The sequence below is a fragment of the Streptomyces sp. NPDC043854 genome, from assembly GCF_056436005.1.
In genome coordinates, this window is the sequence record NZ_JBWKDK010000012.1 from 114,170 (window position 1) to 170,012 (window position 55,843).

General features: G+C 73.8%; 48 protein-coding genes, 1 tRNA gene and 2 pseudogenes (2 of these 51 cut by a window edge). 16 read left to right on the plus strand and 35 right to left on the minus strand.

Annotated features, from left to right (window positions below; translation table 11 throughout):
• The 6 genes from thrB to AC068A_RS14110 all read right to left on the minus strand — a co-directional run.
• Positions 1 to 756 carry the 5' portion of a homoserine kinase gene (gene thrB, locus AC068A_RS14085; protein WP_478584643.1) on the minus strand. Its footprint begins 171 nt before the window's first position, so the window shows 756 of its 927 coding nt (coding positions 1-756); it begins with the start codon at positions 754 to 756; its stop codon lies beyond the left edge, outside the window.
• A 430-nt stretch (positions 757 to 1,186) separates the two neighbouring features.
• On the minus strand, positions 1,187 to 2,257 hold the full coding sequence (gene thrC, locus AC068A_RS14090) for a threonine synthase (protein ID WP_478584645.1): 1,071 nt from the start codon (positions 2,255 to 2,257) through the stop codon (positions 1,187 to 1,189).
• Positions 2,258 to 2,263: 6 nt separating this feature from the next.
• Complete coding sequence (locus AC068A_RS14095; RefSeq protein WP_478584646.1) at positions 2,264 to 3,556, minus strand: homoserine dehydrogenase; 1,293 nt, start codon at positions 3,554 to 3,556, stop codon at positions 2,264 to 2,266.
• A gap of 124 nt (positions 3,557 to 3,680) precedes the next feature.
• Positions 3,681 to 5,072: a diaminopimelate decarboxylase gene (lysA, locus tag AC068A_RS14100; protein ID WP_478584648.1), complete on the minus strand. Its 1,392-nt coding sequence runs from the start codon at positions 5,070 to 5,072 to the stop codon at positions 3,681 to 3,683.
• 19 nt (positions 5,073 to 5,091) lie between these two features.
• Positions 5,092 to 6,087, minus strand: a complete 996-nt coding sequence (gene nrtL / locus AC068A_RS14105) for an ArgS-related anticodon-binding protein NrtL (protein ID WP_478584650.1) — start codon at positions 6,085 to 6,087, stop codon at positions 5,092 to 5,094.
• 77 nt (positions 6,088 to 6,164) lie between these two features.
• A complete protein-coding gene (locus AC068A_RS14110; protein WP_478584731.1) occupies positions 6,165 to 6,641 on the minus strand; it encodes a response regulator in 477 nt (158 codons plus the stop codon).
• 99 nt (positions 6,642 to 6,740) lie between these two features.
• On the opposite strand from AC068A_RS14110, the gene AC068A_RS14115 reads away from it, so the two are divergent.
• Positions 6,741 to 6,812: transfer RNA gene (locus AC068A_RS14115), tRNA-Arg, on the plus strand.
• A gap of 16 nt (positions 6,813 to 6,828) precedes the next feature.
• Complete coding sequence (locus AC068A_RS14120; protein WP_478584652.1) at positions 6,829 to 7,356, plus strand: TIGR04141 family sporadically distributed protein; 528 nt, start codon at positions 6,829 to 6,831, stop codon at positions 7,354 to 7,356.
• A gap of 107 nt (positions 7,357 to 7,463) precedes the next feature.
• Here AC068A_RS14120 and AC068A_RS14125 read toward each other — a convergent pair whose 3' ends face one another.
• The 4 genes and pseudogenes from AC068A_RS14125 to AC068A_RS14140 form a co-directional block, all read right to left on the minus strand.
• Positions 7,464 to 8,078: a hypothetical protein gene (locus AC068A_RS14125; RefSeq protein WP_478584653.1), complete on the minus strand. Its 615-nt coding sequence runs from the start codon at positions 8,076 to 8,078 to the stop codon at positions 7,464 to 7,466.
• Positions 8,075 to 8,284, minus strand: coding sequence for a hypothetical protein (locus AC068A_RS14130; protein ID WP_478584654.1), 210 nt, complete (start codon positions 8,282 to 8,284; stop codon positions 8,075 to 8,077). The genes AC068A_RS14125 and AC068A_RS14130 overlap by 4 nt, the downstream gene beginning before the upstream one ends.
• Positions 8,285 to 8,559: 275 nt before the next feature.
• On the minus strand, positions 8,560 to 8,688 hold the full coding sequence (locus AC068A_RS14135) for a hypothetical protein (protein ID WP_478584656.1): 129 nt from the start codon (positions 8,686 to 8,688) through the stop codon (positions 8,560 to 8,562).
• 56 nt (positions 8,689 to 8,744) lie between these two features.
• Positions 8,745 to 10,069 (minus strand): annotated as a pseudogene (locus tag AC068A_RS14140) (alpha/beta fold hydrolase).
• A 193-nt stretch (positions 10,070 to 10,262) separates the two neighbouring features.
• On the opposite strand from AC068A_RS14140, the gene AC068A_RS14145 reads away from it, so the two are divergent.
• Positions 10,263 to 11,285 (plus strand): XdhC family protein, encoded by a 1,023-nt coding sequence (locus AC068A_RS14145; RefSeq protein ID WP_478584658.1) that lies wholly within the window; start codon positions 10,263 to 10,265, stop codon positions 11,283 to 11,285.
• Positions 11,286 to 11,436: 151 nt separating this feature from the next.
• Here AC068A_RS14145 and AC068A_RS14150 read toward each other — a convergent pair whose 3' ends face one another.
• Complete coding sequence (locus AC068A_RS14150) at positions 11,437 to 11,760, minus strand: plasmid stabilization protein (protein ID WP_478584659.1); 324 nt, start codon at positions 11,758 to 11,760, stop codon at positions 11,437 to 11,439.
• A gap of 128 nt (positions 11,761 to 11,888) precedes the next feature.
• Here AC068A_RS14150 and AC068A_RS14155 point away from each other — a divergent pair, with 128 nt between their 5' ends.
• Entirely contained in the window at positions 11,889 to 12,293 is a 405-nt protein-coding gene (locus AC068A_RS14155; RefSeq protein WP_478584660.1) for a DUF6479 family protein, read from the plus strand.
• 102 nt (positions 12,294 to 12,395) lie between these two features.
• Here AC068A_RS14155 and AC068A_RS14160 read toward each other — a convergent pair whose 3' ends face one another.
• Both AC068A_RS14160 and ligD read right to left on the minus strand, forming a co-directional pair.
• Positions 12,396 to 13,340, minus strand: a complete 945-nt coding sequence (locus AC068A_RS14160; RefSeq protein WP_478584733.1) for an ATP-dependent DNA ligase — start codon at positions 13,338 to 13,340, stop codon at positions 12,396 to 12,398.
• The gene (gene ligD, locus AC068A_RS14165) at positions 13,340 to 14,236 is read right to left on the minus strand and encodes a non-homologous end-joining DNA ligase (protein WP_478584661.1); all 897 of its coding nucleotides are present in this window, start codon (positions 14,234 to 14,236) and stop codon (positions 13,340 to 13,342) included. Before ligD ends, AC068A_RS14160 begins: the two co-directional genes overlap by 1 nt.
• Before the next feature lie 31 nt (positions 14,237 to 14,267).
• Between ligD and ku the strand changes: the two genes are divergently transcribed.
• On the plus strand, positions 14,268 to 15,446 hold the full coding sequence (gene ku, locus AC068A_RS14170) for a non-homologous end joining protein Ku (protein ID WP_478584663.1): 1,179 nt from the start codon (positions 14,268 to 14,270) through the stop codon (positions 15,444 to 15,446).
• A 66-nt stretch (positions 15,447 to 15,512) separates the two neighbouring features.
• On the opposite strand, the gene AC068A_RS14175 is transcribed toward ku, so the two are convergent.
• A complete protein-coding gene (locus AC068A_RS14175; RefSeq protein ID WP_478584665.1) occupies positions 15,513 to 16,316 on the minus strand; it encodes a nuclease-related domain-containing protein in 804 nt (267 codons plus the stop codon).
• Between the two features lie 194 nt (positions 16,317 to 16,510).
• Between AC068A_RS14175 and AC068A_RS14180 the strand changes: the two genes are divergently transcribed.
• Positions 16,511 to 17,065 (plus strand): hypothetical protein, encoded by a 555-nt coding sequence (locus AC068A_RS14180; protein ID WP_478584667.1) that lies wholly within the window; start codon positions 16,511 to 16,513, stop codon positions 17,063 to 17,065.
• An 89-nt stretch (positions 17,066 to 17,154) separates the two neighbouring features.
• On the opposite strand, the gene AC068A_RS14185 is transcribed toward AC068A_RS14180, so the two are convergent.
• The 3 genes from AC068A_RS14185 to AC068A_RS14195 form a co-directional block, all read right to left on the minus strand.
• Positions 17,155 to 17,442: a hypothetical protein gene (locus AC068A_RS14185; protein ID WP_478584668.1), complete on the minus strand. Its 288-nt coding sequence runs from the start codon at positions 17,440 to 17,442 to the stop codon at positions 17,155 to 17,157.
• Positions 17,443 to 17,452: 10 nt separating this feature from the next.
• The gene (locus tag AC068A_RS14190; protein WP_478584670.1) at positions 17,453 to 18,172 is read right to left on the minus strand and encodes a TetR/AcrR family transcriptional regulator; all 720 of its coding nucleotides are present in this window, start codon (positions 18,170 to 18,172) and stop codon (positions 17,453 to 17,455) included.
• A 112-nt stretch (positions 18,173 to 18,284) separates the two neighbouring features.
• Complete coding sequence (locus AC068A_RS14195) at positions 18,285 to 19,232, minus strand: AurF N-oxygenase family protein (protein WP_478584671.1); 948 nt, start codon at positions 19,230 to 19,232, stop codon at positions 18,285 to 18,287.
• A 230-nt stretch (positions 19,233 to 19,462) separates the two neighbouring features.
• Here AC068A_RS14195 and AC068A_RS14200 point away from each other — a divergent pair, with 230 nt between their 5' ends.
• Positions 19,463 to 20,608 carry a ferritin-like domain-containing protein gene (locus tag AC068A_RS14200; protein ID WP_478584673.1) on the plus strand — a complete coding sequence of 382 codons (1,146 nt, stop codon included), beginning with the start codon at positions 19,463 to 19,465 and terminating at the stop codon, positions 20,606 to 20,608.
• Between the two features lie 110 nt (positions 20,609 to 20,718).
• Here AC068A_RS14200 and AC068A_RS14205 read toward each other — a convergent pair whose 3' ends face one another.
• Both AC068A_RS14205 and AC068A_RS14210 read right to left on the minus strand, forming a co-directional pair.
• Complete coding sequence (locus AC068A_RS14205) at positions 20,719 to 22,236, minus strand: penicillin-binding transpeptidase domain-containing protein (RefSeq protein ID WP_478584675.1); 1,518 nt, start codon at positions 22,234 to 22,236, stop codon at positions 20,719 to 20,721.
• Positions 22,233 to 23,624 carry an FtsW/RodA/SpoVE family cell cycle protein gene (locus tag AC068A_RS14210; protein WP_478584676.1) on the minus strand — a complete coding sequence of 464 codons (1,392 nt, stop codon included), beginning with the start codon at positions 23,622 to 23,624 and terminating at the stop codon, positions 22,233 to 22,235. The genes AC068A_RS14205 and AC068A_RS14210 overlap by 4 nt, the downstream gene beginning before the upstream one ends.
• A gap of 95 nt (positions 23,625 to 23,719) precedes the next feature.
• On the opposite strand from AC068A_RS14210, the gene AC068A_RS14215 reads away from it, so the two are divergent.
• The 3 genes from AC068A_RS14215 to AC068A_RS14225 all read left to right on the plus strand — a co-directional run bounded on the left by AC068A_RS14215 (position 23,720) and on the right by AC068A_RS14225 (position 26,552).
• Entirely contained in the window at positions 23,720 to 24,109 is a 390-nt protein-coding gene (locus AC068A_RS14215; protein WP_179175171.1) for a DUF6325 family protein, read from the plus strand.
• Positions 24,109 to 24,495, plus strand: coding sequence for an SHOCT domain-containing protein (locus tag AC068A_RS14220; protein WP_478584678.1), 387 nt, complete (start codon positions 24,109 to 24,111; stop codon positions 24,493 to 24,495). The genes AC068A_RS14215 and AC068A_RS14220 overlap by 1 nt, the downstream gene beginning before the upstream one ends.
• Positions 24,496 to 24,713: 218 nt before the next feature.
• The gene (locus tag AC068A_RS14225; RefSeq protein WP_478584679.1) at positions 24,714 to 26,552 is read left to right on the plus strand and encodes a C40 family peptidase; all 1,839 of its coding nucleotides are present in this window, start codon (positions 24,714 to 24,716) and stop codon (positions 26,550 to 26,552) included.
• On the opposite strand, the gene AC068A_RS14230 is transcribed toward AC068A_RS14225, so the two are convergent.
• The 5 genes from AC068A_RS14230 to AC068A_RS14250 form a co-directional block, all read right to left on the minus strand.
• Entirely contained in the window at positions 26,486 to 27,763 is a 1,278-nt protein-coding gene (locus tag AC068A_RS14230) for a styrene monooxygenase/indole monooxygenase family protein (protein ID WP_478584681.1), read from the minus strand. The two genes, AC068A_RS14225 and AC068A_RS14230, sit on opposite strands and share 67 nt — an antisense overlap.
• A gap of 78 nt (positions 27,764 to 27,841) precedes the next feature.
• Positions 27,842 to 28,456, minus strand: a complete 615-nt coding sequence (locus AC068A_RS14235) for a GTP-binding protein (protein ID WP_478584683.1) — start codon at positions 28,454 to 28,456, stop codon at positions 27,842 to 27,844.
• Entirely contained in the window at positions 28,437 to 28,832 is a 396-nt protein-coding gene (locus AC068A_RS14240) for a DUF742 domain-containing protein (RefSeq protein ID WP_478584685.1), read from the minus strand. The genes AC068A_RS14235 and AC068A_RS14240 overlap by 20 nt, the downstream gene beginning before the upstream one ends.
• Positions 28,829 to 29,350 (minus strand): roadblock/LC7 domain-containing protein, encoded by a 522-nt coding sequence (locus AC068A_RS14245; protein ID WP_478584686.1) that lies wholly within the window; start codon positions 29,348 to 29,350, stop codon positions 28,829 to 28,831. The genes AC068A_RS14240 and AC068A_RS14245 overlap by 4 nt, the downstream gene beginning before the upstream one ends.
• The gene (locus AC068A_RS14250) at positions 29,347 to 32,502 is read right to left on the minus strand and encodes a sensor histidine kinase (RefSeq protein ID WP_478584688.1); all 3,156 of its coding nucleotides are present in this window, start codon (positions 32,500 to 32,502) and stop codon (positions 29,347 to 29,349) included. The genes AC068A_RS14245 and AC068A_RS14250 overlap by 4 nt, the downstream gene beginning before the upstream one ends.
• A gap of 400 nt (positions 32,503 to 32,902) precedes the next feature.
• Between AC068A_RS14250 and AC068A_RS14255 the strand changes: the two genes are divergently transcribed.
• Positions 32,903 to 33,676, plus strand: coding sequence for a protein phosphatase 2C domain-containing protein (locus AC068A_RS14255; RefSeq protein WP_478584690.1), 774 nt, complete (start codon positions 32,903 to 32,905; stop codon positions 33,674 to 33,676).
• Between the two features lie 125 nt (positions 33,677 to 33,801).
• Here AC068A_RS14255 and AC068A_RS14260 read toward each other — a convergent pair whose 3' ends face one another.
• The 5 genes and pseudogenes from AC068A_RS14260 to AC068A_RS14280 form a co-directional block, all read right to left on the minus strand.
• Complete coding sequence (locus tag AC068A_RS14260) at positions 33,802 to 34,266, minus strand: MarR family winged helix-turn-helix transcriptional regulator (RefSeq protein ID WP_478584735.1); 465 nt, start codon at positions 34,264 to 34,266, stop codon at positions 33,802 to 33,804.
• Positions 34,267 to 34,438: 172 nt separating this feature from the next.
• Complete coding sequence (gene lon / locus AC068A_RS14265; RefSeq protein ID WP_478584692.1) at positions 34,439 to 36,838, minus strand: endopeptidase La; 2,400 nt, start codon at positions 36,836 to 36,838, stop codon at positions 34,439 to 34,441.
• A gap of 393 nt (positions 36,839 to 37,231) precedes the next feature.
• Positions 37,232 to 37,987, minus strand: coding sequence for a DUF4097 family beta strand repeat-containing protein (locus AC068A_RS14270; protein WP_478584694.1), 756 nt, complete (start codon positions 37,985 to 37,987; stop codon positions 37,232 to 37,234).
• A gap of 313 nt (positions 37,988 to 38,300) precedes the next feature.
• A complete protein-coding gene (locus tag AC068A_RS14275) occupies positions 38,301 to 38,873 on the minus strand; it encodes a DinB family protein (protein WP_478584737.1) in 573 nt (190 codons plus the stop codon).
• Positions 38,856 to 39,746: pseudogene (locus tag AC068A_RS14280) on the minus strand (sulfurtransferase); the annotation flags it as partial. The pseudogene AC068A_RS14280 and the gene AC068A_RS14275, both read right to left, overlap by 18 nt.
• Before the next feature lie 134 nt (positions 39,747 to 39,880).
• Here AC068A_RS14280 and AC068A_RS14285 point away from each other — a divergent pair.
• The 4 genes from AC068A_RS14285 to AC068A_RS14300 all read left to right on the plus strand — a co-directional run bounded on the left by AC068A_RS14285 (position 39,881) and on the right by AC068A_RS14300 (position 47,044).
• Positions 39,881 to 40,771 carry a hypothetical protein gene (locus AC068A_RS14285; RefSeq protein WP_478584696.1) on the plus strand — a complete coding sequence of 297 codons (891 nt, stop codon included), beginning with the start codon at positions 39,881 to 39,883 and terminating at the stop codon, positions 40,769 to 40,771.
• A gap of 274 nt (positions 40,772 to 41,045) precedes the next feature.
• The gene (locus tag AC068A_RS14290) at positions 41,046 to 41,789 is read left to right on the plus strand and encodes a response regulator transcription factor (protein ID WP_478584698.1); all 744 of its coding nucleotides are present in this window, start codon (positions 41,046 to 41,048) and stop codon (positions 41,787 to 41,789) included.
• Positions 41,790 to 41,893: 104 nt separating this feature from the next.
• On the plus strand, positions 41,894 to 42,922 hold the full coding sequence (locus tag AC068A_RS14295; RefSeq protein ID WP_478584739.1) for a HAMP domain-containing sensor histidine kinase: 1,029 nt from the start codon (positions 41,894 to 41,896) through the stop codon (positions 42,920 to 42,922).
• Positions 42,923 to 43,180: 258 nt separating this feature from the next.
• Positions 43,181 to 47,044: a multifunctional oxoglutarate decarboxylase/oxoglutarate dehydrogenase thiamine pyrophosphate-binding subunit/dihydrolipoyllysine-residue succinyltransferase subunit gene (locus AC068A_RS14300; protein WP_478584700.1), complete on the plus strand. Its 3,864-nt coding sequence runs from the start codon at positions 43,181 to 43,183 to the stop codon at positions 47,042 to 47,044.
• Between the two features lie 84 nt (positions 47,045 to 47,128).
• Here the strand turns inward: AC068A_RS14300 and AC068A_RS14305 are convergent, their stop codons facing one another.
• From AC068A_RS14305 to AC068A_RS14315, 3 genes are all read right to left on the minus strand, one after another.
• The gene (locus AC068A_RS14305; RefSeq protein WP_478584701.1) at positions 47,129 to 48,541 is read right to left on the minus strand and encodes an FG-GAP repeat domain-containing protein; all 1,413 of its coding nucleotides are present in this window, start codon (positions 48,539 to 48,541) and stop codon (positions 47,129 to 47,131) included.
• Positions 48,542 to 48,691: 150 nt separating this feature from the next.
• Positions 48,692 to 48,853 (minus strand): hypothetical protein, encoded by a 162-nt coding sequence (locus AC068A_RS14310; protein ID WP_478584703.1) that lies wholly within the window; start codon positions 48,851 to 48,853, stop codon positions 48,692 to 48,694.
• A 106-nt stretch (positions 48,854 to 48,959) separates the two neighbouring features.
• A complete protein-coding gene (locus AC068A_RS14315) occupies positions 48,960 to 49,307 on the minus strand; it encodes a hypothetical protein (RefSeq protein ID WP_478584705.1) in 348 nt (115 codons plus the stop codon).
• Between the two features lie 157 nt (positions 49,308 to 49,464).
• Here AC068A_RS14315 and AC068A_RS14320 point away from each other — a divergent pair, with 157 nt between their 5' ends.
• Positions 49,465 to 50,454, plus strand: a complete 990-nt coding sequence (locus tag AC068A_RS14320) for a LuxR C-terminal-related transcriptional regulator (RefSeq protein ID WP_478584706.1) — start codon at positions 49,465 to 49,467, stop codon at positions 50,452 to 50,454.
• Positions 50,455 to 51,067: 613 nt separating this feature from the next.
• Here AC068A_RS14320 and fxsT read toward each other — a convergent pair.
• From fxsT to AC068A_RS14335, 3 genes are all read right to left on the minus strand, one after another.
• Positions 51,068 to 54,073: an FxSxx-COOH system tetratricopeptide repeat protein gene (gene fxsT / locus AC068A_RS14325; protein ID WP_478584708.1), complete on the minus strand. Its 3,006-nt coding sequence runs from the start codon at positions 54,071 to 54,073 to the stop codon at positions 51,068 to 51,070.
• A 134-nt stretch (positions 54,074 to 54,207) separates the two neighbouring features.
• Positions 54,208 to 55,464: an HEXXH motif domain-containing protein gene (locus AC068A_RS14330; RefSeq protein WP_478584710.1), complete on the minus strand. Its 1,257-nt coding sequence runs from the start codon at positions 55,462 to 55,464 to the stop codon at positions 54,208 to 54,210.
• Positions 55,461 to 55,843, minus strand: partial view of an FxsB family cyclophane-forming radical SAM/SPASM peptide maturase gene (locus AC068A_RS14335; protein WP_478584712.1) — the final stretch only. The gene runs 877 nt beyond the window's last position; the window shows 383 of its 1,260 coding nt (coding positions 878-1,260); its start codon lies off the right edge, out of view — the gene reads right to left on this strand; the stop codon is at positions 55,461 to 55,463. The genes AC068A_RS14330 and AC068A_RS14335 overlap by 4 nt, the downstream gene beginning before the upstream one ends.

Below are 55,843 nucleotides of genomic sequence, written 5' to 3' on the forward strand. Positions count from 1 at the left end.
CGCCCGCAGTCGGTTGACGAGTGCCACGCTCTCGGGCATCGCCGGGGACCGGTACTCCTGGTGGAGCCGGTCTTCGGTGGCCGGCAGCAGCAGCTCGGGACGCCTGGTCAGGGCTTCGACGAGCAGGGCCGCGCGGCCCGCGTTGGCGGCCGCGTCCACGTGCGGGACGGTGCGCGGCAGCAGGCCGCGCACCGTCTCGGTGAGGACGGGCTTGGAGGGGACGAAGACCACCGGAACGATGGAACCGGAGGGCTCCATGCGGATCGCCTTGGCGCTGCCGCCGTCCATCCAGGCCAGGGTGAAGCCGCCGAGCAGGCAGGCGGCGACGTTGTCGGGGTGGCCCTCGATCTCGGTGGCCAGTTCCAGCAGGGCCGCGTCGTCGAGCCTGGCCTCGCCGCCTATGGTGACGGCGCGGGCGGCGACGATGCCGGCGCAGATGGCGGCCGAGGAGGAGCCGAGGCCGCGGCCGTGCGGGATGCGGTTGGCGCAGACGACCTCGAGGCCGCGCGGCTGTCCGCCCAGCAGGTCGAAGGCGGTGCGCATGGAGCGTACGAGCAGGTGGTTCTCGTCCCGCGGGAGGGTTTCGGCGCCCTCGCCCGCGATGTCGATGTCGAGGCCGGAGTCGGCCACCCGGACGACCACGTCGTCGTAGAGCCCCAGGGCCAGCCCGAGGGCGTCGAAGCCCGGGCCGAGGTTGGCACTGCTGGCGGGGACGCGCACCCGTACGGCGGCGGCGCGGAACGCTGGACCGGCCATCGTCCGATGACACTCCTTGTGACTGTGCGAGAAGTTCGCTGCGAATGTACTGGAGAAGGTACGACACCCGGGGGCCCTCGGGGCAGCACCGCGGTCATATGCACGGTGGCGGATGTCAGTACAGCGTATCGAAGGAGGGTTCTCCCGCGACATAGGGCGCACAGGAGGCGCACGGTGCGTGTCGCGTCCTTGACCCCGAATTCCGTTGGGTTTTGCCGCCGTACGGCCCGAGTTGCCGGATCCCGTGCGCCTTCCGGAACGACCCGGGAAGGCCCGGGAAGGCCCCGGGAGAAGCCGGAATCCGGCAACTCGGCCGGCAACTCGGCGCGGACGGCCCGGGCTTCGGCGGCCGCCGGCGGCACCGTGACGGCGTCTCGGTGCCGCGCCCGCCTCGGCGGGGCCGGTCGGCCTCGCCGAGGCGGGCAGCCGGTCAGACCAGGCCGAGGCGGACGGCCGCGGCCTCCGCGTTCACCGGTACGGTGACGGGCTGCGGAGCGCCGGCGACCGCCCAGTCGGGGTCCTTCAGGCCGTTGCCCGTGACCGTGCACACGATCTTCTGGCCGGGGTCGACCAGGCCCAGCTCGGCCGCCTTGAGCAGGCCGGCCACCGAAGCGGCCGAGGCGGGCTCGACGAAGACGCCCTCCTGCGCGGCCAACAGCCGGTACGCGGCCAGGATCTGGCGGTCCGTCACCTCGTCGATGAAACCGCCCGACTCGTCGCGCGCGGCCAGCGCGTACTCCCAGGAGGCCGGGTTGCCGATGCGGATCGCGGTGGCGATGGTCTGCGGCTCCTTGACGACCTCGCCGCGCACGATCGGCGCGGAACCGGAGGCCTGGAAACCCCACACGCGGGGCGTACGGGAGGCCAGGCCGTCGGCCTTGTACTCCTTGAAGCCCTTCCAGTACGCCGTGATGTTGCCGGCGTTGCCGACGGGCAGCACGTGGACGTCGGGGGCGTCGCCGAGCGCGTCGACGATCTCGAACGCGGCCGTCTTCTGGCCCTCGATGCGCACCGGGTTGACGGAATTGACCAGCGCCACCGGGTAGTTGTCGGAGAGGGCGCGGGCCAGGTCGAGGCAGTCGTCGAAGTTGCCGTCCACCTGGAGGATCTTCGCGCCGTGCACGAGGGCCTGGCCCATCTTGCCGAGCGCGATCTTCCCGCGGGGCACGAGGACCGCGGAGACCATCCCGGCGCGCACCGCGTACGCGGCCGCGGAGGCCGAGGTGTTGCCGGTGGAGGCGCAGATGACGGCCTTGGCGCCGTCCTCCTTGGCCTTGGTGATCGCCATGGTCATGCCGCGGTCCTTGAAGGACCCGGTGGGGTTCGCGCCCTCGACCTTGAGGTGCACCTCGCAGCCCGTGCGCTCGGAGAGGACCTGCGCGGGTACGAGGGGAGTACCGCCCTCGCGGAGCGTCACCACCGGCGTCGTGTCCGTGACCGGCAGCCGGTCCCGGTACTCCTCGATGATGCCGCGCCACTGGTGGGTGCGATTGCTGCTCATGGGTCCTTACTCCCCTTCAACACGCATGATGCTGGCGACACCGCGGACGGTGTCCAGCTTCCGCAGCGCCTCGACGGTCCCGGAGAGGGCGGCGTCGGGGGCGCGGTGGGTGACGACGACGAGGGAAGCCTCGCCGTCCTTGCCCTTCTGCCGGACGGTGTCGATCGAGACACCGTGCTCCGCGAAGACCGTCGCCACCTGGGCGAGGACACCCGGCTTGTCGGCCACATCGAGGCTGATGTGGTAGCGGGTGACGACGTCCCCCATGGGGCTGACCGGCAGCTGGGTGTACGCCGACTCGCCGGGCCCCGTTGCCTCGGCGAGCTTGTTCCGGCAGACGGCGACGAGGTCGCCCAGGACCGCCGAGGCGGTCGGCGAACCGCCCGCGCCGGGCCCGTAGAACATGAGCCGCCCGGCGGCCTCCGCCTCGACGAAGACGGCGTTGTACGCCTCGCGGACGGAGGCGAGCGGGTGGCTGAGCGGGATCATCGCCGGGTGCACGCGCGCCGTGACGGACCCGCCGTCGGCGGCCCGCTCGCAGATCGCGAGCAGCTTGATGGTGCAGCCCATGCGCTTGGCGGAGGCGAAGTCGGAGGCGGTGACCTCGGTCATGCCCTCGCGGTAGACGTCGTCGAGCCGGACCCGGGTGTGGAAGGCGATCCCGGCGAGGATGGCGGCCTTGGCGGCGGCGTCGTAGCCCTCGACGTCGGCGGTCGGGTCGGCCTCGGCGTACCCGAGCGCGGTGGCCTCGTCCAGGGCCTCCTGGTAGCCGGCGCCGGTGGAGTCCATCTTGTCGAGGATGAAGTTCGTCGTGCCGTTGACGATGCCCATCACCCGGTTGATCTTGTCGCCGGCGAGGGACTCGCGCAGCGGGCGGATCAGCGGGATGGCGCCGGCCACGGCGGCCTCGTAGTAGAGGTCCAGCCCGGCCTGCCCGGCGGCCGCGTGCAGGGCGGCGCCGTCCTGGGCGAGGAGCGCCTTGTTCGCCGAGACGACGGAGATACCGTGGTCGAAGGCGGTGGTGATGAGGCTGCGGGCCGGCTCGATGCCGCCGATGACCTCGATGGCGACGTCGATGTCGCCCCGTTTGAGCAGGGCGGTCGCATCGGTGGTGACCAGCGCGGGGTCGATGCCCTCGCGCACCTTCGAGGGGCGGCGCACGGCGACGCCCGCCAGCTCGACGGGCGCGCCGATCCGGGCCGTCAGATCGTCGGCGTGCGTCGTCATGATGCGCGCCACCTCTGAGCCGACCACTCCACAGCCCAGCAGCGCCACCTTCAGCGGACGCGTACGCATCATTCGACCTACGCCTTTCGATCTTCCTTCGGCTCCCGGCGGACGGTTTGCGCGCCGGGTTTGAACCAGTCTCACCCAATGGACACGAGTTTCCACCCTCGGTCCATTGAGTGAGACACCTATTTCATCATCCGAGGTCGAGACGGAGGAGGTCTTCCTCCGTCTCGCGCCGGACGATCACCCGCGCCGCCCCGTCGCGCACGGCGACGACGGGCGGGCGGAGCGCATGGTTGTAGTTGCTGGCCATGGAGCGGCAGTACGCCCCGGTGGCCGGTACGGCGATCAGGTCGCCGGGGGCCAGATCGGCCGGCAGGTAGGCGTCCTTGACCACGATGTCACCGCTCTCGCAGTGCTTGCCGACGACGCGAGCGAGCACGGGTTCGGCGTCGGAGGTGCGGGACACGAGGGTGACGGAGTACTCGGCGTCGTAGAGGGCCGTGCGGATGTTGTCGGACATGCCGCCGTCCACGGACACGTACGTGCGCAGCCCCTCCAGCGGCTTGATCGTCCCGACCTCGTAGAGCGTGAACGCGGTCGGCCCGACGATGGCGCGGCCCGGCTCGACGGAGATGCGGGGCGCGCGCAGCCCGGCGGCCTCGCACTCGCGGGCGACGATCTCGTGCAGGGCCTTGGCGATCTCGTGGGGCTCGCGCGGGTCGTCGGAGGAGGTGTAGGCGATGCCGAGGCCGCCGCCGAGGTCGATCTCGGGCAGCTCGATGCCGTGCTCGTCGCGTACGGCGGCCAGCAGCCGGACGACGCGGCGGGCGGAGACCTCGAAGCCGGCCATGTCGAAAATCTGCGAGCCGATGTGGGAGTGGACGCCGAGCAGTTCGAGGCTGTCGTGGCCGAGGGCGCGGCGTACGGCCTCGGCGGCGGAGCCGTCGGCGACGGCGATGCCGAACTTCTGGTCCTCGTGGGCGGTGGCGATGAACTCGTGGGTGTGCGCCTCCACGCCGACGGTCACGCGGATCTGCACGGGCTGGCGCACGCCGTGCTCGCGGGCGATGTGCGCGACGCGGGCGATCTCCTGGAAGGAGTCGAGGACGATCCGCCCGACGCCGGCCCCGATCGCGCGGGTGATCTCCGCCACGGACTTGTTGTTGCCGTGGAAGGCGATGCGCTCGGCGGGCATCCCGGCGGCGAGGGCGGTGGCCAGCTCCCCGCCGGAGCAGACGTCGAGGTTGAGCCCCTCTTCCCGGAGCCAGCGGACGACGGCCTTGGAGAGGAACGCCTTCCCGGCGTAGAAGACGTCGGCGTCCGGGCCGAAGGCGTGGGCCCAGGCGCGGCAGCGGGCCCGGAAGTCCTCCTCGTCGAGGAAGTAGGCGGGGGTCCCGAACTCCTCGGCGAGGTGGGTGACCTCGACGCCGCCGACGCTGACGACGCCGTCGTCGTTCCGCCGGACGGTCCGGGGCCAGACCTTCTCGTCAAGGGCGTTGAGGTCGGCGGGCGGCGGCGTGTAGTGGCCCTCGGGCAGGACGTCGGCGTGGCGGGGGCCGGCGGGGTGCGCGGAACGGCTCATCGGTGTCTCTCTTCGCGGATCACAGGCAGTCGGGTGCGTCGATGCCGAGCAGGGCCAGGCCGCCGGCCAGCACCGTCCCGGCGGCTTCGGCAAGGGCGAGCCGGGCGCGGTGGGCGGCCGAGGGTTTCTCGTCCCCCTTGGGCAGGACGCGGTACTGGAAGTCGAGCAGCGCGTCGGCCAGCTCGACGAGATGCCTGACCAGCCGCTCGGGCGCACGGTGGTGCGCGGCGGCTTCGAGGACGAGGGGATGGTCGGCGAGCACGCGCAGCAGCGCCGCGCAGTCGCCGCCCCGGACGGGCAGCATCTCGGGCCCGAACCCGAGCAGCCGGGCATGGCGCACCAGCGCGACAGCGCACGCGTGGGCGTACCGAACCCGAAAGAACTCGCTGGACTCGTCCTGGACGAGCAGCCGATCGCTGAAGGAGGGCGTCTCGTGGGCCGGGACGCAGAGCATGGCCCAGACGGCGGCGTCGGCCCCGAAGCGCGCGAGGACATCGCCGTCCCGCCGGGCAACGGGCGCAACATTCCGGGGAGGTGCCCCGTCCGCGCACCCCTGGCTCCGCAGGATCCGCCCGACGGCCCGCTCGACGGCTCCGGCACGCAACTCGGCGGCCGGAAGGGAGGCTCCGGTCGCGGCGGCGCCGGAGCCGACGGCGGCATCGGAGACGGCAGCGGCGACGGCAGCGGAGCGGTGGAGCACGTCCCGCACCACATCGACGGAGGACCGCTCCTCCAGCACGAAGTTCAGGAAGCCGGCTCCGGTGACCTCGACGCGGGCGATCCCGGCCTCGGCGCCCAGCCGGCCGGCCAGCACCCGGGCCACCTCGCCGGGCGGGCGGCCGGCGGACTTGGCGACCTGGAAGGCGACGGGGGTGGCGTACTCCCCCACCCCGCCGGGGCGGGTCCGCTCCACGACCACCCGCGCGGGCACCGCGGCACGCGCGGGCAGCTCCCCGTCCTCGACGGCGCAGCGCACGGCGCGCACGACGGTACGGGTGAGGTCGGCGGGGGTCACGGGGACCAGCCTAGGGGAGACACCCACCGGTCACGCGAACGGTTTCGCCATGTGAACAGGGGAGTACCGAGGCGGGGTCACCCCCGCCCCCTCCCGGCGGGAGCCCCTTCGCGCCCCTCGCGATCACGCCGCTCGACCAGCCTGCGCACGACCCGCACCAACTCGGCGGGCTCGAAGGGCTTGGCGACGAACGCGTCGACCCCGGCCTCGATCCCGGCCTCCACCTCGTGCTGCGTACAGGCGCTGACGATGGCGACGGGGAGGTGACGGGTCCGCGGATCGGCTTTGAGCTGCGCGGCGGCCCCGAACCCGTCCAGCCGGGGCATGACCACGTCGAGGGTGATCACATCGGGAGCCACCTCGTGCACGACGTCCAGGCACTCGGCACCATCGCTCGCGGTCACGACCTCGAAGCCCTCCAGCTCGAGATTGACCTTGATCAGCTGCCGGATGACCTTGTTGTCGTCGACAACAAGCACCCGGCCCGAGGCGCCTGGCACAACTCGAGAGTAGGTCCGCGCCCGCCCCCGCGTCCGGGTTTTCGTCACTTCCACCCCGTCCGAGCGACCCGGGCGCCCCTGCTCGGGAAACGGTTTCTGATCACCCGGCGGAAGCTGGTAGTGTTCAACCCGTCGCCGCAGAGCGGACGACACGCCCCCGTAGCTCAGGGGATAGAGCAACGGCCTCCGGAGCCGTGTGCGCAGGTTCGAATCCTGCCGGGGGCACTTCGCAAGAAGTGCCATGAGGGCCCTGACCAGCAGAAATGCCGGTCAGGGCCTTTGTCGTACCCGGCAAGTCCGGCCGCTCAAGAGCGGAGACCCGCGGCGCAGCGTCCTGGAAGCCCGTCTCGACGATCTGCCGGGCGCTTCGGCGGACACCGGATCGCTGGCTCTGGCCGTCCCCGCAGCCTGCCTCGACCAGGTGAAGGCCAACAAGTGGATCACGGCCGAGATCCCGCTCGGCGCCAGCCGCCACTTCCACCACGAGGGGCGCTGGTTCGAGATCGGGGACCAGTATCCGGAGGGCATCCGGAGCGAGGTGAACACGCTGCTCACCGCACCGGCCGGCTGTCCCCTGCCGGCCTGGACGGCCGACCTCGCGACGGAGGAGAAGTACAACCTGCAGGCAGCGAAGCTTGGCTACGTCTGCCTGGATCGTCGGCTGATCAAGACCGCCCAGCATCCGCACGGCTTCGAGGCCGCCGACCTGCGCGCGCGGGGCATCGACGTGGCGGTGGTCGGCATTCCGTCACCGGACACCGGCGCCTGAGCCGCGTCCGCAACGGCCGTACCCTGCGACCTGCACCTTCGTGTCACTCAACTAAGGAAGCGGCACATGTCCGAATCCGATCCGGCCGGGTCGGTACGGTTCCGCAGTCAGGCCGGTGGCTTCTCGATGGGCGCGTCGCTGCCGGCCCAGATGTAGATGCGCGTGGTGCCGGGCTGGAACTCGTGCGCGTGGATCTCCGCACACAACCGGAGTGCCTCGCTTTCGGGCGTCTTCGCCTCGCGAGGGCAGACGCTGGTGATGCGCATGCCCTCGGCGAAGGTCTCGGGCTCGGGCAGGCCGAGGTGGGTGAAGCCGTCGCTGCGGGTGTAACCCGGAGCTTCCGGGTGGCGGTTGCGGGCCATCTGGGTGCCCTCGCGCCGAAGCGGCTGCAGGAACCGGTCGGCGTCCGCGGTCGGCACGGTGAAGGCGAGCAGCGCAACGTCGTACTGCACGTTGGTGTGGAGCCCGGCCCGCCGGTCGGTGGCCGTCTCCGGCACCCGGAGGCCGGTCACGCCTGCCACCCACTCGGGCGTGGCGTTCTGCTCCCAGCAGCACTTCTTCTGATCCTCGGTGGGGTACCGCAACCCGTACGCGATCATCAGGACCGTCCCGAGGACGCCGAGAACGCACAGGCCCGTGAACACCCAGGCGCCGACGGCAAGGCGACGCCGCCACGACCACTTCCGCTTCCCCGGCCCGGCCGGAGCCCCCGGACCGCTCATCGGTCGATCTCCCCGCCGCCGTCGCGGGCATGGCGACCGGGGTCACTGCGCTCGCCGGCCCGTCCGGGTTCGTCGGGGGCGGGCGCTGCAGCCCCGACACCCAGCTCGTAGTGCTTGACCGAACCACTTCCCGCCATGTTGAACTCCTGAGCCAGACCGACCTTGTGCTGCTGGGTGGCGTCCTCGCCGAGGGCGGCGAGCTTCATGGCCCGCGGCAGCTGGTTCTGGTCGAGCGAGGTCTGGGTGCGCTGGTTGGGACCTATCCCTCGGCGGCGTCTTCCACTCCGTGGCGGCTTCGTTCAGCTTGGCGAGGTCGAGCGTGACGAGGTCGGTCCAGGTGAGGGTCACTTCACGTACCTCCGTAGCTCGGAGACCGACATGGCGGAGCCGTCGCGGTGGCGCAGGCTGGCGGCGATGGCCTCGTCGTCGTGGCGTACGAAATCGGATGGATCACCCTAACAGCCCTCGTGTGAGCGGTTCTTCAGCGCGGCAGGTCCGGCTCGGCGACGGCGGTCCTGCCGACGGGCACCTGGTCGCGGACCGCCCAGCGCGCCAGCCAGGGCCTGCGCGAGGAGCAGGTCGCGGCCGGTGTCGGCGAGCGGCGGGGCATGGGCAGGCCGCCCCGGGCCGGCGGTCGGCGTTCGCCCGGAGTGTCGGGGTGACGCCTCAGGAGGTGGTTATGGGGAGGTGGGTGGTGAGCCAGGTGGTGGCCAGGGTGGCGACCTCTTCCAGGGCGCCCGGTTCCTCGAAGAGGTGGGTGGCTCCCTCTATGACCTCCAGGCGGTTCTCGCAGCGGAGTCGGGCCTGCGCCTCGCGGTTCAGGTCGAGGACCTGGGTGTCGTCGCCGCCGACGATGAGGAGGGTCGGGGCGCGGACCGCGGGGAGGGATGTGGCCAGGTCGGGGCGGCCCCCGCGGGAGACGACCGCGTAGACCGGGGAGTCGGGGGAGGCTGCCGACGTGAGGGCTGCCGCGGCTCCGGTGCTTGCGCCGAAGTAGGCGAGGTGGGTCTGCGGGGTGCGGGCGCGGAACCAGGCGGTGGTGTCGGTCAGGCGGGCCGACAGGGTGGGGATGTCGAAGACGTGGGCGCGGGTCTGCTCCTCGGCCGGGGTGAGGAGGTCGAAGAGGAGGGTGCCCAGGCCGGCGCGGTTGAGGGCCGAGGCCACCTGCCGGTTGCGGGGGCTGTGGCGGCTGCTGCCCGAGCCGTGGGCGAAGACGACCACCGCGCGCGCGTTCGGCGGGAGCGTGAGCTCTCCGGGGAGGGGGAGGCCCGCCGCGTCGATCGTGACGTCGATCGTCGTTGTGGATGCGGTCATGGCGGTGCCTTCGGGGGGTCGTGGGGGGTGTGCGTCGTGAATTCGCGGGCTGCGCGGGTCAGGAGGGACACGACTTCCTCGTCCGGGGTCTGGGAGAAGTCGCGGTACCACTGGCCCACGGCGGAGAACCCGGCCGGGGTGGCCAGGAAGACCACGTCGTCGGCCGCCTCCGACAGGCGGGACAGCGCGTCCGGCGGGGCCACCGGGGCCGCCATCACCACCTTGGCCGCGCCCTGCGCCCGTACGACCCCGCAGGCAGCGGCCGCCGTGGCGCCGGTGGCGATGCCGTCGTCGACCAGGATCGCCGTACGGCCGCGCAGCGGGACGCGGGAGCGGCCGGCCCGGAAGCGGTCGGCCTGGCGGGCGAGCTCCTCCTGTTCCGCGGCCTCCACCGCGGCGATGTCCTGCGGGGTGATCCGGCCGCGGCGGACGATGTCGTCGCTGATGACGCGTACGCCGCCTTCGCCGATCGCGCCGAAGGCGAGCTCGCGCTGGTACGGGACCCCGAGCTTGCGCACCACGATCACGTCGAGGGGTGCACGCAGGGCGTGGGCCACGTGGAAGGCCACCGGCACGCCGCCCCGGGGCAGGCCCAGCACCACGGGGTTCTCCGGCTCGTACGTCCGGAGGGCCTCGGCGAGTCGTCGTCCCGCGTCGTCGCGGTCGGTGAAGAGCACCAGGTCTCGCCGCCTCGTCTTGGCGTTCTGTCCGCCCCCTTCTTCGAGAGGAACTCATCGGGGGCGTTTGTGCAAGTGGTCCCCGGTGGTCTGTACGAGGGAGGGGTGCCGGGTCTGTGGGATCGGAGGGTGGGTAGGGGTGGGGAGCATGCATAGGTTGGCGGCGGGGCCACGACGAGGATGGGGCAGCGCGATGCGTGGACTGGTGGAGACGGCGCGGCGGTGGGCGGCCGAGGGGCGGGCGGGTTTCCTGGCGCGGCCGGTGGCCGAGCAGGGGTTCGGGCCGCGGGACCCGGCCGGGGCCCTGCTGCTGGACGCGCGCGGGGAGTGCGTCGGATCGCTGTACCGGGGTGTGTTCGACGCCGAGCTGGTGGCGGAGGCCGGGGCGTGGCCGCCCGGGGCCACCGCCCGGGTGTGCGAGGTGTCGGTCGGGGCGGAGGAGGCGGCCGAGGCGAGGCTGACCTGCGGGGGCCGGGCCGAGATCCTGCTGCAGCCGCTGGCTGCGGTGCCGGCCGAGTGGTGGGAGCTGCTGGCCGAGGGGGTCGGGGTCGCGCTCGTGACCCGGCTGAACGAGCAGGCCGACCGGGCGGTGAGCGAGGTGGTCCGGGCCGGCGGCTCCCCCGTCGACGACGCCGGGCGGCGCGCCGGCGAGCTGCTGGCCACGCGGCGCCCCGGGCGGGACGCCCTGTACGGGGATTCCGGACTGGTGCTCGTGGAGGCGTGCCCGTCGGCGCCCCACGTCGTGGTCGGCGGGCCCGAGTCCGGGGAGCTCGCGCAGATCGTCGGGGCCCAGGCGCGGCTGCTGGGATGGGGCGCGGAGTACGTCGGCACCGTCGCGGACGCCGAGAAGGTGCTGGCGGCGCGCCGGGACGCGGCCTGCCTGGTGATGCTCAGCCACGATCCGGAGTTCGACGTGCCGACGCTGCGGGCCGCGCTCGCGCTCGGGATCCCGTACGTGGGGGCGCTGGGCTCGCGGAAGACCACGGCCCGGCGGCGCGAGGGGCTGGAGGCGGCCGGGGTGGCCGAGGCCGAGGTGGCGCGGGTGCACGGGCCGATCGGGCTCGACCTGGGCGCCCGTACCCCGGCGGAGACGGCACTCGCCATCTGCGCCGAGATCCTGGCGGTGCTGAGCGGGCACGCGGCGGAAGCCGTGTCGGGGATGCCGGGGGTACGGGGGGTGCGGGGCCTGCGGGAATCGGACGGCCCTCTGCGCTGAGCGGCCTCGGGGAAGCGGGGAATTTCCGCGTCGTCCGGTGCGGTGCATCGGCGTGCTGCCGCATCGCCCTCGTCCTGGACTGCGTGCCCCACGTCGCCGAGCCCGCTTGGCTGCCGGCGGCACAGGCGGCGGGGCGGCGGGGCGGCCGTCCCTACTTGCCCAGGGCCCGCTTGAGCTGCGCCTTGGTCATCTCCGAGCGGCCGCGGATGTTGCGCTGCCTGGCCTCCTCGTAGAGCTGTGCGTGCGTGGGGCCCTCTTCGCCCGAGGGGGAGTGCAGGCCGCCGCGGCGCGGCAGGGACAGGTCCTCTGCGGAGGGGCGGCTCGGGGGCTCGGACTCGCCGGCGCGGGCCCGCTCCTTGTGGACCGTCCGGGCGGCGACCTCCTCGGCCTCTTCCTCGGGGACGCCGCGTTGCTCGGCGCTCCCCTCGATGTGTTCGTACTGGCGTTCGCGCTTGGGGGAGGATCCGCGGGGCATGGCCTGACCCCCTCCTTCCCATTCGGGCTCCTGCCCCGCCTACCCGCCGCACCGGCTGTCAGTCACGCGGCGCTTATATTTCTTGCCTTATCGGGCGAATCCCGACTAAAGCCGGGAATATGACCTGTATGAACACGACACTGAGCTACCTCGCGGTCGACGCGACCCTCGCCAACATCGCGTGGTTCTTCTTCGTGGGCATCGCGATCACCGGGTTCCTGCTCGCCGGATTCAAGCTGGGCCAGCGCGTCCGGGCCAAGGAGCCCCCGCCGCCCACCCCCGAGAGCCAGCCGCACCTGCCCGACGGCGGGGCGGTCCACGAGGTGCGCGAGGAACGCGACCAGGTGGAGATCCCCGAAGGCGGCCTGCGCCCCCACGAGATGCAGGGGTACGGGAACTTCGGCTCCACCACCTCCACCCACCCCGACGAGGTCCGCAACCGCCGCGAGTCCGGCTACAAGCGCCCCGAGGGCCCCGGTCCGCACCCCCAGCCCGGCTCTCCCCCGAACGCGGGACGCGGCGCCCACGCCTGACCGCCCGCCCCGGGGCCCCGCTCCCCCGCGCCCGGCTCCCCCGCCCCCCTCCCACCGGCTCTGACCTGCGCCGCCCGCCCGCACCGCAGGTCAGACGCCTGTTCAGACGTCTGTTCGGAGCCTGAGCACCTCGGGTGGCGGGTGCCGGGTCGAGGCGTGCCGGACTTCGGCCGCCAGGGGCGGGTCCAGAGGCCGGTACGGGACCTCGCCGATGCCGATCGCGATCGCAGTCGCCGTGGCCGTCGCCGTCGAAGTCGCCGCGGCCGTGGTCTGCTGTGCTGCCGCGGGTGCCGCGCCGGCGGCCTCCTCCGCCCGCCGGGCCAGCTCCGCCGACAGTTCCGCCCGCTGCGGGGCCGTCAGCGGGCTCGACACCAGCGGCGTCTCGTCGTCGGCCGGCAGGAGCAGCACCAGCGCCTGGGGGCGGCGCGGGGTGCCGGTGTAGCCGATCACCGCCGCGTCCCGCACCTCCGTGTGCCGCAGCTTCTGCCAGCCGCGGCGGCCCGCCGGGTACGCCTGGTCCAGCCGCTTGACGACCAGGCCCTCGATGCCGCTGGCGGGGAGGGTTTCGTACCAGGTCTCGGCCAGTTCCGGGTCGGTGGTCATCGGGACCGGCTGGAGGGGCGGCCCGAGCGGGAGGAGCAGGTCCACCAGGAGGGCCCGGCGCTGCTCGTACGGGCGCCCGCGCACGTTCTGCCCGGCCAGTTCGAGGACGTCGAAGGCGGCGTACGAGGCCGGCAGGCTCTGGGCGAGGGCCGCGGCCTTGGCGGCGCCGGCCGCCGCCGCCCGCCGCTGGACGAGGGCGAAGTCGGTGCGGCCCCCGTGCCAGACGACGACCTCGCCGTCGAGGACGGTGTCGGCGGGCAGCCGGCGGGCGGCGGCCACCAGGTCGGGGAAGGCGCTGGTCACGATGCGGCCCGAGCGCGCCTGGAGCAGCACGTCCTCGGGCGTGCGCACCACCACCAGCCGGTGGCCGTCGAACTTCGGCTCGTAGGCCAGGCCCGCCCCGCGCGGCAGGGTGCGTACGGAGGCCGCCAGGGCCACCTGGATCACGGCCCGGCCTCGGGGAGGCGGTGGGCGGCGGCCGGGTCCAGGAGGGGCGCGAAGAGGTCGCCGTCACGCTCGAGCCTCGGCGGGATGTCGTCGGCGAGGAAGACCAGGTCGGAGGGGGTGCGGCAGGCCTCGACCTCGGTCCAGGAGACCGGGGCGGAGACGGTCTGCCGGGCCCGCGCGCGCAGGGTGTAGGGCGCGGCGGTGGTCTTGGCGGCGGCGTTCTGGCTGTGGTCGACGAAGACCTTGCCGGGGCGCAGGGACTTGGCCATGCGGTGGACGACGAGGCCGGGAAGCTCGCGCTCGGCCTCCTGGGCGAGGGTCTTCGCGTACGCCGACACGCGCTCGGACGGGGTCGGCTCCAGGGGGACGGCCAGGTGCAGCCCCTTCGCCCCGGAGGTCTTGGCGTACGCGGACAGCCCGTCGGCGGCGAGACGCTCGCGCAGCCAGCGCGCAACGCCACAGCACTCGACGACGGTGGCGGGCGGACCGGGGTCGAGGTCGAGGATCAGCCGGTCGGCGACGGCAGGGCTGCCTGCCGTCCACTGGGGCGTGTGGAACTCGACCACCAGGTTGGCCGCCCACATCAGGGAGGGCAGGTCGGAGACGACCACCTGCTCGGCCGAGGGGTCGTCGGAGCGGGGCACGGCGGCGGTCTTCACCCAGGCGGGCGTGCCGGGCGGCGGGTTCTTCGTGAAGAAGAGCTGGCCTTCCGGGCCGTCGGGATAGCGCAGGAACGACACCGGCCGGTCGTGGATGTGGGCCAGCAGGGGGACGGCAATGGTGGCGTAGTAGTGCAGCACCTCGCCCTTGGTGAAACCGGTCTCGGGGTACAGGACCTTGTCCAGGTTGCTGAGCGAGATGCGACGCCCCTCCACCATCGTGATCGGCGTCATACGATGAGATTGCCACGAAACGGGAGGAACCGTGCGATCCATCTGGAACGGGGCCATCTCCTTCGGCCTGGTCAGCATCCCGATCAAGCTCGTCAACGCCACCGAGAGCCACTCCATCTCCTTTCGCCAGATCCACCTGACCGACGGCGGCCGCATCCGCTACCGCAAGGTGTGCGAGCTGGACGGCGAGGAGGTGTCGAGCGCCGAGACCGGCAAGGGGTACGAGGAGGCGGACGGCTCGATCATCCCGATCACGGACGAGGACCTGGCACAGCTGCCGATCGCCACGGCGAAGACCATCGAGATCGTGTCGTTCGTACCGGCGGACGAGATCGACCCGCTTCAGCTGGACTCCGCGTACTACCTGGCGGCGAACGGGGCGACGGCCGCCAAGCCGTACACCCTGCTGCGGGAGGCCCTCAAGCGGAGCCGGCGGGTCGCGATCGCCAAGTACGCACTGCGGGGGCGGGAACGGCTGGGCATGCTGCGGGTCGTCGACGACGTCATCGCGATGCACGGGCTGCTGTGGCCGGACGAGATCCGCGAGCCGGAAGGGGTCGCTCCCGAGGCGTCGGTGTCGGTACGGGAGGCGGAGCTGGACCTGGCGGACGCGCTGATGGCGACGCTGGGGGAGGTCGACATGGCGTCGTTGACGGACGAGTACCGCGAGGCGGTCGAGGCGATGCTCGAGGCGAAGGCGGAGGGCGCCTTCGAACCGCCGTCGGAGGCGGAGGTGGAACCGGCCGGCGGCAAGGTGATCGACCTGATGGCGGCCTTGGAGAAGAGCGTGCGGGCGGCGAAGGCGTCCCGGGGCGATGAGGGCGTGGCGGAGGCCGATGAGGCCGGGGTGACGCCGATCCGCCAGGGCGCGGCACGGAAACGGGCCCCGGCTGCGCCGAAGGCGGTGGGCGGAAAGAAGTCGACGGCGTCGACGGCCGCCGCGAGGAAGACGGCGGCGGGCGCCGGGGCCAGGAAGTCCACCGCCGCGTCGAGTCGGGCCGAGTCGACGAGGACGGCCGCTACCAAGTCGACGGCGAAGACGGCGAAGACGACGAAGACGGTGAAGACGACGAAGACGACGAAGTCCGCGAAGTCCGCCCAGGCGGCCGGGACGTCCGGAGCCGCCAAGGGCGCCGACAGCGCCAAGACGACCGCCAAGAAGGCGGCGGCTGCGAAGAAGGCCGCGCCGCGGAAGCGGGCTTCGGCGTAGAGCGGGCCCCCGGGGCACGGGCGGCGGCAAGTCGCCCCCGTCGGCAACGGGGCGGCGGCCCGCCCGTCACCGGCTGCCCTGCCACGTACGGGCGTCGCGGGCCAAGGCGAACAGGGCTTCGACGTCCGGGGGTTTGAGGGTGGGCGGGGACGACGCGAGGGCGGCGGCGGCCGTTGCCGGTTCGAGGACGCGGATGTCCCGGACGGTGGGGGCCACCTCGACGCGGGAGGCGTCGACCAGGGCGAGCGACGGGGTGACCGGGGCCCCGAGGGCGCGGGTGGCGGCGGAGGCCGCGCGGCGGATCCAACGGGGGTCGGGGCGGGGGTCGGCGCGGCCCACGCCGAGGAGGAGGTCGCCGACGGCCGCGCGTTGGCGGCGGCCCGGGAGGCTGCGGACGGCGAAGACGCCGGCGGGGCCGATCAGGAGGTGGTCGATGCGGCCCAGCGTGCGTAACGGGACGCAGTGCAGGACGCGCCAGCCGTCGGGTTCGAGGGCGTCGAGGAGGTCGCCCATGCGCTCCTGGGCGGTGAGTTCCTGACGCAGCCGGTGGCGGGTGCGGCCGCCCGCGGAGCCGTGGGCGAGTTCGCCGAGCAGGGTTTCGCCCGGGCGGTTCGGGGCGAGGTCCTCGTCCGGCGGCAGCGCGAGGCGGCGCAGTTCGGCGCGGGTGGGGACGGGCGGCGGGCCGACCGTCCAGGCGCCGCTCAAATACGGCCGCAGGGCCGTGAGTACGGCTTCGCGGTGCCGGTCGGCGAGCACGCTGACCCGGTTGGTCTGCCGGTCGTACCAGGCCACCGCCTGGCCGTCGGGCAGGTTCACGTAGAGCCGGCCGCGGCCGGGGCGGCCGCTCGGCAGCACTGTGAGTCCGCGCATGGACGTCACCCCCCCGGGGTCAATGGGAACAGGGTGGGGGGCCGGGGGCAATCCCCCGTGGGGAGTTCTCGGTTGTGTAACGGCTTCTACGGGAGTCTGCCGGGTTCCTGTTACACGCTCATCGCGGTACCGCAACGGCGGGTTCCTAGGTTGGTGGCGATGAGGTTGGTGGCGATGACGAAGGAGAGGTCCGCGTGAGCGTCGTCCGTACGGTGGCCCGCGCCGCCGCCGTGAGCGTGTGTGCGGGTGGCCTGCTCGCGCTGCCCGCGGCCGCGGCCCTCGCCGAGGGGATGCCCGCCGCGTCGGCGGCGAGGACGCTGGTCAAGCGGGTGGCGCTCGCGGACGGGGTGTCCCGGGCCGAGGTGTACCGCGTTGCGGACGGCGTCTACCAGGCCGACATCCTCGGCGGTGACGGAGCCAAGGCCGCCACCCTGGACAGCGGGGACGGCGTGGTCGAGATCGGCGGCGGGGCGCTGCACGCCGATCTGCGCGCCGACGGGCGGATCACGTCCTGGGTCGGCGACTCGCGGGCCGGCGACGGCGGCGGGCGTATGCCCGACGGCCACAAGACGGGGACCCGGGACGGGGTCGTCATAGCGGCCCCCCACACGGGTGTGCCGCGCCTGGACACGGCGGCCGACGCGCCCGGGGACGGGGTGCTGCTGCTGGCCGCCGCCGGCGGCATCGCGGCGGCGGGGGCTGCCGGTCTCGGGTACGCGATGCTGCGGCGCGGACGTACCGAGGGCTGATTCCGGCGGGCGTGCCCCCGGAAGACCGCGGCCGCGGTCGCGGCCTGCGGGAGGGAGCCGGCCGGCGGGGCCCACTCGCGTCGCGGGGCCTACTCGGGAGGCGGGGTTGCCGGCGGGGTGGGCTTGGTCCAGGGCCAGCGGAGTTTCGGCTTTTCGCGGTTCGGGGCGTACGTGTACTTCCAGCCCTTCTGGAGGCCCAGCCGCTTCGTGTAGCCCGCGGGCACCCGCTCGTACAGCAGCACCGTCGGGGGGCCGCCGTCCGGCGCCGGGACCGGGATCTCGTACCACTTCGGGGGGTGGCCGGTCGGGCCGACCAGGATCGGCAGGGTGCGGCCGTCCATCGGGCCGCCCTCGAAGGGGGTGGGTTCGCTTCTCACCCCTCCAGTGTCACAGCAGGTGGGCGGCCTCGGACACCACCGGGATCACGCGCCGGGCCAGGACCCCGGCCGCGCCGTCGGCGGTTTCGAGGGCCAGTGCCGCCCGGGCCGCGGCCGCCGTCTCGGGGTCGGTGGCGGCGGTGGCGGTCAGCAGGGCGATGAACTGGTCCACGAGCCAGTCCCGCAGAGTGCCGGCGTCGGGCTGTTTGCCCTCGTCGATCCATATCAGGGAGGCGGCTTCGACGGCGGTGATCCAGGTGCGGACCATCATGCGCAGCCGCGGTCCGGGTCCGGGCGCGGGGACCGGCAGGTGGAGCAGGATCTCGCGGGCGGCGGCGCGGCGGATGCCGTCGACGGTGGCCGTCGTACGGGAGGTCTCCACGACGCTGCCCCCCTGGAGGAGGGCGGCGAAGCCGGTGTCGTGCTCGTCGACGAAGGCGAGGTAGCGGTCGAGGACGCGGGCGAGCCGCCGGGTCAGGGGGCCGGTCCGGGGTTCGGCGAAGCAGAGCTCCAGCAGGTCCGCCGCCGAGCGCAGGGCGGCCTCGTACAGCTGTTGCTTGCCGCCGGGGAAGTAGCGGTACACCAGGGGCCGGGAGACGCCGGCGGCCTCGGCGACGTCGTCGAGGGAGACCTCCTCCGGTGCCCGGTGCGCGAAGAGCGACAGTGCCGCGTCGAGGAGCTGTGCCCGCCGTTCCTCGACGCTCAGCCTGCGGTACGCGGGTGCGGTCATGCCCGCAGAGTAGCCGCCGGACGGCAGCCATAGGGCAGCCACAGGACAGCCGCGGAGCAGCCGCAGAGCAGCCGTCGGCGGGCAGCCGCACGGCAGCCGCACGGCGCGGGGTTCAGGGGAGGAGTCCCGAGCTCTGCCAGAGCCTGCGGCCGACGCCGCGCAGGACTCCGATGTCGTCGAGGAAGTCGGTGAGCCGCCTGGCGCCGGTCTGCATGACCTCGCGGCGGTGGCCGCTGGCTTTGACCTGGGCGACGGCTTCGCGGCGGTCGAGGCCCACGTTCTCGTACACCTTGGGGTTGACGAAGGCGAGGGAGAAGACGCGGGCCGCCTGGCCGCAGCTGATGCGGGTCAGTTCCTGCTCCCAGCGCGGGGCGGTGAGCATCTGGCGGCGCAGTTCCTCGCGGGCGTAGCGGACGTGCCGGGCCTCTTCGATGACGTGGATCCGGGTGATGCCACGAACCAGGGGCTGGACGCGTTCGTCGGGGAAGGTGAGGCGCTGCATCCAGTCGAGGACCTCCTCACCGAGCAGGGTGCAGGCGAATGAGCCGGGGGTGGTGGAGACGGTCTTGAGGATGCGGGCGAGGTTGTGGTTGAGGCGGGAGACCGGGTAGGCGGGAGCGCCGGTCTTCTGGATCAGGCGGGCGAACATCATCGAGTGCCGGCACTCGTCGGCTATCTCGGTGAGGGCGTAGCGGACGTGATTGCTGGTCAGGGACTTGTCGTAGATGTGCCGGACCAGGAGCTGCATCAGGATGATCTCGAACCAGATGCCGAGGGAGGCGAGTGAGGCGGCCTCGTGGCGGGACAGGTCGATGCGCTGCTCCTCGCTCATCCGCTTCCACAGCGGGGTGTCGTAGAGGGAGAGCAGCTCGGGAGGGCAGTAGTACGCGCCGTCGACCGGCGGGGCGTCCCAGTCGAGCTCCTTGTCGGGGTCGAAGGAGTGCCTGGCCGAGGAGTCGAGGAGGCGCGCGGCGGTCTCCTCGCGGTCTTTGAGGAGGCCGAGTGCGTCCTGGAGGACCTGGTGGCGGTCCGTGCGGTCGTGGTCGGTCGTGGTCGTCATGGCGGGGCACCTCGCCCTGGTCCGGGATGGGTTGGGTTCGGGGTCGGGGTCGGGGTCGGGGTCGCGGCTGCGGCTGCGGCTGCGGCCCCGGTGCGGCCACCAGTTATAAGACTGCTTGTCAGCAAGGGCGTCAATCCCCTGCGCGTCACTTGTTGACTGCGCGTCTACCAACGTGTGACATTGCCAACGATCCTGTCCTGCACGGCAGTACGCGAGGCGAGGGGGCGTCAGTGTCGACGCACGAGCTCTACACCGCAGTCCCGGACGAGGACGTCTGGCAGATCCCGGCCACCGGCGCGGCCCGCTTCAACTGGGAGTACGCGGAGGGCCGCGAACGGCTCCTCGCGCTCTACCAGAAGGGCAAGGACAAGCAGTGGGACGGCGCCAAGCGCATCGACTGGGACCTGCCGGTCGACCCGCACAACCCGCTCGGCACCCCGGACGAGGTCCTGACCCTCCACGGCACCCGCTACTGGCCGAAACTCACCGAGCACGACAAGGGCGAGCTGCGCCGGCACTACGCCTCCTGGAACTTCAGCCAGTTCCTGCACGGCGAGCAGGGCGCGATGGTGTGCGCGGCACGCATCGTGGAGTCGGTTCCGGACCTGGACGCGAAGTTCTACTCCGCCACGCAGACCATGGACGAGGCCCGGCACGCCGAGGTCTTCGGACGCTTCCTGCACGAGAAGCTCGAACTGCTCTACCCGATCAACGACAACCTCCAGGGACTGCTCGGGGACACCCTGCGCGACGCCCGCTGGGACATGCCCTACCTGGGGATGCAGGTGCTCATCGAGGGGCTGGCGCTGGCCGCCTTCGGGATGATCCGCGACACGACCGACAAGCCGCTGCCGAAGCAGATCCTGGCGTACGTGATGCAGGACGAGGCACGGCACGTGGCGTTCGGGCGGATGGCGCTGCGCGACTACTACCGGCAGCTCACCGATGCGGAGCTGCGCGAGCGCGAGGAGTTCGTGATCGAGGGCTGCCACCTCATGCGGGACCGGCTGCGCGGGGTGGAGGTGCTGGAGAACTTCGGCATCCCGCGGCAGGAGGCGGTGCGGTTCACCGAGCAGTCGCAGTTCCTGCACCTGTTCCGCAGGCTGCTGTTCAGCCGGATCGTGCCGTGCGTGAAGGACATCGGCCTGTGGGGGCCGCGGCTGCAGAAGGCCTACCTGGACATGGGGGTCTTCGAGATGGGCGACTCCAACCTGGACCTGCTGATGAGCCAGGACGAGGAGATCGCCGAGGCCCTCGACCGCGAGCGGTTCGCGGCCGAGGAGGCGGCGCGGGTGGCGGAGGTGGCCGCCGCCATCGCCGAGGGCGCCGGGAACGGAACGGGGCCGGGACCTGAACCGGGGCCCGGGACCCCGTAGCGGGCCGCCGGACCGCGGGTTGGGCTCGGTCGGCGCGGCGGGCGCGGCAGGCTCGGGCGCGGCGGGCGCGGCGGGCGCGGCGGGCTCGACCGGCTCGGCCGCGGGCGGCATCAGCCAACCCGGCTCCGGTGCACGGGATTTCGTTCCGCGGGACGGGGCGCGGCGGGCTGCGGCCCGTGCAGCGCGGCCGCCATCACCGCCCGGGCGATGGGCGCCGCCGCGCTGTTGCCGCTGATGTGCCCGCGGTCGCCCGCCGCGTCCTCGACGACCACGGCGACCGCCACCCGCGGCAGCGGCGCGTCCGCGGCCCTGGCCCAGCCGATGAACCAGGCGTACGGGGTGCCCGCGTTGCCGACGCCGTGCTGGGCGGTGCCCGTCTTCCCGCCGACCTCCGCGCCCGGGATGGCCGCGTTGCGCCCGGTCCCGTCCTCGACCGCCTTCACCATCAGCTTCTGCAGCCGCAGGGCGGTCGCCGGGTTCATGGCCCGGCCGAGGCTGCGCCGGCCGGTGCGCCGGACCTGGCTCCCGTCGTCCTGGGTGGTCCGCTCCACCAGGTACGGGGCCCTCAGCTCGCCGCCGCCCGCGACGGCCGCGGCCACCATCGCCATCTGGAGCGGGGTCGCCTTGGTGTTGAACTGCCCGATCGAGGACAGGGCGAGCTGGTCGGGGCTCATGTCGGTGTCGAAGTTCGACCGCGACACCCAGGCCGGCACCCGCAGGTCCTCGTCGTTGAACCCGAACCGGCGCGCCGCCTCCGCCATCCCGCGCAGCCCCACCTGCACGCCGATCTTCGCCATCACCGTGTTGCAGGAGTACTGCACCGCCTCCGCCATGGAGGCGTCCCGGCAGCGGGTGCCCGCGTTCGGCAGGAGGGTGCTGGTGCCCGGCAGCGGGTAGGGGTCGGGGGTGCGGGTCGGCGCGTCCACGTCCGTGACCACGCCCGCGTCCAGGGCCGCGGCCGCCGTCACGATCTTGAACGTGGAGCCGGGCGGGTACGTCTCGCGCAGCGCCCGGTTGAGCATCGGCCGGGCCGGGTCCGCGTTCAGCCGCGTCCAGGCCGCGGTGACGGCCGGGCCCGTGCCGGAGAGCACCCCCGGATCGTACGAGGGGCTGCTGACCAGGGCGAGGATCCTCCCGGTGGCGGGTTCGAGCGCGGCCACCGCGCCCCGCTTGCCCGCCAGCGCCCTGTACCCGGCCTGCTGCACGGCCGCCCGGACGGTGGTCTCGGCGTCGCCCCCGTCGGGGCGGCCGCGCGCCAGGTCGTACCAGAGCGGGAAGACGGAGAGCCCCGGGTCGGTGCCGGCGAGGACGGGGTCCTCGGCGCGCTCCAGCAGGCTGGTGCCGTAGGTCTGGGAGGAGAAGCCGGTGACGGGCGCGTACAGCGGGCCCTCGGCGTACGTCCGTTCGTAGCGCAGCAGTTGGCCGCTGTCCCGGGAGCCGGTCACCGGCCGCCCCTCCACCAGGATGTCCCCGCGCGGCTGGGCGTACCGCTCGATGGCGGGGCGCTTGTTGGCCGGGTTCGCCCCGTAGGCCGCGGCCTCCCAGACCTGCACCCGGACCACGTTGGCCAGCAGGGCCGCGAGCAGCAGTGCGCAGAACCACGCGCACCAGCGGATGTAGCGGATCACCGGCCGGCCTCCGCTCCGGCGGCCGGGCGCGGTCTGCGGGCGCTGTCGCTGAGCCGGACCAGCAGCGCGACGATGATCCAGTTGGTGACGACGGAGGAGCCGCCCTGGGCGAGGAAGGGCATGGCCATTCCGGTCAGCGGGATCAGGCCGGTCACTCCCCCGGCGATGCCGAACACCTGGAGGGCGACGACGGAGGCGAGCCCGGTGGCCAGCAGCCGCCCGAAGGAGTCGCGCAGGGCGAGCCCGGCGCGGAAGCCGCGGTCGACGAGGATCCCGTAGAGCAGCAGGATCGCGGTGAGGCCGACGAGGCCGAGCTCCTCGCCGGCGGTGGCGAGGATGAAGTCCGATGGGGCGGCGAAGCCGATGAGGAAGGACTGGCCGTGGCCGAGTCCGGCGCCGAGGAGCCCGCCGGCGCCGAAGGCGAAGAGGGACTGGGCGAGCTGGCCGGGGCCCTCGCCGCGGTCGATGGAGGCGAAAGGATTCAGCCAGTCGTCCACCCGGCTGTGCACATGCGGTTCGAGGCTTCCGACGGCGTACGCGCCCACGGCGGCCAGGGCCAGCCCGATGGCGATCCAGCCGATCCGGCCGGTGGCCGTGAACAGCATGATGACGAACAGTCCGAAGAAGAGGAAGGAAGTGCCGAGGTCCCGCTCCAGGACGAGCACGCCGACACTGAGCAGCCAGATGGCGAGGATCGGGCCGAGGGCGCGGCCCGGCAGGAGCCGGAGCCGCCAGAACAGGCGGCGGCCGGTGAGGGCGAGGGCGGTCCGGTTTGCGGCGAGGTAGGCGGCGAAGAACACGGCGAGCAGGATCTTCGCGAACTCCCCCGGCTGGAACGAGAATCCCGCGAACCGGATCCAGATGTGCGCCCCGTTGACCGCCGGGAAGAAGACCGGGACCAGCATCAGCACGAGGGCCGCCGCCACCGACAGGTACGCGTAGCGCTGGAGCACCCGGTGGTCGCGCACGGCCGTGACGACGAGGACGAACAGGGCGATGCCGAGGGCGGACCAGCGCAGCTGGTCCCCGGCGGCGGCATGGGCGGCCGCGGTGGCGGCCGGGGCGGCCAGGTCCAGGCGCTGGATGAGGACCAGGCCGAGCCCGTTGAGCAGGAAGGCGATCGGGAGCAGCACCGGGTCGGCGTACGGGGCCCGGAGGCGGACGGCGAGGTGGGCGAGGAGTGCGGCGCAGCCGAGCCCGGCGGCGTAGCGGGAGGTCGTACCGGGCAGCCGGCCGGTGGCGGCGAGGCCGACGTGGAGGTGGCCGAGGACGCAGATGAGGACGGCCCCGGCGAGGAGCGCCAGCTCGGCTCCCCCGCGCCGGGACGGACGGACGCCGGGGGGCGGGTGCGGGGAGGGCTCCGCCACCTCAGCCGTCAGAGCGGTCATACGGGAAACGTAGCAAGTGGACGGGTGACATGTCCCCTTATGTCATAGGGTGCCGAGGAATCGTCAGAAACGGTCAGAAGTGGGAGCCGCGGCACATGGGACCTGTGGAGTTCATCGTCCTCGCCTTCCCGGAGGAGCAACTGCGGGTACCGGCGGTCGAGGCGGTACTGGGGTTGCGGAAGACCGGGAACGTGCGGCTGATCGACGGCCTGGTGGCCACCAAGACCGCCGGGGGCGAGGTGCTGGCCGCGGAGTTCGACGAGTTCGTCGAACTCCAGGGCCTCCTCGCCCACCGGGAGGCGGCCCGGCTGATCGGCCCGGAGGACGTGAAGGAGGCCGCGGACCTGCTGGAACGCGGCAGCTGCGCACTGCTGCTGGTGGTGGAGCACGTCTGGGCCGAGGACGCCGCGATCGCCGTACGGGCGGCGGGCGGCCGGATCGCGGGATCGGTCCGGATCCCGGCCGAGCGGCTGGGAGCCGCCTGATGTTCATCCGCCCCGTCGGCCCCGTCGTCCACCCGGCGCGCCGCCCCGCGGGCCGGCCGCTGCTGCGCGGCATCCTGGCGCGCGGCGCCTACGTCTGGGACGTGGCCCAGCTCCCGCCCCGGCTCCCGCAGCGCGACATGGAAGCCGCCGCACCACCGCCCGCCGCCGAGCCGGCCGAGGCCGCCGGGCCGGAGGAGGCGGAGCTGGCCGACACCGCGCCCCGCCCCGCGACCGGCGGCGCTCCGGGACCCTCTCCCGAGCCGACGGCTCCGGACGCCGGGGCCGACCTCACGGCCCACCTGACCCAGCTGGCCGCCCTCGCCAGGGAGGGCCTCCTCACCCCGGAGGAGTTCTCCGCAGCCAAAACCCGCCTCCTGAACCCCTGACCTGCCCCCAGGCCCACCACCCGCCGCCCCCGAACCCGAACCCGCCCCGCCGAGCCCGGGCCGGCCCGGGGCGGGGGCGGGGGTTGTTCGCGCTTGCCCTTCGTGGACCGCTTGGACGGCTGTGTGCCGCCGGGTGGGTGAGCCGTGCGGCAGGGCCGCGTCGGAGAGAGGCATTTGTCATATCTTGCATGGCAGCATCGGCGGCCGGAGGTGATCCCATGTCACGCCGACTGCTCCACGCCGCCGGTATCGCCGCCCTGCTCCTCGCGGCCGGGCCGCTGCCCGCTCCCCAGGCCGAGCCGCTGCCCCACGCCACCGCCGAAGCCACGGCCGGGGCCACCCCCAAGGCCACCCGCGGCGCCACGGCCGCCGAACGTGCCACCGCCGAACGTGCCACCGCCGAACGTGCCTCCAGCGACGCGGGCCGTGCCGCGGCCAAAGCCACCCCCAGCGCCAGCGCCAGCGTCGAGGCTGCGGGACGGGGCGCCCGCAGCGCCTCGGGCGAGGGCACGGCCGAAGCCACCCGCGCGGCCACCGGCGAATCCGCGGTCGACGGCCGCACCGGAGTGGCGGGTGAGGCGGCCGGTGCAGGCGATGCCGGGCGCGTGGACGGGGCCACCGCCGATATCGCCACCGATGCAGGGGCCGCCTCGACCACCGCCGGGGCCGCTGCCACAACTGCCGCCGGTGCCGGGGCCGAAGGCGCCGCCGGAGCCACCCCGAGCGCCACCACCGAGGCCACCCGCAAACCCGCTCCCGAAGCCGGGGCCGAAGACGCCGCCGTAGCCACCCCGAGCGCCACCACCGAGGCCACCCGCAAAGCCGCTCCCGGGGCCGGGGCCGAGGACGCCGCCGGGCCCGCCCGGAGCGCCGCCGGAGGCGCTGCCGAAGCCGGGCGCGGGGCAGAGGCAGAGGCCAGGGCAGAGGCCGGGGCAGGGGCCGCGGGTTCGGCACGGGAGGGCGGTGTTGATCTCGTCGGGGGTTTGCTCACGCGGCTCCAGGCGCTCTACCGCCAGGCCGAGGAGGCCGCCGAGGCCTACAACGCCGACGAGGCCGCGCTCAAGGCCCGCCAGGAGGAGGAGCGGCGGCTCGGTACCGAGCTCGGCCGGACCCGGGCCGCCCTCGGCGCGGAGCGGGCGGCCGCCGGGCGGATCGCCCGCGAGCAGTACCAGGGGGCCCGGGGCCTCTCCCCGTACGCCCGGCTTCTGCTGACCGGCGATCTGCGGGCCGCCCAGGACCAGCGCCGGCTGGCCGCCCGCGAGAGCGCCCGGCAGGCCGGCATCCTGGCCCGCCTCGCCCGCGGCGAGCGGCAGTCCGACACCCTGGCCACGGCCGCCCGCAAGGCCCTCGACGCCCAGCAGACCGGGGCCGCCCGCACGAAGCGGCTGAAGGAGGAGGCCGACCTCCGCCTCCGGGAGGTCGAGCGGATGCTGTCCGCGCTCTCCGCCGACCAAGTCGCCCGGGTCGGCGCCCGCGAGGCCGCGAACACCGCCGCCGCGCAGCAGCAGCTGCTGGCCTCGGGCCGGCTGGGCGCTCCCGCGGCCCGTACGCGTACCCCGACGGAGGCCGGCAGCGCAGCCCTGGCCTACGCCACCGCCCAGATCGGCAAACCGTACGTGTGGGGGGCGGAGGGGCCGGGGGCCTTCGACTGCTCCGGGCTGACCTCGCAGGCCTGGGCGAGCGCCGGCCGGTCGATCCCCCGCACCAGCCAGCAGCAGTGGGCGCAGCTGCCGAAGGTGCCGCTGGACCGGCTGCGGCCGGGGGACCTGGTGGTCTACTTCCCCACGGCCACCCACGTCGCGCTGTACATCGGCGACGGGAAGGTGATCCAGGCCCCGCGTCCCGGAGCCGCCGTCAAGGTGTCGCCCATCGCGGCGAACCCGATGCTCGGGGCGGTCCGCCCGGACCCGGAGGGGGTCCCGCTCGCCGCCTACAGCCCGCCGCCGCTGCCCGAGGGCACCGCGTCGGCGGCGGACGGCGACGACACCGGTTACTCGTCGGCCGAGGCTCCGCCCGCAGCAGAGGGGTCCGCGGCCGCCTCGACCTCTGCCAGGTAGTCCGCTGCGTCCTGCGGGTCGTGGAAGAAGGCGTCGAAGTCGGCCGGGTTGTCGAAGCCGTTGGCGAACCGGTCCGCCACCGGCTGGTACCGCCCGGCCGCCCCGATCAGGTTCAGCACGTGCTCCGCCGGCGGGGCCAGCATCGCGTTCGTCCACTCGGTCACCGGCTTGCCCGTCGCGAACCAGTACTTGTCGAAGGTGGCCTTCATCCACGCCTCGTCGAACGGCTTGTCCCCGTGCATCAGGATCGACGACAGGTACGAGGCCGCGCACTTCGCGGCGGAGTTGGCACCCTGCCCCGTGATCGGGTCGTTCGCGACGACGACGTCCGCCACGCCCAGCACCGCCCCGCCGCCCGGGAGCCGCCCGATCGGGTTGCGGACGACCGGCGCGTACCGGCCGGCCAGCGTGCCGCCCGCGTCCGTCAGCTCGACCCGGTTCGCCCGCGCGTACTCCCAGGGGGTGTACTCCTCCATCAGGGCCAGGGTGAGCTTCAGGTGCTCCGCCGGATCGTTCACCCCGCGGAACACGTCCAGCGGCCCGCCCGGGAGCCCTTCCCAGAACAGGATGTCGGCGCGTCCCGAGGTGGTCAGCGCGGGCATGATGAACAGCTCGCCCACACCGGGGACCAGGTTGCAGCGCACGGCCTCGGTGCCCGGGTGCTCGGGGCGCGGCTCGAGCCCGTGCACGTACGAGACGGCCAGCGCGCGCTGCGGCGTGCCGTACGGGGAGCGTGCCGCGTCCCGGCCGAACATCGACACGAGCTCGCCCTTGCCCGCCGCGACCAGCACCAGGTCGTAGATGCGGGAGAAGTAGTCCAGGTCGGCGACGGACGCGCCGTGGATGACCAACTGCCCGCCCCGCTGCACGAAGGTGTCGAGCCAGCCGGCCATCTTCACCCGCTGGTCCACCGACTGCGCGTACGCCCTGAGCCGGCCGAGCCAGTCCACGGCGCGGCCGCCGTCGGGGCCGGCGACCGAGACGCCGAGGCCCTCGATCCGCGGGGTGTGCCGCTCCCAGTGGTCGAGCCCGAGGTCGCGTTCGTGCTGGAGCGCCGTGTCGAACATGACCTGCGTCGACATGATCCGCCCGGTGCGTATCTCGTCCGCGGTCCGGTTGGAGATGAGGGTGACCTCGTACCCCTTCGCCTGGAGGCCGATGGCGAGCTGGAGACCGGACTGGCCGGCCCCCACGACGAGTATCCTGCGCATCTCACGTTCTCGTTTCGGGGGTACGGGGGCGGGGTTCGGGGGTACGGGTGTTCGGGCGGGGCCCGGCTGCCCCGCCCGCTACTCTGGCGTCTCGTCGAGGGCGTGGCCGACCAGGGTCAGCAGCGACTCGACGACCGTCTCCCGGCGCCGGGCATCCATGATCAGCACCGGCACGCGGGGCGGGATCGTCAGCGCCTCGCGCACGTCCTCGGGCTCGTACGACTGCGATCCCTCGAAGTGGTTGACGGCCACCGCGTACGGCAGCCCGCAGCTCTCGAAGTAGTCGAGGGCCGGGAAGCAGTCGCGCAGCCGGCGCGTGTCGGCCATGACGATGCCGCCGATGGCGCCGCGGACCAGGTCGTCCCACATGAACCAGAACCGCTCCTGGCCGGGGGTCCCGTACACGTACAGCACGAGGTCGTCGGCGAGGGTGATGCGGCCGAAGTCCATCGCGACGGTGGTGGTGTTCTTCTCCGGCGTCGCCGACAGGTCGTCGGTGGGGATGCTGGCCTCGGTCATCACCGCCTCGGTGCGCAGCGGGGCGATCTCGGAGACGGACGAGACGAAGGTGGTCTTCCCCACGCCGAAGCCGCCCGCGACCAGTACCTTGACGGCGACGGGGGACCGGGAGCGGTCGTACTGCCAGGGCCGGACGGGCTCGTCGAGGGCGGTTTCACAGACGGCGGAGGCCACTGAGCACCCTTTCGAGCAGTGCGCGGTCGGGGCGGCCGGGGCCGTGCCCGGTCCCGTAGACGCGGACCTTCCCCTGGTCGGCGAGGTCGCTGACCAGGACGCGGACCACGCCGAGCGGCAGCTTCAGCAGCGCCGCTATCTCGGCGATCGTCCGCATGCGGCGGCAGACCTCGACGATGGCGGGCATCTCGGGCATCCGGTCGTCGGCGGGCTGCTGCGCTTCGGACGCCCGTGCGTCCAGGGCCGCGACGAAGGTCTCGACGTGCAGGACCTGCGTGAAACGGGTGCGGCCGCCCGTGAGGGAGTACGGGCGGACACGGGCGGGACGGCGATCGGCTCCGCGTATCGGCAGCCGGTCGGAGGCCGTGCTTCTCACGGGGTGTTCTCCATGGACTGGCGCAGCTCGCTGCGGACTTCGGGGGTCAGGACGTGTCCGGCGCGGCCGACGAACAGGGCCATGTGGTAGGCGACGACGCCCATGTCGCAGTCCGGCGTGGCGTGCACGCCGAGGAGCGAGCCGTCGCTGATGGCCATGACGAAGACGGAGCCGTGCTCCATCGCCACCATGGTCTGCTTGACGTCGCCGAAGTCCATGAGGGCTGCGGCGCCGGTGGTGAGGCTGCCGAGCCCGGACACGATGGTGGCGAGGTCGGCGGAGGCGCCGCGCGGGCCCTTGGCCCGGGCCCGGGCCGGGGCCTGGGTCTGGGTCTGGGCGGCCTGGCCGGGAGCGGCGGTTGCGGCCGCGCCTCCGGGGTCGGAGGACAGCAGCAGGAGCCCGTCCGAGGACACGACGGCGACGGAGTTGACGCCGGGCACCTCCTCGACCAGGTCGGTGAGCAGCCACTGAAGGTTGCGGGCCTGGGTGCTCAGTCCGTACGTACTGGGCGCGGTCATGTGCGTGCCTCCTGTGCGGTGTCCCCCTGGTCGGTGTCCTGTGCGAGCTCGGCGGCGACGACGCGCCGACCGTCCCGCGTCCCCTGGTAGAACCCGCCGAGCCGGCGGCGCAGTTCCTCCGCGTCGACCCGGCGCGGCGCGGGGGGTGCGGTGCCTGCGCCCGGGCCTGCGACGGGGGCCGCCGGGCCCGGGCCCGCCGCGAATCCCGCACCGGAGCCGGGGAAGGGCCGGCCGGCCAGGGTGCGCGGGGTCCGCTTCGGCAGGCCCTTGGCGGTGATGGCTTCCCGGGGCCCGCCGTGGTCGTCGTGGTCGCTGTGGCTCCCCTGGCGGGGGACCCGGCCGGCCTCGGCGGGTGCGTGCCCGTGCGGCTCGGCCGGTGCGCCGCCGCGCGCGGTGAGGACCTGGTCGGCCGGGGGCAGCCGTTCCGCGTCGGGTGCGGCGGCCTGCCCGGGCAGCGTGGGGCTTGTCTCCGGTACGTCGGCCGGCTGCGCGGTGGCGTCCGGTACGCCCGCGGCCGCCGGGCCGGGGTCGGGCACCGCGAAGGCGCCCGGCTCCGCGTCGGGGACGACCCGCGCGAGGAGTTCGTCGCCCGGATCCCGGTCGTCCGGGGTCTGCGCGGTGAACACCTGGTCGGCGGGCGGCAGTTCCTCCCGCGCGGCACGCTCGTGCAGCGGCACCGGCGCGGGCGCGGCCGCCGGCGCCGCGTCCTGCGACGGGGCCGCGTCCTGCGCCGGGACGACGTCGGGGGCCTGGGCCGTGTCGGGGGCCTGGGCGGTGAGCACCTGCTCCGCCGGAAGCGGCAGTTCCGCGTCCGGGGTGGTGCCGACGGCGGCGTCGAAGGCCGCGCCCGGCGCCGGGTCCGCGGCCTCGGCCGCGTCCGGGTGCGCGGCCGCGGCCGTGTCGGAGCCCGCCACGGCGCCGAAGCCGGCAGCGGCGTCGAAGGCCGCGGCCGCGGAGGCCACCGCGTCGAAGACCGGGGTCGCGGCCGCGCCCGCAGCCGGGGCGAAGTCCGCGGCCACCGGCTCCGGGTCGGGCCGGAGCCGGGGCGGCAGGGTGTTCTCGTTGGCCTCCGCGATCACGCCCGGCAGCTGGAACCGCGGCAGGCCCGGCGTGGCGAAGGTGTGCACGGGGGAGGTCGGCGGGCCGTCCGGGAGCAGGGCCGCCGGGATGGCGACCAGGCCCTCGATGCCGCCGGGCTGGGAGGAGCGCAGCTCCGCGGTGACCCCGTGCCGGGCCGCGAGGCGGCCGGCGACGTACAGGCCGAGGCCGAGGCCGTGTTCCGCCTCGGACTCCTCGTCGTAGGCCTCGGGCGTGGCCAGGCGGGCGTTCAGCGCGGCCAGCCGCTCCGGGGTGACGCCGATGCCCTCGTCCACGACGCAGAGCACCACGTCGCCGGAGTCCAGGTGCCGTGCGGACACCCTGACCTTGGCGCCGGGCGGCGAGAACGCCGTTGCGTTCTCCAGCAGTTCGGCGAGCACGTGCGAGATGTCGTCGGCGGCGTGCCCGGCGACCAGGGTGAACGAGGGCGGTACGGCGAGGTCGACCCGCTCGTAGCGTTCGATCTCGCTGACCGCGGCGCGCATGACGTCGACCAGCGGCACCGGGGCACCGGCGCCCTGCCCGTGCTCCTGCCCGGCGAGGACCAGCAGGTTCTCGTTGTGGCGGCGCATCACGGTCGCCAGGTGGTCCAGCTTGAAGAGGGTCTCCAGCCGGTCCGGGTCCTGCTCCTTGGCCTCCAGTTCCTCGATGGCCACGAGCTGGCGCTCGACGAGGCCGAGGGTGCGCCGCGAGAGCGACACCGAGGTCGTCGACATGACGCGCCGGTGTTCCTCCAGGGTCTCGCGGAGCGCGGTCAGCTCGGATTCCAGCGCTTCCCGGCCCGCGGACAGGGCGTCGTTGCGGCCGATGAGCCGCTTCCGGTCGGCGTCCAGTCCGGCGATCTTGGTGTGGAGGGAGACCGTCTGGTCCCGGACGGCGTTGAGGTGGCGTACGACCTCGGCGAACTCGTCGTTGCGGCCGGTGAACCGGACCGGTTCCACCGAGCCCTCGGGCGTGGCCAGCCTGGCCGCGCCGCGCCGGAGCACCGACAGGGGCCGGGTCAGCGAGCGGGCAACCGCCGTGGAGACGCCGACGGTGACGAGGAAGAGCACGCCGAGGATGGCGGCGAGCAGCTCCAGCCGGGTCACGTCGTCGTTGCGCAGGGTGGCCAGGGCGGTGGCCCGCTGCCCGGCGAGGGTGGCCTCCACCGACCGCATGCGGTCGATGCGGGCGGTCAGGGCCGAGCCGACGGCGGCCGCGTCGAGCCTGCGGTCGGCCGCGGACAGCGTGGACCGCTCGGTGAGCCGCTTGAGGTAGTCGTCGGCGGTCTTGACCTCGGGGCCGGTGACGGTGGCGGCGAGGGTCTGGCGCACCTCGGGGCGGGCGGCGCGGGTGAAGTCGTCGAGTGCGGCCTGCTCGCGTACGCGCGCCCGCTGGGCGGCGGCGGAGAGTTCGTCGGCGACGGCCGCGTTCGGGGCCTGGTCGGCGCGGGGAACGGCCAGCGCGGCGAGCAGCAGTCCGCGGGTGGCGGAGGCCTGTTCCACGGCCTGGCCGAGGGGGGCCAGCGGGCGGGTGGTGACGAGGGCGGCCTCGGCCCGCGGCGGGGTCTGCTCGGCGAGCCGGTCGCCCGGGGCGAGGAGTTCGGCGATGACGCCGGCGTAGGCCTGGTGGGCGGCGAGGGCGGCGCCCTTGCCGTCGACGGCCTCGGTGCGGACGGTCTGGACGCGGGCGAGGGCCTTGGCGAGGGGTTCGTCGGCCTCGGCCCGGACCTCGGCGAGCTGCCGGTCGGTGAGGGCGGTGCGCTCCTGGACGGGCGTCCTGGCCTGGCCGCCGGGGCGGCCCTTGGCCACGTACTCGACGACGGCGTCCCGCTCGTCGCCGAGGAGGTGCGCGAGGGTGAGGGTGTGCTGCGTCTGTTCGGCGAGGGTGACCAGCTGCTGGGAGTCGTTCAGCTCGCGGGTCGCCGTGACCACGGCGGGGGCGCCGGCCGCGAGGACGGTGAGACCGGCGACGGCGACGCCGACGACCAGCCTGCTGCGTACGTGGACGCGGCGTCCTGCGGGGGCGGGTCCGTCGGTGGCGGTGCCGTTCTTCCGAGACCGCTTCTTCTGCACCGGTGCTCGCAATCCTGTACGTGTGCTCGTGCTCGTCTACTCGTGTGGCCGAGGTAACGGCCGGTCAACAAGTAAACGCCCCCTGTCCCCTCAGTACCGCCACAGACCTTTGCAGTGCGATGGGGAGAGAGCCTCACATCGCCCACCCGGCCACTCGAACGAGTGAACATCACGGAAGAGTGGGCAACCAACTCGGCAAACCGGCTCCGGAGCGGCTCCGCGGACGGGTGGTTGAAAGATCGATGGGGGCTTTGGCAATATGCGCGCCCACATGTCCCCGGAAGCCCCCGGGCACCGGGCGGAGGCGCGGACCGGCGGCCGCCGCACACCTCCCCGTCCTGGTACGGACTTTTACGCCCGCCGCGGGCCCCGGCGACGTCCCCGCGGGCAGAATGCCCCTATGCGCATCGACCTCGCGACGGCCCCCGGCAACCCGGAACGCCCCAACGAGGACTGGCTATCAGCCGCGACGCCTGCCGCGGGCGGCGGAGTCCTGGTCGCCCTGGACGGGGTCACCCCGCCGCCCGGGGGCGTCGGCTGCGCGCACGGAGTGCCGTGGTTCACGGCCCGACTCGGGGGCCGATTGACCGAACTGTCCGGATCGAGGCGGGACATGCCGCTGGACCGGATCCTGGCGGAGTCCATCCGGGACACGGCCGACATCCACCGCGGGACGTGTGACCTTTCTCACGTGCGCACCCCGCAGGCGACCGTGGTGGTCGTCCGCTGGGACGAGGCGTACGTGGAGCACCTCGTCCTCTCGGACTCCGTCCTCCTCTTGGAGGCGCCGGACGGCGCGGTGACCGCGGTGCTGGACGACCGGCTGGACCGGCTCCCGCGCGAGGCGCTGCGCACCCGGGCGTCGGCGGACGCGCTGCGCAACGCGGAGGGCGGCTTCTTCACGGCAGCCGCGGATCCGGCGGTGGCGGCCCGGGCGGTGACCGGGCGCAGCCCGCGCGGGGAGGTGCGGGCGGTGGCCGCGCTGACGGACGGGGCGAGCCGGTGGACGGACACCTTCGGGGAGGGCGACTGGGCGCAGTGCCTGGCGGTGCTGCGCAAGGAGGGGGCGCAGGGGCTGATCGGCCGGGTGCGGGCGCTGGAGACGGACCCGGCGCGCCCGCAGGGCCGCGGCAAGCGGCACGACGACGCCTCGGCGGTGTTCGCGGAGCTGTAGCCCGGCGGCGGGCGTGTGCGCCGGGCGACTGGGCGTGTGCGCCGGGCAACGGGCAGCGGGCAGCGGGCAGCGGGCAGGAACAGCGGCGCGCAGCGGCCGAACGGGCGGGCGGCCGCTGCGCGGGGCTACTCCTCGCCCTGGTTGAGCTGGTTCAGGAGCCGGGCCAGCTCCGCGACCTCGCCGCGGTCCCAGTCGGCGAGCTTGCGCATGTACCGCTCGCGCCGGGCGCCGCGGACCCGCAGGAACCGCTCGCGGCCCTCCTCGGTGAGCCCGACCAGGAAGGCCCTGCCGTCCGCGGGGTCCGGCTCGCGGGCGATCAGGCCGAGCACCTCCAGGGCCCGCAGCTGCCGGCTCATGGTGGCCTTGCCGACGCCGAAGTAGGCGGCGAGGTCGGTGGCCCGCTGGCGGCCGGCGGCCTCCAGCCGTACCAGCAGCCCGTACGCGGCGGGCTCCAGCTCGGGGTGCAGGGCGCGGGCCATCTCCCCGGAGGAGGCGCGGGCCCGCCGGAGGAAGACGGAAAGCTCCCGCTCCAGGGCAAGGAACTCCTGGTCTTCGCTGCCGTGCACGTGCCGCTCCTGTCCGTGTGTCAGGCACCCCCTGTGCCGATCACCTCCAGTATTTCGCAGAGCGTGCGGCGCAGACCCGGGGCCCCGCCGGAGCGGGGTCCCGGGCCGGGCGGGGGTGTCCGGACCGACCCTGTGGGGCCTCTAAGCGGCCGGCTCAGGCGCCCGGTTCAGGCGATGCCAGGCTCAGGCGCCCGGCTCAGGCCGCCGCGCTGACGGATACGGTCCGCGCCTCGGAGAGGGCCAGCTCCAGCACCTGGCGCACGTCCGTCACCGGGTGCACCTCCAGCCGCTCCAGCACCTCGGACGGGACGTCGTCCAGGTCGGCCTCGTTCCGCTTCGGGATGATGACGGTGGTCAGGCCGGCCCGGTGCGCGGCGAGCAGTTTCTGCTTGACCCCGCCGATCGGCAGCACCCGCCCGGTGAGGGAGACCTCGCCGGTCATCGCCACGTCCGTGCGGACCTGACGGCCGGAGAGCAGCGAGGCCAGTGCGGTCGTCATCGTGATGCCGGCGCTCGGGCCGTCCTTGGGGACGGCTCCCGCCGGGAAGTGGATGTGCACGCCCCGTTCCTTCAGGTCGGCGACCGGAAGCTCCAGCTCCGCGCCGTGCGAGCGCAGGAAGCTCAGCGCGATCTGCGCCGACTCCTTCATCACGTCGCCCAGCTGGCCGGTCAGGGTGAGCCCCGCGGCGCCGGTCTCCGGGTCGGCGAGGGAGGCCTCGACGAAGAGCACGTCGCCGCCCGCGCCGGTCACCGCGAGGCCGGTGGCGACCCCGGGAACGGCCGTGCGCCGCTCGGCCGGGTCCTGTGCGGACTCCGGCACGTGGTGCGGCCGCCCGATGAGCGCCCGCAGGTCGGCGGCGCCGATGCGCAGCGGCAGCTCGCGCTCGCCCAGCTCGTGCTGCGAGGCCACCTTGCGCAGCAGCCGGGCGATGGACCGCTCCAGGGTGCGTACGCCGGCCTCGCGGGTGTACTCGCCGGCCAGCTTGCGCAGGGCCTCCTCCTCCAGGACGACCTCGTCCGCACCCAGGCCGGCGCGCTCCAGCTGGCGCGGCAGCAGGTGGTCGCGGGCGATGACGACCTTCTCGTCCTCCGTGTACCCGTCGAGGCGGACGATCTCCATCCGGTCGGCGAGCGCCTCCGGGATGGCCTCCAGCACGTTTGCGGTGGCCAGGAAGACGACGTCGCTCAGGTCGAGCTCCACCTCCAGGTAGTGGTCGCGGAAGGTGTGGTTCTGCGCCGGGTCCAGGACCTCCAGCAGGGCGGCGGCCGGGTCCCCGCGGAAGTCGGAGCCGACCTTGTCGATCTCGTCGAGGAGCACGACCGGGTTCATGGACCCGGCCTCCTTGATGGCGCGGACGATGCGGCCGGGCAGCGCGCCGACGTAGGTGCGCCGGTGGCCGCGGATCTCGGCCTCGTCGCGTACGCCGCCGAGCGCGACGCGGACGAACGTACGGCCCATGGCGTGCGCGACGGACTCGCCGAGGGAGGTCTTGCCGACGCCGGGCGGGCCGACGAGGGCGAGGACGGCCCCGCCGCGCCGGCCGCCGACGACGCCCATGCCGCGGTCGGAGCGGCGCTTGCGGACGGCGAGGTACTCGGTGATGCGGTCCTTGACGTCGTCCAGCCCTGCGTGTTCGGCGTCGAGGACGGCGCGGGCGCCGGTGATGTCGTAGGCGTCCTCGGTGCGCTCGTTCCAGGGCAGTTCGAGGATCGTGTCGAGCCAGGTGCGGATCCAGGAGCCCTCCGGGGACTGGTCGCTGGACCGCTCCAGCTTGTCGACCTCCTTGAGCGCGGCCTCCCGCACCTTCTCGGGGAGGTCGGCGGCCTCGACCCGGGCCCGGTAGTCGTCGGAGGCCTCCCCCTCCTTCTCCCCGTTCAGCTCGCGCAGTTCCTTGCGGACGGCCTCCAGCTGACGCCGCAGCAGGAACTCGCGCTGCTGCTTGTCGACGCCGTCCTGCACGTCCTTGGCGATGGACTCGGCCACGTCCTGCTCGGCGAGGTGGTCGCGCAGCCATGTGATGGCCAGCTTGAGGCGGGCGACGGGGTCGGCGGTCTCCAGCAGCTCGACCTTCTGGGCCACCGTCAGGAAGGGCGAGTAGCCGGAGTTGTCGGCGAGGGCGGAGACCCCCTCGATCTGCTGGATGCGGTCCACGACCTGCCAGGCGCCCCGCTTCTTGAGCCAGCTGGTGGCGAGGGCCTTGTACTCCTTGACGAGCTCGGCGACGGATCCGGGCAGCGGGTCGGCGAGCCGCTCGTCGACACTCTCGCCCTCGACCCAGAGCGCGGCGCCGGGCCCGGTGGTCCCGGCCCCGATGCGGACGCGGCCGATGCCGCGGATGAGCGCGCCGGGATCGCCGTCGGAGAGCCGGCCCACCTGCTCGACGGTCCCCAGCACACCGGTGCCGGCGTACTTCCCGTCGACGCGCGGTACGAGCAGCACCCGGGGCTTCCCGCTGCGGACCGCCGCCTGGGCGGCCTCGACGGCGCCCCGCACCTCGGCGTCGGTCAGGTCCAGCGGCACGACCATGCCGGGCAGCACGACCTCGTCGTCGAGCGGCAGCACGGGCAGGGTGAGCTTTACGGACGTCGAAGCCATGATCTTCCCTCCGGCAGTGAAGTTGAGTTATGCCGACTCAATGCATGTGCGCCTCCCAGTGTTCCCCAACTGCCGTTCGCCTCCGGCGAACACGCCAGGCGCCGGTGCCGCCCTCCAGCATCCGGACACGAGCAGGACTGGAACGTACGTTCGCTTCACGCCTGCCGAATTCGAGCGCGCAGTCCGCGCCCCGGAGTGGGCCGAGGAGTTCGTCCACGAGCTGGTGGATGCGCCGCCGGGCGCTCGCGGCCCTGGGAGCGGCGTGAACCGCTGGACCGGGTGACCGGGCACCACCAGGCGCTCGTCCCCTGCTTCCGGGCGGCCGTCCGCGGCGGGCACGCCGTCCTGATGTGGATCGGCTGACCGCCGCGCGCCGCATCGGCCGGTGCCCCGTCAGCTCGCCGACGCGACGCGGATGTTGCCCGAGGAGGTCCGGACCGAGAGGCGGGACGGGGCGGCCGGGTCCGCGGGGACGGAGACCTCCCTCCGGCCCGAGTCGGTGCTCGCCTCGACCCGGTACGGGGCCGCGGGCAGGCGCAGGGTGACATCGCCCGAGCTGGTCTCGGCCGACACCGAGCCGGGCCCCTTCGCGAACTCCAGGCTGACGTCTCCCGAGGAGGCGGCGGCGTCGGCGCTCGCCCCGGTCAGGCCGGCCGCGGTGACCGAGCCCGAGGCGGTGCGCACCCGCAGCGGGCCGGTGACGCCCTCGGCCCGGACGTCGCCGGACGAGGACGTGAGCTCGGCGGCCGCCACCCCGGTCACGGTGATGCGGCCGCTACTGCTGGCCAGCTTCACCGTCGCGGTGGCCGGGACCTCGAGGCGCCAGTCGGTGTAGCAGCTGCCGAAGGAGCAGCCGTCCGTGAGGACGAGGCGGCCCTGCGACAGCTGCCGGCCGGGCACCGGTTCCGTGCCGCCGCGGTAGTGGACGGTGCGGTGGATCCGGACACCGGGGCCGGTGCCGGGGACCACCTCCACGGAGCCGCGCCGGGTGTCCGGCACCTCCACCGCGGTGACCGCCTCGGCGACCTCGTCGTCGGCCGACACCGTCGTCAGGCGGTCTTCGAGCACGCATGCGGACAGGAGCAGGGCGCCGGCCGAGGCGGCGAGCGCCGCGCGGACGGACCGGGACGGGATGCGGTGGGATGCCATGCCCCCGACTCTGCCGGGGGAGGCTGCCGCGGGCCGATAGTGCCGGTACCCGGATCCGGGGTGGGGATATCCCCCGGTCCGCCAGCCCCGGCCCCCGGTCAGCCGGCCCCGGACCCGCGGTGCGCCGGCCTCGGAAAGTCCGCCGGCCCCGGCCCCCGGTCAGTCGGCCCGGACCCGCGGTGCGCCGGCCTCGGAACCCCGGTCAGCCGACCCCGGATTCCCGGTCCGCCGGCCCCGGCCCCCGGACCCGCGGTGCGCCGGGCCCGGGACCGCTGCCCCGGGCCCACGCGGCTGGTCCCTCCCCGCCCGCCGGTCAGAGGCCGACGGCGCCGTCGATGCGCTCGCGCAGCAGGTCGGCGTGGCCGTTGTGGCGGGCGTACTCCTCGATCATGTGGACCAGCACCCAGCGCAGGGACACCCGCCCGCGCCACGCGTCCTCGCCCTCCGCGTCGAGGTCGGGCGCGGCCGCGGTGAACGCCCGGGCGAACGCCACCTCGGCACGCCAGGCCTGCCACGCCTCCTCCGCGGCCCCGGCGGTACCGGGGCCGGGCCGGCCCGCCCCGGCGAAGTCGAAGTCGCCGTCCGGGTCCGCCGCCGAGGAGTACAGCGCCGGCGCCTCCTGCCCGGCCAGGACCTGCCGGAACCAGCGCCGTTCCACGTCGGCGAGGTGCCGGACGAGGCCGAGCAGCGAGAGCGTGGACGGCTCGACCGACCGCAGGGCCAGCTCCCCGTCCAGCCCGGCACACTTCAGCTCCAGTGTCGCGCGCTGCGCCTCCAGCACGCCGGTGAGGATGCTCCGCTCGTCGCCGGTCGCCGGCCCGCCGAAGCGCCGCTCGGAGGCGTCGCCGCGGAACAGCTCGGCCCGGCGGCCCGTCACGGCGGGCAGCTCCGGGCGCATGGCCCAGTCCGTCCACGAGCCGTCGTACACCGCGAGGGTGTCGGACGGGTATCCGGCGAGGACGGCCCCGAGCGCGAGGACGCAGGCCGTCACCCCCGACCCGCAGCTGAAGTACAGCCGCTCCCGGCCCCCTGCCAACGCCCGGAAGGCGTCCCGGAGTTCCCCGGCGGGCCGCATCAGGCCGCCCTCCCCCAGCAGCTCCCCGAACGGCAGGTTGACCGCCCCCGGCATGTGGCCCCCTCGCAGCCCCGGCCGCGGCTCCGGGGCGGTGCCGGCGAAGCGCTCCCGGGTCCGGGCGTCGAGCACGGCCGCGGCCGGGTCGGCGAGGGCCGCGGCGACGGTGCCGCTGTCCACCAGGAGCCCGGCGCGGGGGCGGGCCGTGAAGGAGCCGCGCGGGCCCTCGTACGCGGGCGCGGTCTCCTCGACGGGCAGCCCGGCGGCTGTCCAGGCCGGCAGGCCGCCGTCGAGGACGGCCGCCCGGTCGAAACCCATGGCGCGCAGCATCCACCAGGCGCGGGCGCTGGAGTAGATGCCGGCCCCGTCATAGACGACGACGGTGCTGGTGTCGTCGATGCCGAGGCCGCGCACGGCCTCGGCGAACGCTGCGGCGCCGGGCATGGTGTGCGGGGCGGGGGCGTCGTGGTCGGACAGGGCGCCGTCGAGGTCGAAGGGGCGGGCGCCCGGGATCCGGCGGGCGGCGCCGCGGTGGGCGCCGACGGAGGCGTCGAGGACGACCAGGCCGGGCGTGCCGAGGCGGGCGGCCAGCCAGTCCGCCCCGACGAGGGGCCCGGCCGCCTCCGGAGCCGCACCCGTGGCCGTACCCGTGCCCGTGGCGGCGTGCGTCTTCGTGTTCCCGGTCATGCGGTGCGTCCCCCCGGAGCCTCGTGCGACGTTGACGGCCCCCATCCTGCCCGGCCGGCCTCAGTGGCATCCGCCGGGGCGGGCCCGGACCGCGATCCGGGCCCTCGCGCCGCGTCCACGGCCAGGAGCAGTCCGTGCACGATCAGGTGGTACGGCCCGTCCACCGCGTCCACCTGCCCGAGGAGCTCGACCAGGCCGCCCAGCGGGCGGTGGGCCACCTGCCGGGTCACGGACTCGTCGCGTCACGTGCTGCCGCTGCGGCCCAGGCTCCGCAGGCCGAGGAGGAGCGCGAGGAGCTCGAGGAGCGGCGGCGGGCGGCGGTGCGGATGTCGTCCTCCGGGTGCTTTACGGGCGGGACGGACTCCATACTCGGGGTCGGCACTCGGGGTCGGCCCGAAATCCTGCGGAGGTGGGGCGTGCGCGCGGTACGAGCGGTGGCGGCGGTGCTGCTGGGTACGGCGGCCCTGGCCGGGTGCGATGCGGGCGGGGCGGAGGCGCCCGCCTCCAGCCCTCCGGCCGGCTCGGCGCAGCCGGGCACCACGGGCACGGCGGGCACCACGGGGACCACGCCGACCGCGTCGAACGCCCTGACCCCGGCCGGCCCGGCGCCGTCCGGGACGGGTGCTCCCGCGACGCCGGGCCCGACGGCCCCGTCTGCGGCCCCCTCCCCCGGGCCGTCGTCCGCGGCCGAGCGTCTGGTCGCGGTGACCCGCAGCGGCGGTTTCGCCGGGCTGACGACGAGCGTTCTGGTCAAGGGCGACGGCTCGTGGACCCGGCTGGACGGGAAGGCCCGGCAGACCGGCTCCGGGAAGCTGTCGCCGGAGGGGCTCGCGAAGCTGCGGGCCGCGCTGGCGGCGGCGGACTTCCCCCGTCTGCCCCGGGTCGCGACGGGCGGCCCGACCGTCTACGACGGGTTCACGTACGCCTTCGTGCACGGCGGCTACGAGGTCGCCGCCAAGGACGGGTCGATCCCGCCGGGCCTGGCGGACGTCCTGTCGGCGCTGCCCTCCTTCGAGGCCCGCTGAGCCGGGGCCCGCCGAGCCCGGCCGCGACCCTTCCCCCGGCGGCGCCGACGGCCCTCCGGGGCAGCCTCCGGTGATCCTTCCACGCAGCCTCCGACGGTCCTCCGGGGCAGGCTCAGGGCGGGCTCCGCAGCACCCGGCATGGCCGCCCATATCCCCATTCCGACCGCAATCGGAACCAATGCCTCCGCCAGTTTCGCTGTCCGAACCCCGCATAGCCGCAGGCCGGTGGCTCCTCTACGCTGCACCCCATCACGCGGATCTCCAGGGGCGGGACATGGAACAGACACACACCACCCACACCGGCGGCGCCGCGGCCACCCCCGGCGCTCAGCGGCGCGTGCTCGTGGTCGAGGACGACCGCACCATCGCCGACGCCATCACGGCCCGGCTGCGCGCCGAGGGCTTCCAGGTGCAGGCCGCCCACGACGGGCCGGCAGCCGTGGCGGCGGCCGAGGGCTGGCAGCCCGAGCTGCTGGTCCTCGATGTGATGCTGCCCGGCTTCGACGGCCTGGAGGTGTGCCGCCGGGTCCAGGCCCAGCGGCCGGTGCCGGTGCTGATGCTCACCGCGCGCGACGACGAGACGGACATGCTGGTCGGCCTCGGGGTCGGGGCCGACGACTACATGACCAAGCCGTTCTCGATGCGCGAGCTGGCGGCCCGGGTCCACGTCCTGCTGCGGCGCGTGGAGCGCGCCACGCTGGCCGCGCACGCCCCGCGCGGGGCCACCCTGCGCCTGGGGGACCTGGAGATCGACCACGCGCAGCGCCGGGTCCGGGTGCAGGCGGAGGACGTCCACCTGACGCCGACCGAGTTCGACCTGCTCGTCTGCCTGGCCGGCACCCCGCGGGCGGTCCTCTCGCGCGAGCAGCTGCTGGCCGAGGTGTGGGACTGGGCCGACGCCTCCGGGACCCGTACCGTCGACAGCCACATCAAGGCCCTGCGCCGGAAGATCGGGGCGGAGCGGATCCGTACGGTCCACGGCGTGGGGTACGCCCTGGAGACCCCGGCGCAGGCGTGAGCGGCGGACGCCCCGGTCCGGGACGCGGCGTCGGCCGCTCCGGTGGAGCCGGTGCCCGCGCCGGCGCCCGGGCCGGGGGCCTCCGCCCGTTCTCGCCATTCTCGATCAAGACCAAGCTGGGCACGCTGGTCGTGGTCTCGGTGTTCATCACCACCGGGCTGCTGCTGGTGGCCCTGCGCACGGACACCGAGCTCCGCTTCATCACGGTGTTCTCGGTGATCGCGTCCATGCTGATCACCCAGTTCGTGGCGCACGGCCTGACGGCCCCGCTGGACGACATGACCCGGGTGGCCCGGGCGATCTCCCACGGGGACTACACCCGCCGGGTCCGCGGGGCCGGCCGCCGCGACGAGCTCGGCGACCTGGCCTCCACGATCAACCTGATGGCGGACGACCTGGAGGCCGTGGACCGGCACCGCCGGGAGCTGGTCGCCAACGTCTCGCACGAGCTGCGCACGCCGATCGCGGCCCTGCGCGCGGTGCTGGAGAACGTGGTCGACGGGGTCTCGGAGGCCGATCCGGAGACCATGCGGACGATGCTGAAGCAGACCGAGCGGCTGGGGCGGCTGGTGGAGACGCTGCTGGACCTGTCCCGGGTGGACAACGGGGTGGTCCCGCTGAAGGCCCGCCGCTTCGAGGTGTGGCCGTACCTGTCGGGGGTGCTCAAGGAGTCCGGCCTGGCGGCCGCGGGCCGGCCGGGGCTGGCCTCGGGCTCCGGCGGGCACACCCGCAACGACGTGCACCTGCACCTGGACGTGTTCCCGTCGGGGCTGACGGCGTACGCGGACGCCGAGCGCCTGCACCAGGTGGTGGCGAACCTGATCGACAACGCGGTCAAGCACAGCCCCGCGCTCGGCCGGGTCACGGTCCGCGCCCGGGCCGGGGAGACCCCCGGCAGCCTGGTGCTGGAGGTGGTGGACGAGGGGCCCGGGATCCCCGAGGCAGAGCGGCACCGGGTCTTCGAGCGGTTCAACCGGGGCAGCGCGAACAGCGGCGACGGGGGCACCGGGCTGGGCCTGGCGATCGCCCGCTGGGCGGTGGAGCTGCACGGCGGCCGGATCCGCGTGGCCGAATCGTCACGCGGCTGCCGCATTCTCGTCACGCTTCCGGGCAGCCCGACGGCGCCGCATTGACGTAGGGTTCGACTGGGAAGGACATGATCTCGGCCACACGTGCCCGAGGTCCGTCAGGGGTGCGAAGCCAGGGGGTCGCAACCCCGGTAGCGCATACCCGAACCCCGTTGGTTTCCCGCCATTCAGAGTGGCGAAACCCGCCGTTCGGTGTGACCTACGTGACGTAAGTCCCGCCCGGTCTGCATCTCCCCGCCCGGGAGGCGTAGCCTTTATTCCCGCTGTCCATACCTTGTGAAGCGGAAGAGGGCGGTTGCCGCCGTGTCGCCACAGTCCCCGAGTAACCCGAGCACCACGACCGAAGCAGCAGAGGGCGGGAAGAACCCTGCCTCAGGCTTCGGCGCCAATGAGTGGCTCGTCGACGAGATCTACCAGCAGTACCTCCAGGACCCGAATTCGGTCGACCGGGCCTGGTGGGACTTCTTCGCCGACTACAAGCCGGGGGGCGCGACCGCTCCCGCCAAGGCCGACGAGCCGGTGAAGACCCCGACGGATGGCGCCTCCGCACAGGCCGCCACCGCCGCCACCGAAGCCCCGCAGGTCTCCGACGCCGCCGCCACGGGGGCGGCGGGCGCCGCGCCGACCTCTTCGCCTGTGTCAGCTCCTGCCCCTGCTCCTGCCACTCCCTCTGGTGCCCCTGCTGTGACTGTCACCTCCCAGGCCCCGGCCGCCGCTCCGGCCGCGCCTGCCCCTCAGGCTCCGGCCGCCGCCCCCGTCGCCGCCCGCAAGGCCGCGCCCGCCACCGAGGCCCCGGCGGGCCCCGAGCTGGTGACGCTCCGCGGCCCGGCCGCCGCGGTGGCGAAGAACATGAACGCCTCCCTCGAGATGCCGACGGCCACCTCGGTCCGCGCTGTCCCGGTGAAGCTGCTGTTCGACAACCGGATCGTCATCAACAACCACCTGAAGCGGGCCCGGGGCGGGAAGATCTCCTTCACCCACCTCATCGGCTACGCGATGGTCCAGGCCATCAAGGCCATGCCGTCGATGAACTACTCCTACGCGGAGAAGGACGGCAAGCCGACCCTGGTCAAGCCGGAGCACGTCAACTTCGGCCTCGCGATCGACCTGGTCAAGCCGAACGGCGACCGCCAGCTCGTCGTCGCCGGCATCAAGAAGGCCGAGACCCTCAACTTCTTCGAGTTCTGGCAGGCCTACGAGGACATCGTCCGCCGCGCCCGCGTCGGCAAGCTGACGATGGACGACTTCACCGGCGTCACGGTCTCCCTGACCAACCCGGGCGGCCTGGGCACCGTCCACTCCGTGCCGCGCCTGATGCCCGGCCAGTCGGTCATCATGGGCGTCGGCTCCATGGACTACCCGGCCGAGTTCCAGGGCACCTCCCAGGACACCCTGAACAAGCTGGGCGTCTCCAAGGTCATGACCCTGACCTCGACCTACGACCACCGGGTCATCCAGGGCGCGGCCTCCGGCGAGTTCCTGCGCATCGTCTCCAACCTGCTGCTCGGCGAGGACGGCTTCTACGACCGCGTCTTCGAGTCGCTGCGGATCCCGTACGAGCCGGTCCGCTGGATGCGCGACATCGACGCCAGCCACGACGACGACGTCACGAAGGCCGCCCGCGTCTTCGAGCTGATCCACTCCTACCGGGTCCGCGGCCACGTCATGGCCGACACCGACCCGCTGGAGTACAAGCAGCGCAAGCACCCCGACCTGGACATCACCGAGCACGGCCTCACCCTGTGGGACCTGGAGCGCGAGTTCGCGGTCGGCGGCTTCGCCGGCAAGTCGATGATGAAGCTGCGCGACATCCTCGGCGTGCTGCGCGACTCGTACTGCCGCACCACCGGCGTCGAGTTCATGCACATCCAGGACCCGAAGCAGCGCCGCTGGATCCAGGACCGCATCGAGCGCCCGCACTCCAAGCCGGAGCGCGAGGAGCAACTGCGCGTCCTGCGCCGCCTGAACGCGGCCGAGGCCTTCGAGACCTTCCTGCAGACCAAGTACGTCGGCCAGAAGCGCTTCTCGCTGGAGGGCGGCGAGTCCGTCATCCCGCTGCTCGACGCGGTCATCGACTCCGCGGCCGAGGCCCGCCTCGAAGAGGTCGTCATCGGCATGGCCCACCGCGGCCGCCTGAACGTCCTGGCGAACATCGTCGGCAAGTCGTACGCGCAGATCTTCCGCGAGTTCGAGGGCAACCTCGACCCGAAGTCGATGCACGGCTCCGGCGACGTGAAGTACCACCTGGGCGCCGAGGGCACCTTCACTGGCCTCGACGGCGAGCAGATCAAGGTCTCGCTCGTCGCGAACCCGTCCCACCTGGAGGCCGTCGACCCGGTCCTCGAGGGTGTCGCCCGCGCCAAGCAGGACATCATCAACAAGGGCGGCACGGACTTCACCGTCCTGCCGGTCGCCCTGCACGGTGACGCGGCCTTCGCCGGCCAGGGTGTCGTCGCCGAGACCCTGAACATGTCGCAGCTGCGCGGCTACCGCACCGGCGGCACCGTCCACGTCGTGATCAACAACCAGGTCGGCTTCACCGCCGCCCCGGAGTCCTCGCGTTCCTCCATGTACGCGACCGACGTGGCCCGCATGATCGAGGCACCGATCTTCCACGTGAACGGCGACGACCCGGAGGCCGTGGTCCGCGTCGCGCGGCTCGCCTTCGAGTTCCGCCAGGCGTTCAACAAGGACGTGGTCATCGACCTCATCTGCTACCGCCGCCGCGGCCACAACGAGTCGGACAACCCGGCCTTCACCCAGCCGCTGATGTACGACCTGATCGACAAGAAGCGCTCGGTGCGCAAGCTGTACACCGAGTCCCTCATCGGTCGCGGCGACATCACCCTGGAAGAGGCCGAGCAGGCGCTCCAGGACTTCCAGGGCCAGCTGGAGAAGGTCTTCGCGGAGGTCCGCGAGGCCGCCACGCAGCCGGCGGCCGGCGCCCCCGCCCCGGTGGAGCAGGCCGAGTTCCCGGTCACCGTGGACACCGCCGTCTCCTTCGAGGTGGTCAAGCGGATCGCCGAGTCCCAGATCAACATCCCCGAGAGCCACACGGTCCACCCGCGTCTGCTGCCGCAGCTCCAGCGCCGCGCGTCGATGATCGACGACGGCACCATCGACTGGGGCATGGGCGAGACCCTCGCCTTCGGCTCGCTGCTGATGGAGGGCACCCCGGTCCGGCTGTCCGGCCAGGACTCCCGCCGCGGCACCTTCGGCCAGCGCCACGCGGTGCTGATCGACCGCGAGACCGGCGAGGGCTACACCCCGCTGCAGCACCTGGCGGAAGACCAGGCCCGCTACAACGTCTACGACTCGCTGCTCTCCGAGTACGCGGCGATGGGCTTCGAGTACGGCTACTCGCTGGCCCGCCCGGACGCGCTGGTCCTGTGGGAGGCCCAGTTCGGTGACTTCGTCAACGGCGCCCAGACCGTCGTCGACGAGTTCATCTCCTCGGCCGAGCAGAAGTGGGGCCAGACCTCCGGCGTCACCCTGCTGCTGCCGCACGGCTACGAGGGCCAGGGCCCGGACCACAGCTCGGCCCGCCCGGAGCGGTTCCTCCAGCTGTGCGCCCAGAACAACATGACGGTCGCCATGCCGACGCTGCCGTCGAACTACTTCCACCTGCTGCGCTGGCAGGTCCACAACCCGCACCACAAGCCGCTGGTCGTCTTCACCCCGAAGTCGATGCTGCGTCTGAAGGCCGCGGCGTCGAAGGCGGACGAGTTCACGAGCGGCGGGTTCCGCCCGGTCATCGGCGACTCCACCGTCAACCCGGCCGAGGTCCGCAAGGTCGTGTTCTGCGCGGGCAAGGTCTACTACGACCTCGAGGCCGAGCGGGAGAAGCGCGGCATCACCGACACCGCCATCATCCGCATCGAGCGCCTGTACCCGCTGCCGGGCGCGGAGCTCCAGGCCGAGATCGCCAAGTACCCGAACGCGGCGAAGTACATCTGGGCCCAGGAGGAGCCGGCGAACCAGGGTGCCTGGCCGTTCATCGCGCTCAACCTGATCGACCACCTCGACCTGGCGGTCGGCGCGGACATCCCGGCCGGCGAGCGCCTGCGGCGCATCTCGCGTCCGCACGGCTCGTCCCCGGCCGTGGGTTCCGCCAAGCGGCACCAGGCCGAGCAGCAGCAGCTGCTCAACGAGGTCTTCGAGGCCTAGTCGCTGCGCCCGTCCGACCTGTGACGGCCGAAGGCCCGGTCCCCCGTGCGGGGGGCCGGGCCTTCGGCATGTCCGGCCGGGGCGTCAGACGAGGTGCTTGAAGGTGCCCCAGCCGTGGCCGATCTCCGCGCCGGCGTTCAGGCCGTTGCTCTTGCTCGTGTAGAGGAAGAGGTCGCCGGTGGAGCGGTTGACGGCGACCACGTCCGCGCGCCCGTCGCTGTTGATGTCGGTGAGCGTGAGCTTGCTCATCAGGTGGAAGCTGGTGCCGATCTGGATGCCGCTGCCGACCCCGCCGCCGGCCGTGCCCGGGTAGAGGTAGAGGACGCCGGTGTCCTCGCGGCTCGCGACGATGTCCGCCCGCCCGTCACCGTTGAAGTCGCCCGCGGACAGGTTGGTCATCTGCGACCAGCCGCTGCCGATCTGCTTGGTGAACGCCACCCCGCTGCCGTTGCCCGTGTAGAGGTTGAGGGTCGCGTCGGCCTTGTTCACCGCGACGATGTCGGCCTTGCCGTCACCGGTGAAGTCGCCGGCCGCCAGCTGCTCAATGCCGGTCCAGCCGTGCCCGATCTCGGTGGTGGACTTGAACCCGCCCTCGCCGTTGCCCTGGTAGAGGAACAGCTCGCCGGTGGACTGCTTGGTGGCGACCAGGTCGCCGTCGCCGTCGCCGTTGAAGTCGGCCGCGGCGACCTTGTCCATGGCGCCCCAGCCGCCGCCGACCTCCCGGGTGAAGGCGACGCCGTTGGAGCCGTTGCCCGAGTACAGGCGCAGCGTGCCGGCGGAGTCCACGCCCAGCAGGTCGTCCTTGAAGTCGCCCGTGTAGTCGTGGTCGCGGGTGGTGGAGACGTCCTCGACGATGTTCTTGTAGCGGTACGGCAGGTAGGAGCCCGAGTTGCTGAAGTAGGAGTACGGGATCGTGCGGCGCACGGCGTGCGGCGGGGTCTGCTCGATGCCGACGTACGAGGTCATCGAGGAGTCCGTCCAGCGCTCGAACAGGACGACGTGGGAGCCGCTCACCGGGTTCGCGGAGTTGTGGAAGAGGAGCATGTCGCCCTTCTTCAGCTCGCTCTTGGAGATCCGCGTGGCGTAGGTGTCGAGGTTGCCGGTCCAGGCGTTGGTGCCGAGGTTCCAGGCCATCGAGACCAGGCCGGAGCAGTCCGTGCGGTAGCCGTCGCGGTAGGCGCCCTGGTTGTACGGGACCTGGGCGTCGACCCAGGTCTTCGCCCGGGCGATGACCGCGCTGCGGGTGATGGGCGCGCCGGCGGCGGGGGCGGCCAGGGGGTGTGCGGAGAAGGCGCTGAGCTGGGTGCCGGTCTGGAGGGGGCCGGGCTCGCCCTGGGGGCGCTCGGTGTCCTCGGCGGCGGTGGCCGCGGCCGGCGCGGGGGCGGCGGCCGGGGCTGCGGGGGCGGCCGTGGCGGTGGCGGTGAGGGTGCCGAGGACGGTGGCGGAGGCGAGGGCGGCGGCGAGGACGGCGGTGCGCGAGATTCTGATCATGGACATGATGAACTACTCCGTGGGGCGGATCGAGGCCGGGAAGCGGTGGTGACCGCCGCCCTCCGGGCGGGCCGGGGGCGGGGGCCGGAGCGTGCGGGCTCGCCCGGTCGGGGACAACTGCCCTGCAGGTGCAGTTGTGGGGGGCGAGCGGGCCGGCTACTGCCAGCCGAAGTCGTTCTTCGGGGCGGCGGTGACGCTCTGCCAGCCGAAGTCCTCGGGACCGAGGTCGGCGGCCTGGGCTGCGGAAGCGCCGATGAACAGGGATCCGGCGGCGAGGGCGGTGACCGCGGCGGCCTTGGCGATACGGACGACGTTCATGGCGGTGTACCTTTCGGCAGGCGTGGCTGTGGACGGATCCGGCCCGCATCCCGCGGTGACGTGGCGCCGGTGTTGCCTGCCGGGCTGTGTCCCCTGCTGGCGAGAACTACTTTCGCCGCAGGCCAGAGGCGCTGGAAGGGCTTTCCGATGGCCCCAACGGGCCATGTCCCAATGGGGCCAGCAGGGGCGCTTCCGCCCTCAGCAGCGACCAGCCGGCCATGCCGGCGTGCTCCTGCAGCAGGCGCCTGCAGACCCCGGCCGCCCGCCCCTCGGCCTCGCGCAGGGACGGCGCCACGAGGAACAGCCCCAGCACCGGGTGGGGTTCGGCGTGCGGATGGGCGCAGACGTGCTCGACGCCTTCGCCGGACCGCGCGAGGGCGAGGGCCCGGCGGGCCGCATCGGCCGGGAGGATGCCGCCGGCGGGCGCCCGGAGCTGGGCATGAATCAGATACATGGTTCCGAGCCTGGCAATCCGGGAGCTTCCCAACCAGGCTTCCCGGCTGGCCCCTTGGGGCTCTGGACGGAAGCGGCCAACCGCCCTTCCGGCACTCGGCGCCCCGTTTCGGCCATGCGATGATCAAGAGCGAGGATCACGCATCGGGGGGATGTGCATGCTGACCCTTTTGGGTTTCGACAGAACGACGGAAGCCGTCTACCGGGCGATGCTGGCGCATCCCGGCGACGGCGTGGCCGGCCTCTGCGCCCGCCTGGACCTGCCCGAGGAAGCCGTTCGCTCCGGCCTCGACCAGCTGAGCGAACTGGCCCTGGTACGGCCCTCGTACGAGGAGCCCGGCCGCCTGCGGGCGGTCAGCCCCGATGTGGGCATGGAGCTGCTGCTCGCCCGGCAGCAGGCCGAACTCGCCGCCCAGCAGCAGCGGATCGAGGCGTCCCGGGCCGCCGCCGCCCAGCTCATCTCCGAGTACGCGGACCTGCAGCCGGCGGCCTCCGAGCCCGGCGTCGAGCACCTGGTCGGGCTCGACCGGATCCGCGAGCGCCTGACCCTGCTGCACCGCGAGGTCGAGCACGAGGTCATGGTCTTCGCCCCGGACGGCGAGCAGACCCCGGAGAACCTGGAGGCCTCCCGGCCGCTGGACGAGGCCCTGCTCCGGCGGGGGATCCGGATGCGCACGGTCTATCTGGACAGCGTCCGCAACAGCCCGCACACCGTCGCCTACGCGGAATGGCTGGGCGAGCTCGGCCGGCAGGCGCGGACCGCCCCGACCCTGCCCATCCGGATGATCATCACCGACCGGAGCACCGCCGTCATCCCGGTCAACAGCGAGGACACCGCGGCCGGCGCGGTGGTGCTCACGGGGCACGGCACCCTGACCGCCCTCTGCGCACTGTTCGAGAGCGTGTGGGAGGCGGCGAAGCCGTTCGGCGAGAAGGCACACCGGGACGACGAGAGCGGCCTGACCGACACCGAGTCGACCACGCTGAAACTGCTGGCGGACGGGTTCACCGACGAGGCCATCGCCAAGCGGCTGGGAGTCTCGCACCGGACGGCCCGCCGCGTCGCGACGGGCCTGATGGAACGCCTGGGGGCGCGCAGCCGCTTCGAAGCGGGCGTTCGCGCCGTCCGGCGGGGCTGGCTGGTCTAGCGTCCGCCTGCCCCCGGGTTCCGGCCGGGCGGCATCCCGCCTCGGCCGGCGCCCGGGCCGGCCAGGCCGGCCGGGCCGGGTCAGCCGAGTTCGGTCATGCCGCTCCAGCCGGAGCCGATCTTGTCGCCGGTCCCGGCTTTGAAGCCGCCGCTGCCGTTGCCCGCGTAGAGGTGCAGGTGCCGGCCGCGGTGTTGCGGACCACGATGTCGTTCTTGCCGCCGTTGTCGAAGTCGCCGACGCCCGTGAGCTGGTCGAAGGCGGAGAAGTTGTTCCCGACCACCGCTCCGGTGCCGGCCTTGAAGCCGCCGGAGCCGCTGCCCGCGTACAGGTGGATGTCGGAGGTGGCCGCGGCCTTGGCCAGAACGTCCGACGTGCCGTCCCCGTCGAAGTCGTGGGAGAAGCCGGGCTCGGAGCCGCAGTTGTTGCAGTGCGGGACGCCGCGGCGTCTCCACCCGGGCTCGGGTGGCGCCGCCCGCGCGGCGTGGTCTCACTCTCTCCGCAGGTCAGGGGGTGTGTGAAGGGTTCACGGCGGGCCTGAAGGGTCCATGGCCGCTTTCAGCCGGCAGGCCCGCCGCGGCCGGATCGCCGTGACGGGCCTGCTGCTGCCGTCCGGTTACGGCTGGGGTTCGAAGTCCCAGTACGGGCGCATCTGCTGGCGGGCCGAGACGGTGTGGACGTGCTGCGGGCCCAGGGTGCGGGTCAGCGCCTTCAGGCCCGCCTCCTCGTGCTTGGCCGCCTCCGTGTCCTCCCGTAGCGAGCGCAGGTCCGCGGCCAGGGCGATCTGCGCGCTCAGCGTCATCGGGTGGTCCGGGCCCAGCACCTGCTCGCAGTTGCGCAGCGTCTCGCGCCCGAGGTCCAGGGCGTCCTGGAGGTGCCCGGTGATGTTGCGGTGCCCGGTGGCGTTCAGGGCGCAGCCCAGGGCCCACGGGTGCCGCTCGCCGACCGCGCCCCGCATGCCGACCAGGGCCTGTTCGGCGAGGTTCAGGGCCTCGACGCGCTCGCCCTGGGCCCGCAGCACCAGGGCGAGGTTGCCGACCGTGCCGATGCTGTACGGGTGGGCGAGGCCCAGCTGCGTCTGGTAGCCGCGCACGACCTCCTCGGAGATCCGCCGGGCCTCGCCGATGTCCCCGTACTCGCGCAGGTAGGTGGCGTAGTCCGAGGCGACCATCAGCGTCCAGGGGAACTCGGCGCCGAAGACCCGCGTGGAGCGCTCCAGCACGCTCCGCAGCCGGGCCCCGGCGCCGGGGATGTCCCCGGAGCGGCGCAGGCACATGCCGAGGTTGTGCTCGGCGCGCAGGGTCTGCGGGTGGTTGGGGCCGAGGACCTGGGAGTTGAGCTTGAGGCCCTGCTCCTGCCGGGCGAGGGCCTCGCGGTAGCGGCCCATCAGGCGCAGCCCCATGGCGCAGCCGATCCCGGAGGAGAGGGTGGCGATGTGCCGGACGCGCAGTACGCGCTCGCGGCGGCGCAGGGTGTCGAGGTCGGTCTCGTACGCCTCCTGGTAGCGGCCCAGCAGCCGGAGGGCGACGGCGACGTTGTTCTCCGCGTTGAGGGTGGTGGAGTCGTCCTCGCCGAGGAGCTCGCGGTAGCGGGCGAAGGCGTGTTCCAGCAGTTCCCGGGCCTGCTCGAACTTGGCGGTGCCGAGCAGGACGCCCGCGTAGGTGCTGGTGGCGCGCAGGGTCTCCAGGTCGCGGTCGCCGCGTTCGGCGAGGAGCCGGTCGGCGACCGCCTTGGCGAGGGCCTCGGCCTGTTTGAAGTGCCCGAGCATGCGCAGGGCGCCGCCGTGGTGGTAGCTGAGTTCGCGGACCTGGTCGTGGTCGTCGCCGAGCATCGCCCGCCAGACGGTGTCGGTCTGCTCGGCCAGGCGCAGGCAGGTGCGGTACTCGCCGGCCAGGATCAGGTAGCGCAGGCAGTTCAGCAGGAAGTTCTGGATCCGCGGGTTGCTGCTGGTCAGCACGCCGGCGGTCTCCAGGTGCGGGATCAGCTCGGCGAAGCGGGGCCACAGCCGGGAGTCGGAGGGCCGGCCGGGGTCGGCGGCGGCGAGGACTTGGCGGACGGCGCGGGCGAGGGGTCCGGCCTCCTCTTCGGAGAGGTTCTCGCGGACGATGCCGTGCACCATGCGGTGGAGCTGTACGGTCTCCAGCCCGCCGCCGCCCTCCTCCACGGACAGGTCGGAGTACTCGAGGCGGACGACGGAGAACTGCACCAGCTTGTTGAGGGCGGCGTTCCACCGGATCTGGTCGTTGATCAGCCCGGCGAGCTGCTCGGGCACGTCGTCGACGGGGAACTCGCGCAGCAGCCGCAGCGGCACCGGTCCGGGCGCGAAGAACACGAACAGCCGGAGCAGGGCGAGGGCGTCGGGGAAGTTCTCGCGGACGTTGTTGAGCAGTATCGCGAGCGCGGTGGGGAAGGGCAGCGGGTAGTCGTCGGAGACGGTGACGGCCTCGTGGGAGTCCAGGCGGCGGCGCAGCAGCGCGAGGTAGTCGTCGACGGTCAGCGGGGAGTCGGCGAGCCAGCCGGCGGTCTGGTCGAGGGCGAGCGGGTAGTCCTCGAGGGCCTCGGCGAGCTGGTCGGCCTCTTCGCCGGTGAGCCGGCGGGCCCGGCGGCGGATGAAGGTGACCGATTCGGGCCGGGCGTAGAGCGGGACCTCGACGAGGCTGGTGTGCCGGGAGGCCCACTCGCGGTTGCGGGAGGTGATGATGACGTCGCCGGCGCCGGAGGGCAGCAGGTCGGTGAGGTCGTCGGGGTTGTCGCAGCCGTCGAAGACCAGCAGCCAGCGGCTGTACGGTGAGCCGCGCCGCAGCGCCTCCAGGACGGCCCGGATCTGCTCGCCGTAGCTGCCGGCGCCGCGCGGCAGGCCCATCTCGGGGGCGAGGTCGGCGAGCCGCTCGCGCAGGGTGGGCCGGTCCTCGGCGGGGACCCACCAGACGACGTCGTATTCGGAGGCGAAGCGGTAGGCGTACTCGGTGGCGACCTGTGTCTTGCCGACGCCGGACAGGCCCAGCAGGGTGACGGTGGAGGCGCCGGGGGGCGCCTCGCTGAGTGCGGCGCGCAGTGTGCCGATGACGTCGTTGCGGCCGGTGAAGCGGGGGTTGCGGCGCGGGACCCGGCCCCAGATTTCCGGGGGGTCGTTGGGGAAGCGGGGGCCGCGGCGGCCGGTCTCGGTGCCGACGCGGTCGGTGGGCAGGTCCAGGCGGCGCAGCACGCGGTACTCGGCCTCGTACGCGTCCAGGCCCCACAGGTCGGTCTTCTCCAGGACGGCGACGGCGCTGGGCAGCGGGGCGTCGGTGAGGCTGACGGCGGCGAACCGGCCGGGGTGGCTGTCGGTGACCTCGCGCAGGGCGGTGTTCCACTCCTCGTCGGTGTGGGTGCCGACGGAGAAGTACCGTTCGCTGAGGATGAGGAGGACGCGGCTGCCGCTGCGGGCCAGGTCGTCGAGGGCCTGGGGGAGGCCGCCCTCGGACTGCGGGTCCCAGCGCTGGAGGGCGACGCGGTGGCCGTGCTCCTCCAGCCGGTGGGCGATCCACACGGCCCAGGGCCGGTTGAAGCCGGCGAAGCTGATGAGGAAGCGCTGCGGCCGCGCGGGGGCCGGGTCGCGTTCCTGCCGAATACCGGTGGTCATGCGGCCGTCTCCCTGGAATTCCGGGCGGTGGACGGGGGTGAATCCGGGTGGTGGGCGGGGGTGAATCCGGGTGGTGGGCGGGGGTGAATCCGGGTGGTGGGCGGGGGTGAAACGGTACCGCAGCCGACGGTCCGTCAGCCCTGTTCGGGCGGGCCGAGTTCGGGGTGTTCCGCGTACCAGGCGCGGCGGGCCCGGTCGACGGCGCGGCGGGCGACGGCGTGCTGGTCGCCGGGCGGCGGCAGCTCGTCCATGGCCTGCTCGGCCGCGGCCATCGCCTCGGTGAACTCCTGCCCGGTCCGGGTCAGTTGCGGGTGGGAGCGGAGTACGGGGAGGACGGCGGCCACCTGGGCGCGGATCCGGGCGTGCTGGGCCCAGGCGCCGCGGGCGCCGTAGAGGGCGGCGCGCTGCCAGTAGCCGGCCAGGGCGAGGTGGGCGTACGCGCCGTGCAGGAGCCCCTCCAGCGGGCGGGGGTCGGCGCGCCAGGGGGCCCAGTGCCGGGGGTGGGCGTCGGCGGTGTGCAGGGTGAGGACGTCGGCGAGGGCGGACAGTTTGCCGTGCTGGACCTCGTGGACGAGGGTGGCGGCCAGTGCGGGCGGGGCCTGGCTGCGGGCGAGGACGGAGCCCGCGGCCGCGGGCAGGGTGGCGCCGCTGGAGCGGGAGCCGCCGGCCAGCGGGACCACGGAGCGCAGCAGCAGGCCCGTCTCGCCGGCGCGGGCGGTGTCGTACCGCTCCAGCAGGGTGAGGGCGCCGGTCCACTGGGTGTCCCAGCGTTTGTGGCCCTTGGGGGTGAGGCGGCGGGCGGCGCGGACGGGTGCGGGGCGGGCGTGGCCGAGGGCCCGGTACGGGTCGAGGTCGTCGAGGGCGGTGCGGCCGCCGGGCAGGGTGTGCAGGGGCAGGGTGGCGGGGTCGTCGGGGTCCCAGGAGCGTTCGGTGAGGGCGAGCGGGCCGGGCCGGGGCGGCCGCAGCAGGCCGAGGGTGGGGAGCACGAGGCGGCCGCCGACGGGCCGCAGGGTGGTCTTGAAGGCGATGCCGGCGCGCAGGGCGGCGGCGACGGCGAGGGCGCCGAGGTGGCCGAGGTCGGCGGCGGGCCCGTGCGGGGCGTGCAGGCGGCGCAGGGTCTCCTCGGCCCAGACGCCTGCGGCCGGGTAGTGCAGGACGTCGTGGACGGCGTCGGGGTCGTGCCGCTCGGCCTCCTCCAGCAGCGCCCAGTGGTCGGCTGCCTCGCCGGACCACCGGCCGGGGGCGGCGTCGAGCACGGCGCGGAGCAGGACCAGGCGTTTGGAGCGGCGTATGTCGCGGATGAGGCGGGTGCCCTCGGCGGAGGGTTCGGTGGAGGCGAGGGCGCGCAGGACGGGCGGGGTGACGGCGAAGGGGGCGGGGGCGTCGGTCATGAGGCGGCCGCCCGGGGGATGGCCGCGCGGCCGGCGGCCCGGTGGAGGGCGGCGGCGATGTGCCGGATGACGGCTTGGAGGTCCTCGCAGTACACGGACGGCTGCCGGAAGCCTTCGCCTGCGCGGTAGCGGTGCGGGTAGTGGCCGCCGCCGCAGACGGCGACGAGTTCGCAGGCGCGGCAGGTGTCGGCGAGGGCCGCCGCCCCGAGCTGGCGGGCGGCCAGCCCCGGATGGTCGAGGAACTCGTCGAAGCTGTGTGTCCGCAGTGCCATCCCGGTGGCGGCCGCCCCCTCGTACGCGGATTTGAGCGAGTCGGCCTGCTCCAGGGTGCCGTCGGTCTCGATCACGGCGGTGGCGGCGGGGGCGAGGCCGAGGGTCT

Coding starts and splice junctions, on each gene's coding strand:
- AC068A_RS14125 (WP_478584653.1), bottom strand. CDS start 8,078: ATGAGCGGTCCGGGGGCTCCGGCCGGGCCGGGGAAGCGGAAGTGGTCG.
- AC068A_RS14270 (WP_478584694.1), bottom strand. CDS start 37,987: ATGGCATCCCACCGCATCCCGTCCCGGTCCGTCCGCGCGGCGCTCGCC.
- AC068A_RS14145 (WP_478584658.1), top strand. CDS start 10,263: ATGCGTGGACTGGTGGAGACGGCGCGGCGGTGGGCGGCCGAGGGGCGG.
- AC068A_RS14315 (WP_478584705.1), bottom strand. CDS start 49,307: ATGTATCTGATTCATGCCCAGCTCCGGGCGCCCGCCGGCGGCATCCTC.
- AC068A_RS14220 (WP_478584678.1), top strand. CDS start 24,109: ATGTTCATCCGCCCCGTCGGCCCCGTCGTCCACCCGGCGCGCCGCCCC.
- AC068A_RS14175 (WP_478584665.1), bottom strand. CDS start 16,316: ATGCGCGGACTCACAGTGCTGCCGAGCGGCCGCCCCGGCCGCGGCCGG.
- lon (WP_478584692.1), bottom strand. CDS start 36,838: ATGGCTTCGACGTCCGTAAAGCTCACCCTGCCCGTGCTGCCGCTCGAC.
- ligD (WP_478584661.1), bottom strand. CDS start 14,236: ATGACGCCGATCACGATGGTGGAGGGGCGTCGCATCTCGCTCAGCAAC.
- AC068A_RS14135 (WP_478584656.1), bottom strand. CDS start 8,688: ATGCCCCGCCGCTCGCCGACACCGGCCGCGACCTGCTCCTCGCGCAGG.
- AC068A_RS14290 (WP_478584698.1), top strand. CDS start 41,046: ATGGAACAGACACACACCACCCACACCGGCGGCGCCGCGGCCACCCCC.
- AC068A_RS14130 (WP_478584654.1), bottom strand. CDS start 8,284: ATGAAGCTCGCCGCCCTCGGCGAGGACGCCACCCAGCAGCACAAGGTC.
- AC068A_RS14305 (WP_478584701.1), bottom strand. CDS start 48,541: ATGTCCATGATCAGAATCTCGCGCACCGCCGTCCTCGCCGCCGCCCTC.
- AC068A_RS14150 (WP_478584659.1), bottom strand. CDS start 11,760: ATGCCCCGCGGATCCTCCCCCAAGCGCGAACGCCAGTACGAACACATC.
- AC068A_RS14095 (WP_478584646.1), bottom strand. CDS start 3,556: ATGATGCGTACGCGTCCGCTGAAGGTGGCGCTGCTGGGCTGTGGAGTG.
- AC068A_RS14155 (WP_478584660.1), top strand. CDS start 11,889: ATGAACACGACACTGAGCTACCTCGCGGTCGACGCGACCCTCGCCAAC.
- AC068A_RS14215 (WP_179175171.1), top strand. CDS start 23,720: ATGGGACCTGTGGAGTTCATCGTCCTCGCCTTCCCGGAGGAGCAACTG.
- AC068A_RS14210 (WP_478584676.1), bottom strand. CDS start 23,624: ATGACCGCTCTGACGGCTGAGGTGGCGGAGCCCTCCCCGCACCCGCCC.
- AC068A_RS14255 (WP_478584690.1), top strand. CDS start 32,903: ATGCGCATCGACCTCGCGACGGCCCCCGGCAACCCGGAACGCCCCAAC.
- lysA (WP_478584648.1), bottom strand. CDS start 5,072: ATGAGCCGTTCCGCGCACCCCGCCGGCCCCCGCCACGCCGACGTCCTG.
- thrC (WP_478584645.1), bottom strand. CDS start 2,257: ATGAGCAGCAATCGCACCCACCAGTGGCGCGGCATCATCGAGGAGTAC.
- AC068A_RS14245 (WP_478584686.1), bottom strand. CDS start 29,350: ATGACCGCGCCCAGTACGTACGGACTGAGCACCCAGGCCCGCAACCTT.
- AC068A_RS14330 (WP_478584710.1), bottom strand. CDS start 55,464: ATGACCGACGCCCCCGCCCCCTTCGCCGTCACCCCGCCCGTCCTGCGC.
- AC068A_RS14310 (WP_478584703.1), bottom strand. CDS start 48,853: ATGAACGTCGTCCGTATCGCCAAGGCCGCCGCGGTCACCGCCCTCGCC.
- AC068A_RS14190 (WP_478584670.1), bottom strand. CDS start 18,172: ATGACCGCACCCGCGTACCGCAGGCTGAGCGTCGAGGAACGGCGGGCA.
- AC068A_RS14225 (WP_478584679.1), top strand. CDS start 24,714: ATGTCACGCCGACTGCTCCACGCCGCCGGTATCGCCGCCCTGCTCCTC.
- AC068A_RS14320 (WP_478584706.1), top strand. CDS start 49,465: ATGCTGACCCTTTTGGGTTTCGACAGAACGACGGAAGCCGTCTACCGG.
- fxsT (WP_478584708.1), bottom strand. CDS start 54,073: ATGACCACCGGTATTCGGCAGGAACGCGACCCGGCCCCCGCGCGGCCG.
- AC068A_RS14230 (WP_478584681.1), bottom strand. CDS start 27,763: ATGCGCAGGATACTCGTCGTGGGGGCCGGCCAGTCCGGTCTCCAGCTC.
- AC068A_RS14195 (WP_478584671.1), bottom strand. CDS start 19,232: ATGACGACCACGACCGACCACGACCGCACGGACCGCCACCAGGTCCTC.
- AC068A_RS14120 (WP_478584652.1), top strand. CDS start 6,829: ATGAGGGCCCTGACCAGCAGAAATGCCGGTCAGGGCCTTTGTCGTACC.